This is a genomic window from Allobosea sp., assembly GCF_035944895.1.
GTDB lineage: Bacteria > Pseudomonadota > Alphaproteobacteria > Rhizobiales > Beijerinckiaceae > Allobosea.
Window position 1 is genome coordinate 1 of the sequence record NZ_DASZAT010000003.1, and the last position, 55,323, is coordinate 55,323.

Consider the following 55,323-nt stretch of genomic DNA (forward strand, 5'->3'; position numbering starts at 1 on the left):
CCGACCTGGTCGGCGGCGAAGCCCAACGTTCCCTTGAAGCGCAGTAGAGCGGCCCCGCCAGCGGCGGCGCCGTCTCGATGGCCGCTTTATAGGGGGAGGCTCCTCCGGGTGTCAACACGCTTCTTGAAAGTTTTTCGACAAGGCCGCGTTTTTTTATCCGGCTCGCGATTTTCGCGGGTTTTGCCCCTGTTTGCCATAGGACGGACCGCCCGGGCTGGGTCGACGGGGAGCCCTCGCCCGCAAACAGCCGCAATTTTTCCTCACAGCCACGAGGCCAACGCCGGGACGGCCTCCGGGGCGAACCCCGAGATTGATTCCGAGGCGGGACGCGGGCATGGTCTCTGCTCTATATAAGACAGGGATCGAGCCCGTCCGTGGCATCGACTCGGCGCCCCCGGGCGCTTCAATGGATTCGCCAGACGCCCGATGAACGCCCCTCCGGATCTCAGAGCGCCGCATGAGCCGCTGACGCCGGAAGCGACGGCGCTGCTCGTCGATCTCGGGATCGAACCGCCGATCACCCCGGCCGGGACGACGCCGGCCGGCATGGACCGCCGCGGCGTCTCGCTGCGCTGGCTCGCCGCCTGCCTGCTCGTCGGCTCCTGTGGCGCCGCCCTGCTCGGCGGCGCCATCCTGGTCGCAGTACGTGGCGACACCAGCTTCGCCGAGCGCCCCGAGCCGGTCACCCCGCATCAGACCACATCGGTCGGCGGCGGCGCCCGCAAGGGCGACAAGCTCGTCGCAGAACAACCGATCGCCTCTGCACGGCATAGCGTGCGCGCTCCGATGTCCCAGCGCATCGGCGATCGCGAAGTCATCCGGGTGCGCCCCTTCGTGCGTCTGTCGACTAACCTGTCGCTGACCAGCGGCGTCTATGCCGCCAACATCCCGCCCTTCAACCCGCTGCGGCTCTTCGCCGAGGGCGCTCCCAGCGGCGAACGCTATGCCGAGCCGGTGACCGAGATGCCGGATGCGGACGTCTCGATCACAAAGCGCGATCTCGCCGACATGCCGATCACGCCCGGCAAGGCCAATCTGACCGACGCCGACGTCGTCAACCAGATGGAGGAGGAGCGCGCCAACCTGGCCGCCGCCGACCGCCGCGCCGCTCTGCCGATCCCGCCTCAGCTGATGCTGAGCCGTACCCTGGCCCAGGGCAACCAGGCCGCCGCCGGCGCCGGCAACCTGTTATCCTATGCCCCCGCCACCGACACCTCCTTCTCGGGCATCGAGGTTCGCGTCGTCCCGGAGAACGTGACCAACGCGCCGAAGACGCCGATGGCGGCCACGCGCGAGCCGCAGGTCGAGGAAAAGCTTCTGATCACCCGCCGTGGCGAGAATTTCGAAACGGTGGTGCGCAATGCCGGCGCCAGTCGCGACCAGATCGTCTCGATGATGAAGGCCTTCGACGGCCGCGTGAAGGTCGCGGCCCTGCCGGAGGGCCAGGTGCTGCAGGCTCTGTTCGCGCCCGGCCCGCGCCCCGGCGACCCCCGCCAGATCGTTCGCGTCGCACTGCTCGACAATGGGCGCCCCTCTGCCGCCGTCGCGATCAACGACAAGGGCCTGTTCGTCCCGGTCTCGCTGCCGCGGGTCGAGATTGCCGGGCCGCAGCAGAAATCGCAGGTCAGCGCGCGGGACGACGACGAGGAAGAGGAAGAAGAGGGCGGCACCGGTGCGCGCCTCTATGAGAGCCTCTACGAGACCGGGCTGCGCCATGACCTGCCGCGGCCGCTGATCGACGAGCTCGTCCGCATCTTCTCCTATGATCTCGATTTCCAGCAGCGGGTGCGCGGCGGCGACAATCTCGAAGTCATCTTCACCGACGACGACGACGGCGAGCGCGCCGAGATCCTCTCGGCGAGCCTCACCGTCAATGGCGAGACACGGCAGGTCTTCCGCTATCAGGCTCCTGAAGACGGGCTGATCGACTATTTCGACAGCGATGGCCGCTCGCTGAAGAAGTTCCTGCTGCGCAAGCCGATCAGCGACGGCGAGATGCGCTCGGGCTTCGGCATGCGTTACCACCCGATCATGCGCTATTCGAAGATGCATACCGGCATCGACTGGGCCAACAAGATCGGCACGCCGATCCTGGCCGCCGGCAACGGCACGATCATCAAGGCGGAATGGGATTCCGGCTATGGCCGGCGCATCGAGATCCAGCACGCCAACGGCTACGTCACCGCCTACTCGCACCAATCGGCCTTCGCCAAGGGCATCGCGCCGGGCGTCAAGGTCCGCCAGGGCCAGGTGATCGGCTTCCTCGGCAGCACCGGCCTCTCGACCGGGCCGCATCTGCACTATGAGGTGCTGGTCAACGGCAACTTCGTCAACCCGATGAAGATCAAGGTGCCGCGTGGCCGCGAGCTCGACGGCAAGGCGCTGGTCGAGTTCAAGCGCCAGCGCGACGAAGTCCTGGGCCTGATCGAAAAGGCCGGAGGCCAGACCGCGCAATTGCGCTGAACCTCATTCCCCTGCCCGGCGGGCCAGATGCTATCCTCTCTCCTCATCGTCCTGCCTGTCTTCGGCCTGATCGCGATCGGCTATGCCGCACGCTGGACGAAGCTGCTGCGGGAAACGACCGGCGAGGGCCTCTCCGACTTCGTCTTCGTCCTCGCCGTCCCCTGCCTGCTGTTCAAGACGCTGGCCACGGCGGCGATCCCGCCGGACCAGCCCTGGGGCTACTGGATCTCCTATTTCACCGGCCTCGCCATCGTCTGGGTGATCGCCCAGCTCGTGGCGCAGCGCCTGTTCGCCCGCAAAGGTCCCGAGCTCGTCGTCTCCGGCTTCGCGGCGGCGCAGTCGAACACCGTCTTCGTCGGCGTGCCGATGATTCTGAAAGCCTATGGCGAGGCCGGCGCGGTTCCGCTCGGCCTGCTGCTCGCCGTGCATCTGCCGGTGACGATGACGGCCGCGACCCTTCTCGCCGAAGGCAGGGGCACATCGCCGCTCCTTTTGCTCAAACGGCTGTTCACCCATCCGATCGTCGTCGGCATCCTGCTCGGCAGCGCCGCCCGTCCCTTTGCCGGCCAGCTTCCGACACCGCTCTGGTCGATCGTCGACTTGATCGCCGGCGCCGCCGTGCCCTGTGCGCTGATCAGTCTCGGCATCGCGCTGCGGCGCTACGGCCTGGCCTCGGGCATCGGCTTGCCGGCGATCCTGAGCTTCCTCAAGCTCATCCTGCACCCGCTGATCGTCTTCCTGCTGGCGACCAAGGTCTTTTCCATGCCGGTGGCCTGGGCCGGCGTCGCCGTGTTGTTCGCCGCCTGTCCCTGCGGCATCAACGCCTATCTCTTCGCCGAACGCTACAAGCAGGGCGTCGCCGACGCCTCCAGCGCAATCGCGCTCTCGACCGGCCTCTCGCTCTTCACCACGATCGGCTGGCTGACCTTTCTGGGTGTCGGCTGAGCGCCGCGCTCGAAAGCCGATCCGGCCGGGCAGCGATTCACGTGAAACCGAGCTGCCGCCTGATCGCTTCCGGCGTTGCCCCGTCCGCCCTGAGATCGGCGAGACTCCGGGACAGCCGGCTCTTCGCCAGCTTCTGCCCGGTCTCGTCGCCGAGCAGCCGGTGGAAGTGATAGCGCGGCGTCGGCAGGTCGAGCAGGCATTGCAGCAGGACATGGATCTCGGTGGCGGCTTCGATATCCTCCCCACGCACGACATGGCTGACGCCCTGCAGCGCGTCGTCGATGACAACAGAGAGATGATAGCTCGTCGGCACGTCCTTGCGCGCCAGCACGACATCGCCCCAGCGCGCCGGATCGACCGCGATCTCGCATTCCTCTCCAGCCTCGTCGAAGAGCCGGTAGGCGAGCGATTCGCCGGCCACTCGCGCCAGGGCTCGGTCCATAGCGAGGCGCAGCACATGCGCTTCGCCGGCCTCACGACGCCGACGTGCCTCGGCTTCATCGAGGCCTCGGCAGGTGCCGGGATAAAGCGGCACGCCATCGGGATCACGCTGCCAAGGTATTCCGCCCTCGGCCTCGCATCGGCCCACGGCCTCCTTCACCTGCTGGCGCGAGCAGAAGCAGGGATAGACCAGTCCCATCGCCTCGAGCCTGTCCAGCGCCCGGCGATAATCGTCGAAATGCTGGGATTGCCGCCGCACCGCGGGAGCGAAGGAAACGCCGAGCCAGGCGAGATCATCACGGATGCCCTGCTCGAATTCGGGCCGGCAGCGCGTGAGATCGATATCCTCGATCCGCAGCAGCAGCTCGCCGGCAAAACGCGCCGCAAGCCGCTGGTTGAGCAGCGCCGAATAGGCATGGCCGAGATGCAGCCGCCCGTTCGGGCTCGGTGCGAACCGGAAGATCGGAGAAGACGGAGCCATCGCCTCCTGTCTATGGTCCTGCGCATCCCTCGCCAAGCCCGGCCTCCTGACACGGCCCGGACGTGCGATCGGCGATAGACCGGGCCAGCATGACCACGATCTCCAGCACCGCCGATCTCGAAGAGGGCATGGCCGCCCTCGCCACGCTCGATCCCGTCTGGGAACAGATCATCGCCCGGACCGGCATCCCACCGCTGCGTCGACGCGAGAGCGGGTTTTCGAGCCTGGCCTCGATCATCGTCTCGCAGCAGCTCTCGGTGGCGAGCGCTCGCGCCGTCTGGGCGAGGGTCGAGAGCGTGCTTAACCCCCTGACGCCGGAACGCGTCCTTGCTGCCAGCGACGAGGAGATGCGGCTGTCGGGCCTGTCGCGACCGAAGCAGAAGACGCTGCGCGCTGTCGCCGCTGCGATCGCCGAGAACCGGCTCGACCTCGCCGCGCTGGAGAGGGCGACCCCGGACTTCGTCCACACGCACATGACCGCCGTCTCCGGCATCGGCCCGTGGACGGCGGATGTCTATCTGCTGTTCTGCCTCGGCCATCGCGACGGCTTCGCCGCCGGCGACCTCGCCGTGCAGGAGGCCGCGAAGGTCGCTTTCGGGCTGGCGGCGCGGCCCAAGCCCGCCGAGTTGGCCGAACTGGCGGAAGCCTGGCGGCCCTGGCGCGGCGTCGCCGCGCGCCTGCTCTGGGCCTATTATGCCGTGCTGAAGTCGCGCGAGGGCATCAACGCCTGAGCCTCCTCAGCCGAAGGCGTCGGCCGGCAGCAGCCGCGTTGCGGTGAGCTTGACGCCGCGGGCAGTCCGCCCCTCCATCACATAGCGCCGCTTCTTCTGCTCCTGCACCACGACGGTCAGGGTTTCGTCGACATCGGCGCTGGTCCAGGAAAGCTGGACGCCGAACATGCCCTTCATCGCGAAGTTGCCGACCAGCGGGCCCGAATTCGCCGGCGGCGCCGTGATCGAGGCCGGCGCCGAGGTCAGGCAGGTCACCTTCCCGCCCGAGGCGAAGTAGTAGTGGTAGCTCTCATAAGGTCCTTCCTCGACCTGCCACCAGCCGCCGAGCCAGTAAGGGAGAGGCTGGCCGGCATTGAGCAGGGCCTTCATGCTCACCCAGCCGCGCAGCGCATCGGGCTTCCAGCTCCGTTTCCTGCGCTTGATCGCGTCGAAGCCGCGGCTCGGCCCGCCCTGCCCGGATTCGACCGTGTACCAGTCGTCGCCGACCACATGCAGCGACACCGCCATATGGTTCAGCGGGACGCCGTTATTGTCGGGATTGGGGCCGAAGAGCCGGAAGATGTCACCATACTCCGGCATCGAATTGCTGTTCGCCGGGATCCAGACATGGCCGAGACCCATGCGGTTCAGCCAATCGGCGATATCGAAGCGTCCGACGCCGTCCTTCGCGGTGTAACCCATGGCGATCGCGCATTTCTGGCAGAACTCGTTGCAGGTGGTGGTCTTGTCGACCAGCCACTTCTGCAGCAGCGACTTGTGTTCCCAGCCGGTGTATTTGCGGAACAGAGGGTCGGTCTTGATGCCCTTCAGCGCATCGATATCCGCCTGCTTGAAGGGACTTCGCAGCGCTGGCGTGCCCGATACGATCTCATCGACGGGCGGGATGTCGGCGATGAACGCCTTCAGCTTCTTCTGATAGTCTTCCTTGGGCTCAGGCAGCGTCGTCTCGGCCATGGAACGCCTCCCCTCGCGGATGCGCTCGTCGCGGGCGCGATCCGCAGTCGATGCCGTAGCGGCATCCTGAGGGAAGAGATCAGGTCGTTCAAGCCGGCGGCCGGCCGAATCGCATCTGGAGCCCGTTCCGATCAGATTGATCCAACCTGATCGGATCCCGCTCTAACCGCGCGCGATCTTCAGCGCCGTCTGCGCCGCATTGCGCAGGAAGCCGGTGTCGCTCATCACCGTGACCAGGCGCGCCCCGAGTGCGACACCTTCCGCGGCCCGTTCAGCGCTCGCGGCATAGAAGGCGACCGGCTTTTTCACGGCATTCGCCCGCGCCACGATGTGGCGCAGCGCGTCATCGACCTCCTTGGCCCCCGCATTGACCGAGGCGCCACCCGACAGCGCGATCGAGAGATCGGACGGGCCGACGAAGAGCGCGTCGATCCCCCCGAGCGCGAGGATGTCATCGACGATCGCCAGCGCCTCACGGGTCTCGATCATCGCGAAGGTCAGGGAGAAGCTGTTGGCCTGCTTGAGATAGCTGTTCTGGTCGAGGCCGGAGGCGCCAAGGCCGCCATAGCTGCCCCAGCTGCGCTCGCCGAGCGGCGGGTACTTGGCATAGGCCGCGAGCCGGCGCGCATCCTCGATCGTGTTGATCATCGGGGCGATCACGCCGGAGGCGCCGGAATCGAACAGCTTCGAGACGTTCTGGAACTCACCAACCGGAATGCGCGCCAGCGCCGGCTTGCCGGCGGCGTTGATCAGCGGGATCGCCCGGATCACCTCGGCGAGCGTGATCGGGCCGTGCTGCATGTCGAGGGTGACCGCGTCGAAGCCTTCCTGCGCCAGGATCGCGGCGATGCTCGGATCGGGCAGCCCGCACCAGGCGGACAGCAGCGTCTCGCCCTTGGCGAGACGATCGGCGAGCGAGGACAGCACGGTCGGCTTGGCGGCGGTCATGAGCGCATTCATCCGGTTGCCCGCTCTTCACCTCTGGCGGGTCCGGCGACCCTGGACCGAACCGACGGTGAAAGGCAAACGATGCGGCATGCACCATGCTCAAGGGCGCAATGCGGCAAGAGCCGCCTTGCGCCCGAGGCTCGTTCAGCGGCCGGCCTGGATCTCGTCGGCGGCCTTGATCAGGAGCTCGGTCATCGTCCGGCGGATCTCGTCGTCCGCGACGGTGACGCCGCCCGCAGCGAAATCGGCCTTGACCTTGCGCAGCACATCGTCGTCGCCGGCTTCCTCGAAATCGGCGAGCACCACCGACTTGGCATAGGCCTCGGCATCGGCGCCGCCCTTGCCGAGCTTGTCGGCAGCCCACAGGCCGAGCAGCTTGTTGCGCCGGGCCGTCGCCTTGAAGCGCAGCTCCTCGTCATGCGCGAACTTGTTCTCGTAGGCGTCCTTGCGCTGGTCGAAGGTGGTCATGTGGTTCTTATCCTCTTCGGAGCGGCAATCTTGCTGCGGCGCGATATCAGCTTCGCCATATAGCAATGTGATGGCGGTGCGGGCTAGAGCCGGATCAGGTCAGATTGAAGCAATCTGACCGGTGAATCCGTCTCTCGCTTTGAGCTTGGAGGCCGTTCTGCCGCTCAGCGTGCGATGCAAGCCGATCGGAACGGGCTCCGGGGTCCAGCCGTCGAACTTGATCCGGCACGGTCAAATCCGACGTCGTGACCTCGCCTCAGGGGCTTTGTTGCGTTTGCGCCACGAAAGGCCCATATAGCGCGACGTGTGGCCGGTTCCCAGGGAGCAAGGCCCGCATGAACCAGCCGGACCGGCGCGCCAGGATCGAACTCGACAGAGCAACGAGATTGCGCGAGAGCGTGCTGAAAAGGGCCATGATCCCGCCGCGGGCAACCGCGACCAGAGAGAGGCCGACCCTTTGGATTTCCTCAAGCCACGGTATATCCCGATGAATCGCCGCCGTCGCATTTACGAAGGCAAGGCGAAGGTCCTCTATGAGGGACCGGAGCCCGGAACGCTGATCCAGCATTTCAAGGACGACGCAACCGCCTTCAATGCCAAGAAGCACGAAGTGATCGACGGCAAGGGCGTGCTCAACAACCGCATCTCCGAGCACATCTTCAGCAATCTCAACGATATCGGCGTTCCCACGCATTTCATCCGCCGGCTGAACATGCGTGAGCAGCTGATTCGCGAGGTCGAGATCATTCCGCTCGAGGTCGTGGTCCGCAATGTCGCGGCCGGCTCGCTTTCGACCAAGCTCGGCATCGAGGAAGGCACCCAGCTGCCGCGCTCGATCATCGAGTTCTACTACAAGAACGACGCGCTGGGCGATCCGATGGTCTCGGAAGAGCACATCACGGCCTTCGGCTGGGCAACGCCGCAGGAGATCGACGACATCATGGCGCTCGCCATCCGCGTCAATGATTTCCTATCCGGCCTCTTCCTCGGCGCCGGCATCCGTCTCGTCGACTTCAAGATCGAGTGCGGCCGGCTGTGGGAAGGCGACATGATGCGCATCGTCGTCGCCGACGAGATCAGCCCCGATTCCTGCCGGCTCTGGGACATCCGGTCGAAGGACAAGATGGACAAGGACCGCTTCCGCCGCGATCTGGGCGGGCTGATCGAGGCTTATACCGAAGTGGCACGCCGCCTCGGCATCCTCGGCGAGAACGAGAAGCCGGGCCCGGCAGGCCCCCGGCTGGTGCAGTAATTGCCGCGCCGCGTGCAGTGAGCATGTCGGCTACCGAGTCCCTGGCGACCGGGCGGGGGCGCTTGCGCTCCCGTTTGCGTTTCGGCGCGCTCGCGCTCGGCATTATCCTGATCGCCGGCTGCGCCGATCATTTCGGACCGGGCCTGGTCCAGCTCGCGGCCGGGCGCGGCTGGGAACCGCTGCCGATCCAGAACTGGGTCGTCAACGACGGCATCAATCCGAAAGCGATGGTCTTCTGCACGCCGCAGGACTGCCAGCGGCCGGGCGTTGCCGCACTGCTGAGCTTCGAAGGCCGCGAGGCCGCCGACATGGCGCGCACGCTGGCCCTCAACCCGGCGCGGCTGGCACGCGAGTTCTCCAAGCGCCCCAAGGCGAAGCAGGCCGAGAAGCCAAAGAGCACGACCACTGTCTCGCGTTTCAAGCAGGACGGCACCGACGGCATCCTCGTCGAGATCCGCGCCAAGGATGGCAGCCGCCTGGCCGCGACCGCGATCCTCTATGCGCGCAAGGACGCCACGCTATCCATGGCGATCGCCGTGACCGATGATTCGCAGGCCGCCCAGGATTTCGCCCGCGCCACCTGGGCGAGCCGCTGACATCATCGATCGATCCGGAGCATCTTCGAGCGACGTGGATACCGGCTCGCGGAAAGAAAATACGACAAAACAATAGCTTGAAGCTGTTCAGCGATTCAGGGAACCGCTGAACAGCTCTGAAAACAGGAGGCCTCGATGGGGGACAAGCCGCAGCTCGACCCGCAACTGGTCCAGGATTTCGTGCGGGCCGCACATGGCAATCTCGACAAGGTCACGGCGCTCGTCACCGAACATCCGACCCTGGTGAACGCGGTCTGGGACTGGGGTGGCGGCGATTGGGAGAGCGGGCTCGGCGCAGCCGCCCATACCGGGCGACGCGAGATCGCCGAGTTCCTGCTGGCGCGCGGCGCTCGAATGGACGTTTTCGCCGCGTCGATGCTCGGCCATCTCGACCTCGTCCGCGCCCATCTCGCCGCTGCACCCGACGCTCTGACCGCCGCCGGCCCGCATGGCATCCCGCTGCTCACCCATGCGAAGATGGGCGGCGAGCGGGCGAAGCCCGTGCTCGACTATCTGCAGGGCCTGCAAGGCAGCACCGTCACTGCCGACTCGGCGAAGAATGGTTGAGCCTGCGCCGATTCACCGCTAAGGCACCCCAACAATCCCGCCCGGAGATCACGATGAAAGCCCGCGTCACCGTCACCCTCAAGACCGGCGTGCTCGACCCGCAGGGCAAGGCGATCGAGGGCGCGCTGAAATCGCTCGGCATCGACGGCGTCGGCTCGGTCCGCCAGGGCAAGGTCTTCGACATCGAGCTCGACGGCGCCGACAAGGCCGCAGCCGAGGCCGCCCTCAAGGCCGCCTGCGAGAAGCTCCTCGCCAACACGGTGATCGAGAACTACCGGGTCGAGATCGGAGCCTGACCGATGCGCGCCGCCGTCATCACCTTCCCCGGCTCGAACCGCGACGGCGACGTCGCCAAGGCCCTGCGCCAGGCGGGCGCCACGGTCGACCATGTCTGGCATGCCGACCATGAACTGCCTGATGGGACCGACCTCGTCGTCCTGCCCGGCGGTTTCTCCTATGGCGATTATCTGCGCTGCGGCGCCATTGCCGGGCGCGCCCACATCATGGACGCGACCCGAGCCCATGCAGCGCGCGGCGGCTTCGTGCTCGGCATCTGCAACGGCTTCCAGATCGCCTGCGAGGCCGGCCTGCTGCCGGGCGTGCTCGCCCGCAACGCCGGTCTGAAATTCGTCTGCAAGCGCCAGCATCTCAAGGTCGAGCGCAACGACACCGCCTTCACCTCGGCCTATGCCAAGGGCCAGGTGATCGATGTCTGCATCGCCCATGGCGAAGGCAACTATATCTGCGACCCCGAGACGCTCGCCCGGCTCGAAGGCGAGGGGCTCGTCGCCTTCCGTTACTCCGATGCTGAAGGCAACGTCACGACGGCCGCCAATCCGAACGGCTCGCTCAACGGTATCGCCGGCATCTACTCGGCCAATCGCAACGTGCTCGGCTTGATGCCGCATCCGGAGAACCTGATCGACGGCCTCGTCGGCGGCACCGATGGACGCGGCATGTTCGCGAGCCTGGTCGGCGGCAGGAAGGCGGCCTGAGAAGGCTCGTCATTCTCGAGCGGAGCGCAGCGCAGACCCGAGAATCTCATGCCGGAAAAGGCGCCCTCTCGTCCTGAGATGGTCGGGTCAAGCCCGACCATGGCGCGTTAACCCGTCACTTCACCAGCGCCGCCGCCTTCGCCAGCATCCGTGACGCCGCCTGCCCGTCGAGCGGGCCGACATGCTTGTCGAGAATGCGCCCGTCCGGCCCGATCAGGAAAGTCTCGGGCACGCCATAGACGCCCCATTCGATCGCAGCACGCCCGCCACGATCGGCCCCGACAGCCGAATAGGGATTGCCGAGCGCGCCGAGGAAGCGGCGGGCATTCTCGGCCTCGTCCTTGTAGTTGAAGCCGACGAGCTGGACCTTGCCCTGCTTCACCGCCGGCGAATCCGCCATTGCGACGAGGAAGGGATGCTCGACCCGGCAGGGCGCGCACCAGCTCGCGAAAACATTGACGATCGTCGCCTGGCCTTTCGCCAGATCCGCCATGCCGAAGGCCGGCACGGACTGGCCGTCGCGCTGCAGTCCTTCGAGCGGGGTCAGCGCGATCGCCGGGGCCGGCTTGCCGATCAGGGCCGAGGGCACCTTGCTGGCATCGCCCGAGAACAGCCCCTTGGCGAACACCGCCGCCAAGGCCGCGAAGACCAGCAGCGGGATGGCATAGAGCCAGGGCGAGCGCCGCGGCGGCGTGGCGGCGACCTCGCTCATGACGATGCCCCGCCACGACGACCCGCGCCGCGCTCTTCCAGCGCCGCCAACGCCCGCTTCTGAGCGCGCCGGTCGAGCAGGATCGCGGCCGCAAGACCGCCAAGGATCACCGCCGCTGCCAGATAGGCGGCAAGGATGAAGCCGGCATGGGGTCCGAGCAGGTCCGTCATTGCGCCGCCTGCAGTGAGAGCCGGTCGAGCCGCTCGGCCTCGAAGATCGTCAGCGTCCGCACCCGCCGCCGCAGGATCTCGGCCTGCATGGCGGCGCAGTGCAGCGCCAGCGCCAGCAGCGTGAAGCCGATCGCGGTGATCAGCAGCGGCCAGAGCATCGAGGAATGGATAGTCGGGCCGCTGAGGCGCAGCACCGAGGCCGGCTGGTGCAGCGTGCTCCACCAGTCGACCGAGAACTTGATGATCGGGATGTTGACGCAGCCGACCAGCGTCAGGATCGCGACGGCGCGCCCCGCCCGCGAAGGCTCGTCGATGGCGCGGCGCAGGGCGATCAGGCCGAGATAGAGCAGGAACAGCACCAGCATCGAAGTCAGGCGCGCATCCCAGACCCAGTAGGTACCCCACATCGGCTTGCCCCAGAACGAACCGGTGAGCAGGCAGATCAATGCGAAGCAGGCGCCGATCGGCGCCGCCGCCTGTTGGGCAACGTCGGCGAGCGGATGGCGCCAGACCAGCACGCCCAGCGCCGACAGCGTCATCATCGAATAGAACATCAGCGCCAGCCAGGCGGCCGGCACGTGGATGTACATGATCTTGATGGTCTCGCCCTGCTGATAGTCCGACGGGGCGACGAACCAGACGAGATAGAAGCCAAGAGCGAGCAACAGCGCCGCCGCGCCCGCAAGCCAGGGCAGCAACACGCTCGACAGGCGCATGAAGCGCGCCGGGTTGGCCAGTTCGGTAAGGCTCGCCATGAAGGAGGTGGCCGGCTCTGCTCTTCTTTCGACCAGAAAGCATGTAGCAATCGCCGGCCCGGCTCACAATCGAGGAGCGATACCTGCGACGATGAGGCCCTACTTGTCCTTGTCGCTCTCGGAGGCGGTCGCGCCACCCTTGTCGACGACGCCGAAGCGACCGGAGGTCACGCCCTCGCCGGCGGTTATGAAACCTTCGGCCGCGAGTCCGCGCCTGAGCAGTTCGCGAACGGCAGCGGCTCGGCTCGGCATGCGCTTCTCGAAGCGCCAATTCTCGACGGCGCGCAACTCGTCCATGCTCAGCATGATCTGCAGCCGTTCGCCGCGTTCCAGGTCCGTCATTGGCGCGCCCCCATCGCGCTGAAAATGAGTAAGTGACTATATGTGCACAAATCACTCGTTCGCAAGCGACGGCGACACCGGTGATGCCTTAGCGTCATGCCATTCAGCCACCAGCGGCGATGATTACTAACTAATTGAAATTATTAGATTTTTCTTGCTAACACTGCAGCTTTCACCTATCCTGCAGAGCAGGAGGGATTGTCATGCTCATCAAGCTATCCGATCCCATGTGGCGCGACATCGAAACCACCGTGCGTTCCAGGGCCGGTGAATCCCGTGTCGTCGACGTCTTCGGCGTGGCCGAAGAAGTCCAGCTCCGTTTCGTCGACGACAACGTCGCGCTCGAAGATATAGCCGCCGTCGTCGCCCGGCTGGCAACTCAATCCGGCTGCGCGCTGGAACTCGACAGCGGCGAGATGCTGTCCGAAGTCTGAAAGCATCAGTCCGGCTGGCGCAAAGCCGCCGCCGCCGCGACACAGCCGACGGCGGCAGCCATCAGCGACAATGCAGCCAGGATCAGCAGCGGGCTCTGCAATGGCATCGGGCCCCGCGCAGCGTCCGAGGCCGAGACGCCGAAAATCAGCACGGGCACGCAGAGCGGCGCGACCAGGATCGGCAGTATCAGGCCGCCACGGCGCAGGCTCGCGGTCAGCGCCGCAGCGGTAGCGCCGATGAGACTCAGCGCCGGCGTGCCCAAGGCAAGACTCGCGGTCAGCGGCAGGACGCCTTCCGTCGGCAGCGCGACGAGCAGCCCGAGCAGCGGCGCCGCCAGAGTGAGCGGCAGGCCGGTCGTCAGCCAATGCGCCAGCGCCTTGGCGAAGACGGCAAGCTCCAGTGGCAGCGGCGCGCCGCGGATCAGGTCGAGCGAGCCATCCTCCTCATCGGCCTGGAACAGCCGGTCGAGCCCGATCAGCGTCGCCAGCAGCGCCCCCAGCCAGAGGATGGCCGGGCCGATTCGCGACAGGAGGTTGAGGTCGGGCCCGAGCGCGAACGGAATCAGCACGACGACCGTCAGGAAGAAGACGAGCGCGAGTTCGCCGCCGCCGCCGGCCCGCACCGCCAGCGCAAGGTCGCGCCTGAGGATGGCGAGGAAGGCGCTGGTCACGGCCCGATCCTGAGTTCGCGCGCGCCGTCGAGTCCGAGCGGCCCATGCGTCGCTGCCAGAATCGCGCCACCCGCTGCAAGATGCCCTTGCATCAACTGCGACAGCATCGCCTGCGAGCCGGTGTCGAGCGCCGCCATCGGCTCGTCCAGCAGCCAGATCGGCCGCGCCGCCACCAGCAGGCGCGCCAGCGCGACGCGTCGCCGCTGCCCGGCGGAGAGGTAGCCGACCGGCAGTGGCCCGGCATGCGGCAGGCCGACCGTCGCGAGCGCCTCGGCCGGGGCGAGGCCGGCAGAACCGAGCAGCTCCTGCGCGAAACGCAGGTTTTCGGCGGCCGTCAGGGCGGTCTTGAGCCCGTCGCGGTGGCCGACGAGGTGAGCCGTCTCTGCCAGCGAGATATCATCCAACCCGGTGAGTCGGATCGCCCCCGCCTCGGGCCGCAGCCGGCCGCACAGCATGGCGATCAGGCTCGACTTGCCGGCGCCGTTGCGGCCGGTGAGCGCGATCGCCTCGCCATTTTCCAGCCGAAAGCCGACGCCCTCGAAGATCGCACGGCCGCCACGGCGGCAGGCGAGGCCTTCAGCGCTCAAGGCAAAGGACTGGAATCGAGATTGCGTCACGCCGAGCCTGTCTTCTGAAGCGTCATTAGCTCTTCATCCGACGCATATCGAGCCTGTAGCGGGCTTCTTGGAATTGATCTATAGAACCCGTGGCTACGCCGCACGCCGATCCGGCGCGGGGCTCGGGCACTCCCGGGGCGGCGTGCGCGTCATGCGCAACAGGCCTTCGACCGGATTCATCCGCAAGGAGGGATTCGGCTCGTGACCGCAACCCCTTGATCAGGATGTAAGCCAAAATGGCCTCGCTCGATTCATTCAAGTGCCGCAAGACGCTGACCGTCGGCACGAAGAAATACGTCTATTACTCCCTCAAGGCTGCCGAGAAGAACGGCCTCGCCGGCATTTCCAAGCTGCCCTTCTCGATGAAGGTGCTGCTCGAGAACCTGCTGCGCTTCGAGGACGGCCGCTCGGTCACCAAGGCCGATATCGAATCCTTCGTCGGTTGGCTCAGCGACAAGGGCAAGGCCGGCAAGGAAATCGGCTTCCGCCCGGCGCGCGTGCTGATGCAGGACTTCACCGGCGTTCCGGCGGTGGTCGACCTCGCCGCGATGCGTGACGGCGTCGTCGCCCTCGGCGGCGATCCTAAGAAGATCAACCCGCTGGTGCCGGTCGATCTCGTCATCGACCACTCGGTCATCGTCGACGAGTTCGGCTCGCCCAAGGCCTTCAAGCAGAACGTCGACCTCGAATACCAGCGCAATGGCGAGCGCTATCGCTTCCTCAAATGGGGCCAGGGCGCCTTCGACAACTTCCGCGTCGTGCCGCCCGGCACCGGCATCTGCCACCAGGTCAACCTCGAATACCTCGCCCAGACCGTCTGGACGGCGAAGGAGAAGGTGAAGAAGGGCAAGAAGACCGAAACCGTCGAGGTCGCCTATCCCGACACCGTGGTCGGCACCGATTCGCACACCACCATGGTCAACGGCCTCGCCGTGCTCGGCTGGGGCGTCGGCGGCATCGAGGCCGAGGCCGCCATGCTCGGCCAGCCGCAGTCGATGCTGCTGCCCGAGGTGATCGGCTTCAAGCTCACCGGCAAGCTCAAGGAAGGCATCACCGCGACCGACCTCGTGCTGACGGTCACCCAGATGCTGCGCAAGAAGGGCGTCGTCGGCAAGTTCGTCGAGTTCTTCGGCCCCGGCCTCTACAATCTGACGCTGGCCGACCGCGCCACGATCGCCAATATGGGTCCGGAATACGGCGCGACCTGCGGCTTCTTCCCGGTCGATGCCGAGACGCTGAACTATCTGGAGACCACCAGCCGCAAGGCCGCCCGCGTCGCCCTCGTCGAGAAGTATGCGAAGGCTCAGGGGCTGTTTGCCACCCGCTCGACGCCGGATCCGGTCTTCACCGACACGCTCGAGCTCGACCTGACCACCGTCCAGGCCTCGATGGCTGGCCCGAAGCGTCCGGAAGGCCGCGCCGATCTCGGCGCGATCAAGAGCGGCTTCGCCGCCGCGATGGACGCCGACTACAAGAAGGGCGGCGAGCTGTCGCGCCGCGTCAAGGTCGAGGGTGAGAAGTTCGATCTCGGCCATGGCGACGTCGTCATCGCCGCCATCACCTCCTGCACCAACACCTCCAATCCCTCGGTGCTGATGGCCGCCGGCCTGCTCGCCCGCAACGCCGTGGCGAAGGGCCTCAAGGTCAAGCCCTGGGTCAAGACCTCGCTCGCCCCCGGCTCGCAGGTCGTGGCCGAATACCTCGCCAAGGCCGGCCTGCAAAAGGACCTCGACAAGCTCGGCTTCAACCTGGTCGGCTTCGGCTGCACCACCTGCATCGGCAATTCCGGCCCGCTGCCGGCGCCGATCTCGAAGGCGATCAACGATCAGGGCCTGATCGCAGGCGCCGTGATCTCGGGTAACCGTAACTTCGAGGGTCGCGTCTCGCCGGACGTACAGGCGAACTACCTGGCCTCGCCGCCGCTGGTCGTCGCTTATGCGCTGGCCGGTTCCGTGCAGATCGACCTGACCACCGAGCCGCTCGGCATGGGCAAGGACGGCAAGCCGGTCTACCTCAAGGACATCTGGCCCTCCAACAAGGAGATTCAGGCCTTCATCGCCAAGAACGTCACCAAGGCGATCTTCAAGGCGAAGTATGCGGATGTCTTCAAGGGCGACGCCAACTGGCAGAAGGTCAAGGCGCCCACCGGCCAGACCTATGCCTGGGACGACAACTCGACCTATGTGCAGAACCCGCCCTATTTCCGCGGCATGGGCAAGCAGCCGGCTGCGGTCACCGACATCGTCGGCGCCCGCGTCCTCGGCCTGTTCGGCGACAAGATCACCACCGACCACATCTCCCCGGCCGGCTCGATCAAGGCCGCTTCGCCGGCCGGCGCCTACCTCACCGAGCATGGCGTCGCCGTCGCCGACTTCAACCAGTACGGCACGCGTCGCGGCAATCACGAGGTGATGATGCGCGGCACCTTCGCCAATATCCGCATCCGCAACCACATGATGGGTCCGAACGGCCGCGAAGGCGGCTACACCATCCACTATCCGACCAAGGAAGAGCTGCCGATCTACGATGCGGCGATGCGCTACCAGGCCGAGAAGGTGCCGCTGGTGATCTTCGCCGGTGTCGAATACGGCAACGGCTCCTCGCGTGACTGGGCCGCCAAGGGCACCAACCTGCTCGGCGTCAAGGCCGTGATCGCCCAGAGCTTCGAGCGCATCCACCGCTCGAACCTGGTCGGCATGGGCGTGGTGCCGTTCACCCTGCAGGAAGGCACCAGCTGGGCCTCGCTCGGCCTCAAGGGCGACGAGAGCGTGACGATCAAGGGTCTCGCCACCGTCAAGCCGCGCCAGACGCTCGAAGCCGAGATCACCTATGCCGACGGCAAGGTGAAGAAGGTTCCGATCCTCTGCCGCATCGATACGCTGGACGAGCTCGACTACTTCAAGAACGCCGGCATCCTGCACTACGTGCTGCGCGGCATCGCCGCCTAAGGCTCGGCGAGGACAATACTGGACGCCCGGCCAAAAGCCGGGCGTCTCTCTTTTGGTCGTGACGGTTGTCCTATTCTGCACGCAGGTGTAAGGGGGCGGTCACAGTCATCCTCGGCGGGGGGCTTGGGGCAGGCGCGGGGCGAACGCGCCCGGACGCCATCCGCCATCATCATCCAAGACGGGAGTACCCGCATGTCCGCCACGTTCGAGACGGTCGCCGGCATCATTTCGGAAACTTGCGACATTCCTCGCGAGAAGATCACGCCCCAGAGCCACGCGATCGAAGATCTCGGCATCGACTCCCTCGCCTTCCTCGACATCGCCTTCGCGATCGACAAGGCCTTCGGCATCAAGCTGCCGCTGGAGCAGTGGACCCAGGAGGTCAACGAGGGCAAGGCGCCGGCCGAGCAGTATTTCGTGCTCGAGAACCTGTGCAAGCGCATCGACGACCTCGTCGCCGCCAAGGCCGCCTGAGCGCATCGCGGCCCGCCAGGGCCATCGCTGGACGTTGAAACGCCGCAAGCGGGGCCCGACCCCGATCGCGGCGAGACGGGTTGGAACGCATGCGCCTCGAATATTTCGACATGATCGACAAGGTCGAGAGCTTCGATCCGGCGAGCAAGCGGATTGTCACCCGCTCGACCGTTCCGGCGCAGAGCCCAGTCTTCGAGGGCCATTTTCCCGGCCACCCGCTCGTCCCTGGCGTCCTGCTCACCGAGACCATGGCGCAGGCCTCAGGCTATCTGCTGCTCGGGCTTAACGGCCTGACGCAGATGCCCTTCCTGATGATGGTCGACAAGGCGCGCTTCCGCACTTTCGTCGAGCCGAATGCGGTGCTCGACGTCAGCGCCGAACTCGTCCACGAAGGCTCCGGCTACGCCGCGACGAAGGCGAAGATCGCCATCGCGGGCAAGCCGATCTGCGATGCCGAGCTGCGCTTCCGCCTGATGCCCTTCCCCGCCGATATGCGCACTTTGATGCAGAGCCGCATCGCCGCCATCGGCCTCTCCCCGGAGGCAGCCTGACATGGCCCGCGACGTCGTCATCACCGGCATCGGCCTCGCCTCCAGCCTGGGCGAGGGCATCGAGACGCATGCGCAGGCACTGGCCTCTAATGCAGCGCCCGTCATCGACAGCCAGAGCTTCGCACCCTACCCCCTGCATCCGCTGAAGCCGCTCGAGCTCGACAGGCAGATCCCGAAGAAGTCCGACCAGCGCCAGATGGAGCCCTGGCAGCGCCTCGGCGTCTATGCCGCCGGCCTCGCGCTCGACGATGCCGGGCTGAAGGACGACACCGAGGCCAAGAGCCAGCTCCAGGTCATCGTCGCCGCCGGCGGCGGCGAACGCGACCATGCCGTCGATGCCACCGTGCTGGCCGGCCTGCGCAACGCCAACCAGCCCGGCGCCTTCCTCAACGAGCGCCTGATGGGCGATCTCAGGCCGACCCTGTTCCTGGCCCAGCTCTCCAACCTGCTCGCCGGCAATATCGGCATCGTCCACGGCATCACCGGCGCCTCGCGCACGCTGATGGGTGAGGAGCAGGCCGGCGTCGACGCCATCCGTACCGCCCAGGCCCGGATCGCGGCCGGCCAGGCCGACATCATCCTCGTCGGTGGCGCCTACAACGCCGAGCGCCGCGACATGCTGCTGCTGTTCGAGCTCGGCGGCTTCCTGCGCTCTGCCGATTTCGCGCCGGTCTTCGCCCGCAGCGATGCGCCCGGCATGATCACCGGCAGCGCCGGCGCCTTCCTCGTGCTCGAATCGGCCGAGCGCGCTGCGGCCCGCGGCGCCAAAGCGCATGCACGCCTCAGCCACGCCGGCGCCCATCGCAGCCGCCGCCAGCCCGGTTCGGTCGCCAAGGCGCTCGATGAACTCCTCGCCAGCTTCGGCCCGACCGGCGCCGACGCGCTGGCGATCTCGGCTGCGACCGGCTGCGCCGAAATCACCGACGAAGAAGCCGCCGCGATCGCCAAGGCCGCGCCAGGCGCCCGCCGTGTCGCCACCGGCGATCTCGTCGGCCATTCCGTCGAAGCCGCCTTCCCGGTCTCGGTCGCGCTCGCCGCAGCTGCACTCTCGACCGGCGCGGCAAATGAGGCGATCGTCACCGGCGCAGCGCATTGGCGCGGCGAGGGCGCCGCCCGTCTGGTCAAGGCTTGAGGAGAGGCGTCATGGGTGCAAGCCATCGCGACAGCCAGGGCCGGCCGATCGTCGCCGTCACCGGCCTCGGCATCGTCACCTCGCTCGGCCAGGGCAAGGACGCCAACTGGGAAGCCCTGACCGCGGGCCGCTCCGGCATCCACCGGATCGAGCGCTTCCCGACCGACGGCCTGCGCACCACCATCGCCGCGACCGTCGACTTCCTGTTCGACGGCTCCTTTGCCGCCCCGGAACTCTCCGAGAAGCTCGCCACGCTCGCCGCCGATGAAGCGGTCGCGCAGAGCGGCCTCGGCGCTACCGGTGATTTCCCCGGCGAGCTCTTCATGGCGGTACCGCCGGTCGAGATGGAATGGCCGCAGAAGCAGGAGCTGGCCCAGGCCGTCGAGGGCGATACCGATTACGACGCGCTGCTGCGCGTCGCCGCCGGCCACAAGCACCAGGCAATGCACGAGCTCTTCCTGTTCGGGGGCGTCGCCGAGCACATCGCCCAGAAATTCGGCACCAAGGGTTCGCCGATTTCGCTGTCGACCGCCTGCTCCTCGGGCGCGACCGCGATCCAGATGGGCGTCGAGGCGATCAGGAGGGGCGAGACTGAAGCTGCCTTGTGCATCGGCACCGACGGTTCGGTCCATGCCGAGGCGCTGATCCGCTTCTCGCTGCTCTCGGCCCTCTCGACCCAGAACGATCCGCCGGAAGGCGCCGCCAAGCCGTTCTCGAAGAACCGCGACGGCTTCGTCATGGGCGAGGGCGCCGGCGCTCTGGTGCTGGAGGACTACGACCACGCACTTGCGCGCGGCGCGACGATCCTCGGCATCGTCGCTGGCTGCGGCGAGCGCGGCGACGGTTTCCACCGCACCCGTTCGAGCCCGGACGGCAAGCCGGCGATCCTCGCCATGCAGGACGCCCTCGCCGATGCCGGCCTGACGCCTGACGATGTCGACTACATCAACGCGCACGGCACCTCGACGCCGGAGAACGACAAGATGGAGGCGATGAGCTGCTCCGCCGTCTTCGGCGAGCGCATGGCCAGCCTGCCGATCTCCTCGAACAAGTCGATGCTCGGCCATACGCTGACGGCGGCTGGCGCGGTCGAGGCGGTGATCTCGCTGATGACCATCGCCAATGGCCGGATACCGCCGACGATCAACTACAACACGCCGGATCCGGCGATCGCGCTCGACGTCATTCCGAATGAAGCGCGCGACGCCAAGGTCCGTACCGTTCTGTCGAACTCCTTCGGCTTCGGCGGCCAGAACACCTGCCTCGTCCTGACGGCGGGACCAAACGCAGCATGACCAAGGTTCTCGTCACCGGTGGCGCCAAGGGCGTCGGCGCCGCGATTGTGCGGGCGCTCGTGGCTGATGGCCACGATGTCGACTTCACCTATCGCTCCTCCGGCGAGCAGGCGCAGGCGCTCGCCGCCGAGATCGCCGAGGCCGCGCCCGGCCGCAGCGTGCGCGCCCTGCCGCTCGACCTCTCCGACAAGGCTGCGCTCGATGCCTTCTGCGAGCAATGCGAGGGCGAAGCCTGGTTCGGCCTCGTCCACAATGCCGGCCAGCCCTATGACACGCTCGCCGCCATGCTGGTGCAGGACAAGGCCGAGGCGGCGATGCAGGTCAATTTCTGGGCCTTCACCCGTCTCGCCAAGAGCCTGATGCGCGGCATGATCCGCGCCAAGGCCGGGCGCATCGTCGCGATCGGCTCGGTCGCGGCGCTCCGCGGCAATCCCGGTAACGCCGCCTATGCGGCGTCCAAGGGCGCGTTGATCTCCTATGCCAAGACGCTGGCGGTCGAGACCGGCAAGCGCGGCGTCACCGTCAACGTGATCGCGCCCGGCTTCGTCGATACCGACATGATGGCGCCCTACGCCGCCTATCGCGACAAGATGGAAGGTCAGATCCCGGCCGGCCGCTTCGCCCGGCCGGAAGAGGTTGCAGGCCTCGCCGCCTTCCTGATGAGTCCGCCGGCCGCCTACATCACCGGCACTGTCCTGCCGATCGATGGCGGCCTGACCGCCCATCTCGGCGTGCATCGCTAAGGGCGCTCTCCAGCGCTTCACGTGAAACATGGTAAACGCGCAGCGCTTGGCGCTGTGAGTTCTGAAAGACCAAGACCCATGCTCTCGCTCCAGCTCCATGGCGACCGCGACCTCCGCCTCGAACAGATCGAGCCGCCGCCCCCGCCCGCTCCCGGCGAGGTCCAGATTCGCGTGCGCGCCGTCGGCCTGAACTATCTCGACCTCTGGGGCTTCCGCGGCATGGCCTTCGCCAAGCGCAAGATGCCGCAAGCGGCCGGCGTCGAGGCGGCCGGCGAGGTCGTCGCGATCGGCGAGGGCGTCTCGCGCTTCCGCGAGGGCGATACGGTGACCATGTACGGCGCCGAGACCTGCGGTCATTGCAAGGCCTGCCGCGAGGGCCGCGACAATCTCTGCGAGAACGTCGCGGGTATCATGGGCTTCCATATCGACGGCTTCGCCCGCGAGCTGATCAACCGGCCCGAACGCCTGGTGATCAAGGCGCCGAAGGGCGTCTCCTTCGAGGAGGCCGCCTGCGCGCCGATCGGCTTCGGCACGGTCCAGCACATGCTGTTCGACAATGCCAAGCTCGAGCCCGGCGAGTCGGTGCTGGTCCATGCCGGCGGCTCCGGTATCGGCACCGCGGCGATCCTGATGGCCAAGGCGATCGGCTGCACCGTCTACACCACCGTCGGCGACGACGAGAAGGGCGAGAAGGCCAAGGCGCTCGGCGCCGATTTCGTCGTCAACTACAAGACCGAGCGCTTCGAGGGCGAGGTCCGGCGCCTGACCAAGCGCAAGGGCGTCGATGTCGTCTTCGAGCATGTCGGCGCCGATACCTGGAACGGCTCGCTGCTTTGCCTGAAGCGCGGCGGCCGGCTCGTCACCTGCGGCGCCACCTCCGGCGCCTCGACGACGATGAACCTGATGCAGCTCTTCCAGCAGCAATACCGGATCACCGGCTCCTTCGGCTGCCGGATCGAGAACATCGCGCAATCGCTGGAGAAGATGGCGGCCGGCATGAAGCCGGTGATTGATTCGGTCTTCCCGCTCGCCGAATTCGAGCAAGGTCTCGCCCGGATCGAAGGCCGCAAGGTCTTCGGCAAGGTCATCGTCACGCTCTGAGACAGTCCCTTGAGCCGGCGCGACTTGACGCGCCGGCCGCAATCCCGCAAGTCGCGCCGCAATGGCGAGGTCCTTCCCGGACACGGCGCCGACGGACCGGGCTGGGATCTTGAGGCAGCTGAAGCAATTTGCGACGCGCATCGGCGCTGCGCTGATGATCGGGCTCATCCGCACGATCTACGCCTTCCTGCGCGCGCTCGGGCCGGAGCGCGCCTCCGATTTCGGCGGCTGGCTCATGCGCAGCGTCAGCCCGCTGATCCCCGTCAACCGCGTCGCCTATGCCAATGTCCGCGCTGCCTTCCCAGGTATCGCCGACGCAGAGGCACGGCGTATCGTCCGCGGCGGCTGGGAGAATCTCGGCCGCACCGTCGCCGAATACGCCCATCTCAAGACGCTGTTCGATTATGACTACCACAATCCCGATCCGAACGGCCGGATCGAGGTCGTCGGCATCGAGCATTTCATCGCGCTGAAGGACGACGACAGGCCCGGCCTGATCTTCTCGACGCATCTCGCCAACTGGGAACTGCCGGCGATCTGCGCGGCGACCTACGATCTCGACACCACCGCCGTCTTCCGCGCGCCGAACGATCCGGCCATTGCCGCCGTCGTCCACGAAATCCGCTCCGGCGCCATGGGTGGGCTTGCCGCCGCCAAGCAGGGCGCTGCCTTCGCCATGCAGGGCGTGCTCGAAAAGGGCGGCCATCTCGGCATGCTGATCGACCAGCATTTCACCCGCGGCGTGGTCGTGCCCTTCCTCGGCCGGCCGGCGCTGACCAACCCGATCCTCGGCAAGTTCGCCCGCCGCTTCGAATGCCCTGTCCATGGCGTGCGCGTCATCCGCCTGCCGAACCGGCGCTTCCGCATCGAGTTGACCCCGCCGCTCGACCTGCCGCGCGACGCCAATGGCGAGATCGACGTCACCGGCGCCATGGCGATGATGACCGCGGTGGTCGACGGCTGGGTTCGGGAATATCCCGAACAGTGGCTCTGGATGCATCGGCGCTGGCGCCCGAACCTGATCAGTGCCGAGGCCCTGGCACGTTTTCGCGATCAGGCGCCGCAGAAGCCTGTTTTCAAGGCAACGTGATTTCCAATTGAGTGGAGAGTAGCGCTTTTGGTAACCGCCTGCTTCTATACAGGCGTCGAGTTCGAATGATGGTCCGCCACATCAGCAACATCGCTGCTGCCGCTGCTCTCCTGCTCCTTGCAGGTGCCTCGGCGCATGCCCAGCAGCCGGCGGTGCGGCCGCAGGCGGTGGTCGAGCTTTTCACCAGCCAAGGCTGCTCGTCCTGCCCAGCGGCGGACGCACTCTTCACCGAGCTCGCCAAGAACCCCAAGCTGATCACCCTGACCCTGCCGGTGACCTATTGGGACTATCTCGGCTGGAAGGACACGCTCGGCCAGGAGGTCTTCAGCAAGCGCCAGAAGCTGTACGCCAAGGCGCGCGGCGACGGGCAGATCTACACGCCGCAGGCCGTGGTCAACGGCGCCGCCCATATCGTCGGCTCAGACAAGGGCGGCATCGACAAGCTCGTGCAGGAGCAGGGCAAGGACGGCTTCCCGGTCAAGGTCGATCTTTCCGAGGCGGATGGCGCGCTGCGTGTCGGCTTGGGCGAAGCGCCTTTCGCCAGCGAGAAGCCGGCCGTGGTCTGGCTCCTGCAGGTCAGCCGAACCGCCAGCGTTCCGATCGAACGCGGCGAGAACAGCGGCAAGACCGTGACCTATGCCAATGTCGTGCGCGGCATCAGCCGGATCGGCGAGTGGAGGGGCCAGGCCGCGACCCTGAGCGTGCCGCTCGAGACCGTCCGTTCAGTCGCGAACGCCGACAGCTATGTCGTGCTGGTCCAAGCCGATCTCTACGCCCGCCAGAGCGCAATCCTCGGCGCCGCGCGCGGCCCGGCGAAGTAGGGTCTCCTACAGAATCACCACCTTGTTGGGCAGCTCGTCGACATCGTCGGCGGCCGGCGGCGCATGGGCTGCGAGCACGGTGCCGACATCACGCACCGCCGCGATCAGGCCCTCGCGCAAGTTGTCCTGCGCGGCGGCGGCGAGCAGCGGATCGATGATCCTCTGCCAGGCTTGATGATCCACCTTCGCGGAGATGCCGGCATCGGCGACCACTTCGGCATAGCGTTCCTGCACGGCGATATAGAGCAGCACGCCGGTGCGCCCTCGGGTCAGGGTCAGCCCACGCGCCGTAAACTCGCGCAGCGCCGTCTCATGTGCCTGCCGCCGCTTGACGAAGCCGGGCACGAAGCGCCCACCGCGGCCATACCAGAGCAGGGTCGCGAGCAGCAGCGCCGCCGCGATCAGCTGGGCCAGGAAGATGCTCGCCGCGCTCAGATTCGTGACGAGCAGGAGCGGCCAGGGCACGAACAGGGAGAGCGCCAGCGCCAGCACCAGCGGCACCGCGACATAGCTGCCGGCAGCGCGGTCGACGACGACGACGATCTCGCCGGAGGTCTGCCGCTCGGCCTCGCGCACCGCTTCGGCGATGGCGTCGCGATCGTCGGAATTCAGCATCTCACCAATCCCCCGAAGCCCCGCCCCCGCCGGACGAGCCGCCGCCGCCCGAAAACCCGCCCGAACTCGATCCGCCTCCCCAGCCCGAACTCCAGCCGCCCGAGGAGGAGCCACCGCTCCAGCCCGAGCCCCCGGAAGGCGGCAGCACGATCCAGCGCCCGTCGCGCGTCCGGTGCCGGCGCGCGCCGCCGGAGGAGCGGCCGAGCTCCCGCATGAAGCTCACGATCAGGATGAACACCATGATCATGACGAAAATCACCGCGACGGTCTCGACCCAGGAGGATTCGTCGCTGCGAATCTGGGCGCGGCGCTGCCATTCCTCGGCATCCCCTGTCAGGATCGACAGGATCGCATCGACGCCGCCCTCGATACCCCCCGCGAAATCGCCGTTCTTGAACTTGGGCGCGACCGCGGTGGTGATGATCACCTTGGAGAGCGCGTCGGTCAGCGCCCCTTCCAGCCCGTAGCCGACCTCGATGCGCACCTTGCGCTCGTTCGGCGCGACGATGAGCAGCACGCCGTTGTTCTTCGCCTTCTCGCCGAGCTTCCAGGCCCGGAACAGGCCGTTGGCGAACTCCTCGATCGGATAGCCCTGCAGCGAGGGCAGGGTCGCGACCACGACCTGGTCGCTGGTCTTCTCCTCATGTGCCTTGAGCTTCTGCTCGATCCGGCTGAAGGCCTCGGCATTCAGGAGGCTCGAGTTGTCGACGATGCGCCCGGTCAACGCCGGATAGTTCGGCTCGGCCGCGGTGGCGAGGAACGGGAAGAGGAGGAAGAGGAGCAGCGAAAGCCACGCCACAGCGACCGGGCGAGCGGGTCTCTTTCCTTCTCCCGAATGGGAGAAGGTGGCGCGGAGCGCCGGATGAGGGCCTGCCGTTTCTGTAGAAGGCACAACCACGCCGCTGCTCCTCTTCCGGAAAGGGCGGGCCCTCACCCCTGCCCCTCTCCCACCCGGGAGAGGGGTTCCCCGCGCTTGTCCGCGATCGGCAGAATCCATTGAATGACTTCGGTTAGAACTTCACCGCCGGCGGCCGTTCGGCTCCTGCCGTCGCCGAAAAGCTTTCCATCGGCTTGGCGCCCCAGAACAGGCGGGCCCAGATCACGCCCGGGAAGGTCCGGATCTCCGTATTGAAGGCCTGCACCGCCTGGATGTAGTCGCGCCGGGCGACCGCGACCCGATTCTCGGTGCCTTCCAGCTGCGACTGCAACGCCAGGAAGTTCTGGTTCGACTTGAGCTCGGGATAGCGCTCGACCGTCACCATCAGGCGCCCGAGCGCGCCGGAAAGCTGGTTCTGCGCGTCCTGGTATTCCTTGAACTTGGCCGGGTCGGTGATCGTGGAGGCATCGACCTTGACCTGCGTCGCCTTGGCGCGCGCCTCGATCACCTGGGTCAGCACCTCGCGCTCCTGCTGGGCATAGCCCTTCACCGTCTCGACCAGGTTGGGGATCAGGTCAGCGCGGCGCTGATACTGATTCTGCACCTCGCCCCAGGCCGCCTTGGCCTTCTCCTCCAGCGTCGGCACGTTGTTGTAGCCGCATCCGGCGAGCACGAGGCCGAACAAGCCGACCAGCAGCATGACGAGGGGACGGCGAACTGCCGGAGACTGCGTAAGCACCATGACGAACCCCTTCGGCTTGGGCAGGATAAACTTGGCAGGACAAATCAGGCTTCGACCATAGCCGCGCCGTCCGGCAGATCAAACCGACGCTGCAAGCATGGCGCGCAAGCCGGCAAGCGCGCTAGTCTGCACTGCAACGAAAAGGAGTGGACCATGCCACTTACGTCGTCCGCATTCGGTACCCGCTCAGTCATTGCCTTCGGTCTTTGGCTCGCCACAGCAACCGCCGCTCCCGCTCAGACCGTGGCCCCCGCACCGGAAGCAGCCACCGGCCGCACTGCCAAGACACTCGGCACGGCGCAGCGCTACATGGCCGCCGCCGCCAATCCGCTCGCCGCCGCGGCCGGGCGCGAAATCCTGCGCGCCGGCGGCAGCGCCACCGATGCCGCGATCGCGATCCAGCTCGTGCTCAACCTGGTCGAGCCGCAGAGCTCCGGCATCGGCGGCGGCGCCTTCTTCGTCTACTGGGACGAGACGGGCCGCCAGCTCACCACCCTCGACGGGCGCGAGACCGCGCCGAAGGCGGCAAAGCCCGAGCGGTTCCTCGGCGCCGACGGCAAACCGATGAAATTCGCAGACGCCGTGGTCGGCGGCCGCTCGGTCGGCGTGCCCGGCACGGCCCGGCTGCTCGAGGAAGCCCATAAGCGCTGGGGCAAGCTTCCCTGGGCCGAGGTCTTCGCCCCGGCGATCAAGCTGGCCGAGGACGGCTTTGCCATCTCGCCGCGCCTCAACGGCCTGCTGGCGCAGGAGACGAATCTCGGCAAGGACGCCCGTGCCGCCGCCTATTTCTACGAGGCCGACGGCAAGCCCAAGCCTGTCGGCGCCATCCTGAAGAATCCGGCCTTCGCTGCGACCTTGCGCGCCATCGCCGGACGCGGCGCCGACGCCTTCTATGAGGGGACGATCGCCGAGGACATCGTCGCGACGGTGACCGGCCATGCGACGAACCCAGGCGACATCACGCTCGACGACCTCTCCGGCTACAGGGTCGAGGAACGCGCTCCGCTCTGCGGCCGCTACCGCGCCTATACGCTCTGCGGCATGGGCCCGCCGAGCTCGGGCGCCGTCGCCGTACAACAGATTCTGGGCATGCTGGAAGGCAAGGACATGGCCCGCCTCGGGGCCGGAGCAGAAGCCGCGCATATGTTCGCCGAGGCCGGCAAGCTCGCCTTCGCCGACCGGGCGCTCTATCTCGGTGATCCCGCCTTCGTCAGCGTGCCGACCTCCGGCCTGATCGACGAAGCCTATGTCCGCGAGCGTGCCAGGCTGATCAGCCCGGACAAGGCGATGGGGAAAGCCAGCGCCGGCAGCCCGCCGAGCAAGCGCGCCTTCCTGTTCGCGCCGTCAGACGGCGTCGAGAACGGCACCAGCCATATCTCGGTGATCGACGCAGCCGGCAATGCGGTCTCGATGACGACGACGATCGAGGACGGCTTCGGCTCCCGCCTGATGACCAAGGGCGGCTTCCTGCTCAACAACGAACTGACAGATTTCTCCTTCGCGCCGTCGGAGGATGGCAAGCCGGTCGCCAACCGGGTCGAGCCCGGCAAGCGGCCGCGCTCGTCGATGGCGCCGACCATCGTCTTCGACGCCTTCGGCCGGCTCTACGCCGTCACCGGCTCGCCCGGCGGCAGCCAGATCATCGGCTATGTCGCCAAGACGCTCGTCGCGCTGCTCGACTGGAAGATGGACCCGCAGCGCGCCGTCGACCTCGCCAATTTCGGCAACCGCAACGGCCCGACCGAGCTGGAAAAGGGCAGCGAGGCGGAAGCCTGGAAGGCCGCTCTGGAAGCCAGAGGCCACGAGGTCAGGCTGATCGACATGACTTCGGGCATCCAGGCCATCGTCAAGACGCCGGAAGGCTATCTCGGCGGCGCCGACGGGCGGCGCGAGGGCGTGGCGATCGGCGATTGAGCTTCATCAAGCTGTCACAGGACAGGCGCTGGGTGCCGGTCCCGCTCCCAGAGATCGCCATCATGCGCATCGCCGCCTCCGCCCTGCTGACCGCAGCGCTGCTTCTCGTCGCCCCGGCCTGGGCCGGCGAGGGCAAGCCCTTCGCCACCGCCGAGACCATCGACCTCCTGACCGTGCTGAAGCCACCGCCGGCCAATGATTCCGCGCAGACCAAGGCCGAGCTCGCCGAAGTCCTCACCATCCAGGTCACCCGCACCCCGCAGATGGAAGCGCAGGCGCAGGCCGATGTCGTCGAGGATGTCTGGCGCTTCTCGGAGGTTATGGGTCCGGCCTTCAAGCCGGAAGCGCTGCCGGCCTTCTCGACCTTCTTCGATCGCATCGTCGCCACCGAAGGCGCCGTCGTCGACCCGGCCAAGGACAGCTGGAAGCGCCCGCGCCCGCACCAGTACAGCCAGCTGGTGAAGCCGGTGGTGAAGATCTCGAACTCCGGCGCCTACCCGTCCGGCCACACCACCGTCGGCACGCTGATGGGCATCGTGCTCTCGAATATGGTGCCGGAGAAGCGGGCGGAGATCATGGCCCGCGCCTGGGCCTATGGTGAGAACCGCATCGTCGGTGGCATCCATTTCCGCGCCGACATCGAGGCCGGCCGCATTGCCGGCAGCGTCATTGCTGCCCGGATCATGGAACAGCCTGAGTTCCGCACCGAATACGCCGCCGCTCGTACGGAGCTGCGCAAGGTGCTCGGGCTCTGATTTAGCCTTGCAGCGGCCTGTTGGGGCGGTCGGCCTTTTCGCCACCCGCCCCACGCCCGGCGATCAGCCAGTAGACGAAGCCGGTCGCGGCACCGACCAGGAAGAGCGCCGACACGACCTGCATCTCGCCGGCGCTCGGCGCCCTGGCCATGCCGAGCATGGCGAGCGGCAGGATCGCGGCCAGAAGGCCGGTGACGCCGCTCTGGATCAGACCGCTGCGGAAGCGGAAGAGCTCGGACGCGATCGCGACCAGCACCACCGGCAGCACCAGGATGGCGAAGCCGAGCCGGCCGAGCAGGGAAAACGCCGCTTCCGCCGTCGGGCCGGGATCGAAGCCGCGTTCGGCCTGGTCGAACAGCGCCGAGAGCAGGCGATCGAAGCCACCGCCGATCAGCAGGCCGAGATCGGGCGAGGCGACGCCAGCGATCATCAGCGCGACCAGGCCGGAGCCAACAGCAAACAGCAGCGCGAACGGGATCAGGAGCAGCCAGCGCAGCATGTCAGTGCGTAGCTGCCGCGGCGTCGACTTCGCCCTGCTCCAGCATCAGCCGGGCCCGGGCCGAGAGCTTCTCGGTCTCGCTCTTGAGCTGGCCGCAGGCGGCGAGGATGTCGCGCCCGCGCGGCGTGCGCACCGGCGAGGCATAGCCGGCCTTGAAGACGATCTCGGAGAAGCGCTCGATCCGCTCCCAGTCCGAGCACTCGTATTTCGTGCCGGGCCAGGGATTGAACGGGATCAGGTTGATCTTGGCCGGGATGCCCTTGAGCAGGCGCACCAGCTCGCGCGCCTCGGCATCGCTGTCGTTGACGCCCTTGAGCATGACGTATTCAAACGTGATGCGTTTCGCGTTCGATAACCCCGGATAGTTCCGGCAGGCGTCGAGCAGGTCCTTGATCGGGTACTTCTTGTTGAGCGGCACCAGCTCGTTGCGCAGATCGTCGCGCACCGCATGCAGCGAGATCGCCAGCATCGTACCCATCTCGTCGCCGAGCGGGCCGATCTGCGGCACGACGCCCGAGGTCGAGACGGTGATGCGCCGGCGGCCGAGCGACAGGCCCTGATCGTCGGTGATCACGCCGATCGCATCGCGCACGCCGTCGAAATTATAGAGCGGCTCGCCCATGCCCATGAAAACGATGTTCGAGACGAAGCGCCCGCCATCATTGGGAACGAAGGCGCCGTCCGGCGCGCTACGGTTGGGGAAATCGCCGAGCCGGTCGCGCGCCACCATCAGCTGCGTGACGATCTCCTCGGTCGTCAGGTTGCGGACGAGCCGCTGCGTTCCGGTATGGCAGAAGGTGCAGGTCAGCGTGCAGCCGACTTGGCTGGAGACGCAAAGCGTGCCGCGATCGACCTCGGGGATATAGACGCACTCGATCTCGGCGCCGCGATCGCGCGGACCGGTCGGCGCCATGCGCAGCAGCCACTTGCGGGTGCCGTCGCTGGAGACCTGCTCGGCAGTGACCTCCGGCAGGTCGAGCGTGAAATGCTCGGCGAGCTGCGCGCGCAGGCCCTTGCCGATCGTCGTCATCTCCTGGAAGTCGCGGACGCCGTAATGGTAGATCCAGTTCCAGAGCTGGCCGACGCGCATGCGCCGCTCCTTCTCGGGAACGCCGATCTCGGCCAGGGCCGCATCGAGGCCGGCGCGCGTGCGCCCGGCCAGCGAGGGCCGTCGCACAACGGATTCAGCCGCCGGAGAGGCGGCTTCGGTAACAGAGAGATTCATCGGAACTCGGCTCGCAACGGGCTGTCAGCCCGGAATTGGCCGCCTCATAGCACGAGAGCGGCCTATCGCGAAATCGGCCTATTTACAGGCCTCCTCGGCCCGCTTGACGATCTGCGAGATGCCGGCGAGCGAATACTTGTCGCTGGTCGCGTTGCCGCGCTTCGAGGTGCCCTTGATCTCGAGGCCCGCCCCTTTGCGCAGCGCATCGAGCATGCGGCCTTCCTCGGCCGGGTTCTTCAGCCAGACATTCTGGCCCTTGGCGACCAGCGCGAAGCGTTCAGCGCCGATGATCGCGTGATGCTCGACATCTTCCTTGAGGTCGAAATTCATCACGAGGCTGATCTCGTTGCGCACGCCTTCGCCCGGGCGGCTGGAGATGAACAGCAGGCCCTCGACATCCTTGAGATTGGCAGGCGTGCGGCTCTCGGCCTTGGACAAGGCGTAGCAGATCTTGGAGCGGCCCTGCTGCGAGGAGAAGGCCTGCCATTTGCCCGCGCTTTCGAGCAGCAGCGCCTGACCCTGCCCGCCGGCCGCGGCGGTCTTGGCCGGCGCCGGCTTGCTGCCGGCGCGCTGGGCCTGCGCCGGGGCGGCCGCAAAAGTCAGGGCCGCCAGGCCGAGCAGGGCGGCGGCCAGGAGCGGGAAGCGGGCGGAAGAGGAAGCCGAAATGCGAATCATGGATCGCCAGTAACCAACAAAAACGTTAACGCCGAATGGAGAATGCGCGGGATCGGCGATCCGGATTAACGCAGCGCGACGGATAGAATGTCACGATCCTGGCGAAAATGCGAACGCCCGCTGCCGGGGCGTCGACCGGATGACGCCTTCTCCTTCAATAGTTTAGGGCAAGCCCGCGCCCGGTTCCGTTCGGCCTCGAGCTGTGCCAGCCTTGTGCAGATGCGAGGGAACCGGCCGGGCGGGATGGAGGATCGATGAAGGCGCTGCTCTGCGAAGCCCTCGGGCCGGCCGAGAATCTCATGATCCGCGACCTGCCCGAGCCGAAGCCCGGGCCCGGCGAGATCGCGATCCGGGTCAGGGCCGCGGCGCTCAACTTCTTCGACACTCTGGTGATCCAGGGCCGCTACCAGGTGAAGCCGCCGCTGCCCTTCTCGCCCTCGGCCGAATGCGCCGGCGTGGTCAGCGCCGTCGGCGACGGTGTCACGGATTGGCAGGTCGGCGAACGCGTCGCCGCCTGGCTCGGTCATGGCGCCGCCCGCGAGACCGTCGTGGTTCCCACCGAGGCGGCAATCCCGATTCCCGACAAGCTGAGCGATCACCAGGCCGCCGGCCTGTTCGTCACCTATGGCACGGCGATGCACGGACTGATCCAGCGCGGCGAGATCAGGCCGGGCGAGACGCTCGCCATCCTCGGCGCCGCCGGCGGTGCGGGACTTGCCGCAGTCGAGATCGGCGCCCTGCTCGGCGCAAGAGTGATCGCCTGCGCCTCCTCGCCGGACAAGCTCACGCTCGCCCGCGAGCATGGCGCACAGGACGGGATTGATTACGCCGCCGACGATCTCCGGGCCGGCCTGCGGCGCCTGGCTCCCGATGGCCTCGGCGCGCTCTACGACACGGTCGGGGGCGAACTCGCCGAGCCAGCGCTTCGGTCAATGGGCTGGGGCGGGCGCTATCTCGTCGTCGGCTTTGCCGGTGGCGAGATCCCGAAGATCCCGCTCAACCTCCTGCTGCTGAAAGGTTGCGACCTGCGCGGCGTGTTCTGGGGCGATTTCGTCCGGCGCGATCCGGCCGGCCACCGCGCCAATATGGAGCGACTGCTCGCCTGGGCCGCCGCCGGGAAAATCCGCGCCCATGTGCATGGCGCCTTCCCGCTGGAACGTGCAGCGGAAGCGCTCGCGCTGATCGCCGAGCGCAAGGTCCAGGGCAAGGTCGTGCTGGTTCCATAGATCACCGCGCGTCCTCTCGGGCGCGAAAACGGTGATCTATCTATTTTCATAGCACCGGATTCTCCGAAAAGTGGATTCCACTTTTCGGTCCGATGCTGGCCGATCAGAGATCGGCCAGCATCTCCTTGGCCTTCTGGCGGTGCTGCGGCGTGATCGAGCCGGCGACGGCGGCGAGCGCCGCGGCGATCACCGCGGCATCGTCGGTGAAGCCGAGCAGCGGCATCACATCGGGGATCGCATCGAGCGGCAGCACGAAATAGCCGAGCGCCGCCAGCAGCGTCAGCTTGACGCGCCGCGGCGTCGAGGGATCGCGCGTGCAAACCCAGGCGGCGAGCAGGTCCTCGGCGAAGGGGATGCGCTTCGCCACGCGCTTCAGGCGGCCGATGAACTCGGAGCCGAAACGTGCCTCATCGCGCAGGCTCTTGCGGATCGCCGCCATCTCCTCGGCGGTGAAGCGCTGTCCGAAGCCGAAGCTGTCGCTCATCCCTGTCTCCCTGGGCGGCCAATCCGTCAGCCCCCGTCGACGCAAAAATGTGGCCCCGCATGAAGGGCTGCACAAGGGATCGACTCAGAATCGCACGTCGAACCCTCTTGGATGCGGAGCATCACGGCTCTAAAGCCCATGCAGCAATGTCAAAAGACGCGAGGGACGCCATGAAACTCGACTCCTCCATCGCCGCCATCGTCACCGGCGGCGCTTCCGGCCTCGGCGAGGGCACGGCGCGCATGCTCGCCGGCCATGGCGTCAAGGTCGCGCTGTTCGACCTCAACGCCGAGCGCGGCGAAGCCATCGCCAAGGAGATCGGCGGTCTGTTCTGCGCCTGCGACGTCACCAGTGAAGAGTCCGTCGACGCCGCCCTGCAGAAGGCCCGCGCCGCCCATGGCGTCGCCCGCATCGTCGTCAACTGCGCCGGCATCGCGCCGGGCCGCCGTGTCGTCTCGAAGAAGCGCGACACCGGCGAGCTCGTCGCCCATGACCTCGCCACCTTCGAGAAGGCTGTCGCGATCAACCTGACCGGCACCTTCCGCCTGATCGCCAAATCGGCGGTGGCGCTCGCGGCGCTCGATCCGATCACCGAGGATGGCGGCCGCGGCGTCTTCGTCTGCACGGCTTCCGTCGCCGCCGAGGACGGCCAGATCGGCCAGGCCGCCTATGCCGCCTCCAAGGCCGGCGTCGTCGGCCTGACCCTGCCGGTCGCCCGCGACCTCGCCGGGGTCGGCATCCGCATCGTCACGATCATGCCGGGCCTGTTCGAGACGCCGATGTTCGCCGGCCTGCCGGACGAGGCCCGCGCCTCGCTCGCCATCTCGGTGCCGCACCCCTCGCGCCTCGGCCGAGCCTCGGAATATGCCGCGCTGGTCAAGAGCATCGTCGAGAACGACATGCTGAACGGCACCGCCATCCGCTTGGACGGGGCCATCCGCCTCGCGCCGAAATAGGGCCGCTCCTCGTCTGTCATTCCGGGGCGCCGCATAGCGGCGAACCCGGAACCCACGACCGGGCGAACCCTTCATCGCGAGATCGACAGCGCAGAAGCCAGTCGTGGATTCCGGGTTCCTCGCTCCGCGAGGCCCCGGAATGACAGCGCGGAAGCTCTACTCCGCCCCCTCGCGCTTGATCTCGTGCTTGAGGATCAATGGCGTTTGGGCGAGCGCGAAGATCATGGTCAGCGGCATCACGCCCCAGACCTTGAAGGCGACCCAGAAATCCTGCGTCTGGGTGCGCCAGACGACCTCGTTCAGCGCCGCCAGCACGAAGAAGAACAGGCCCCAGCGCAGGGTCAGCCTGCGCCAGCCCTCCTCGTCGAGCTGCAGCACGCTGTCGAGCACCAGCGCCAGCAGCGAGCGGCCGAAATAGAGCCCGCCGAGCAGGATGCAGCCGAACAGCGTGTTCACGATCGTCGGCTTGACCTTGATGAAGAAGGCGTCGTCGAGTGCCAGCGTCAGCCCGCCGAACACCGTCACCACCACGGCATTGACGATCGCCATGCGCGGCAGGTGGTTCATCACGATCTTCGACAACGCCAGCGCGATCAGCGAAGCCGCTATGAAGACGCCGGTGGCGACGAAAATGCGCCGGTCCTCGGCGACGCCGAACCAGCGATCGCCATAGGAATTGACGAAGAAGAAGATCGCCAGCGGCCCGAATTCGAGCGCGAGCTTCAGCAGCGGATTGATCGGTTTCGCCCCGTTCGGGCTCGCCGCCGTCTCGCTCATGCCGCTTCTCCCAGCCCTGCCACGGCGCGGGCGAAATCACGCGCCGAGAATGGTTCGAGGTCGTCGACGCTCTCGCCGACGCCAATGAAATGCACGGGCAGGCCGAACTGTGCCGCGAGCGCGACGAGGATACCGCCGCGCGCCGTGCCGTCGAGCTTGGTCATCACCAGGCCTGTGACGCCGGCGGTCTCGCGGAAGGCCTCGACCTGGCTGACCGCATTCTGGCCAACGGTGGCGTCGAGCACGAGCAGCGCCGCATGCGGCGTCTGCGGGTCGAGCTTGCGGATCACCCGCACCACCTTGGCCAGTTCGTCCATCAGCCCCGTCTTGTTCTGCAGCCGCCCGGCCGTGTCGATCAGCAGCACGTCAGTGCCATTGGCCTTCGCCTTCTGCAGCGCCTCGAAGGCCAGCCCGGCCGCATCGGCGCCCTGCTGACCGGACACGACTTCAGCGCCCGTCCGCTCGCCCCAGACCTTGAGCTGCTCGATCGCCGCAGCGCGGAAAGTATCGCCGGCCGCCAGCATCACAGACTTGCCCTCGGCCCGGAACTTCGCCGCAAGCTTGCCGATCGTGGTCGTCTTGCCCGAGCCGTTGACGCCGACCATCAGGATCACGAACGGCTTTTTGGTGGCATCGATCGCAAGCGGGGTGGCGACCGGAGTCAGGATCGCCTCGACCTCGCGCGCCAGGATCGCCTTCACCTCCTCCGGCTCGATCTGCTTGTCATAGCGGCCCTCGCCGACCGCCTTGGCGATGCGGGCCGAGGTCGCGAGGCCAAGATCGGCCTGGATCAGGATGTCCTCCAGATCCTCCAGTGTTCCGGCATCGAGCTTGCGCTTGGTGAAGAGGTCGCTGATCCCGGTCGTCAGCGCCGAGGAGGTGCGTGACAGGCCATCGCGCAGCCGGCGCCACCAGCTGCGCTTAGGCTGGACCGGCTCGGGCTGCGTTTGCGGTTGCGGCTCTGGCGGTGCGACCGGCAGCGGCGCCGCCTCGTCGACCAGAAACTCGGGCGCGGCTGGTGCTTCCGGCTCGGGCCGAGGCACGATCTCGGCGACGGGTTCGACTGGCGGCTCGGGCAGGGGAGCGGGCGCCGGTTCCGGCGGCCGTGGCGGCTCCGGCTGGTCCAGGCCGAACAGCTTCGAGAAGAAGCCGCGTTTTTTCGGTTCGGTCTCGCTCATCGCGCGTCCTGCCGCTGCGAGCGGCGAGCTTCGGGTTGCATGGCCTCGCGGCCTTGTTTAGCGCAATGCCATGATGAGCCCCGAGCGACCAGCCCTTTCGCAGGACGATCTGCCCTTCGCGCTTTTGCATCGCGACGCGATGATGCTGGTCATCGACAAGCCGGCGGGACTTCCCGTCCATCGCGGCCCGGCGGCGAAAGGCCGCATCATCCCGGTGCTGACCGATCATCTCGATGCACTGCGCTTCGGCCTGCCGCGCCGGCCGGAGGCTGCGCACCGCCTCGACAAGGACACCTCCGGCTGCCTCGTGCTCGGCCGCCATCCCCGCGCCATGGCGCAGCTCAACCAGCTCTTTCGCGATGGCCGCATCGAGAAAACCTACTGGGCGGTTGTCGAAGGCGCCCCCGCCGAGGACGCGGGATTGATCGATTTGGCCCTGTCGAAACGCTCGCCCGAGCGTGGCTGGTGGATGAAACCGGACCCGGATGGCCTGCCCTCGCAGACACGCTACCGCGTACTCGGCCGCGGCGTGCGCGACGGGACCCGGCTTGCCTGGCTGGCGCTCGAACCGCTGACCGGCCGCACGCACCAGTTGCGCGTGCATTGCGCTGCGAGTTTCGGGCCGATCCTGGGCGACGAAATCTACGGCTCGGCGCCACGCGACGCAGGCCCGGGCCTGCACCTTCACGCGCAGAGCATCGCGATTCCGCTCAATCCAAAGCGCGAGCCGGTGACAGTTTCCGCCCCACCACCGGTGCATATGCAAGCGGCGCTCGCGGCCTGCGGCTGGACCGGGGACGACAAGCTTTCCTAAACCCTAACGCCGCCCCTATCTGCGACAAGACCTCGTCAACCATTCCCTAAGGCGCGGCTGCTATCCCCGGTTGCGCTGGCCCACGGGGTTTCTCATGCTGGACAAGGTGGCGAGAACGGCGGAAGCGCGCGATGCGCTGCTGACCTTCGCGCAGGCGCGCGCCGACATCGCCGCCGACCCGGGAACGAATGCTTCGCTCGCCACGCTGCTGGGCTGGGTCGAGAGCTATCTGATGCGCGAGCATCCCGATCTCGGCCGCACCGGCGCAGTCTGCCCCTTCACCCGCCAGGCTGCACGCATCGACACGGCGCGGCTCGCCATCTGCACCGCCGGCCCCGATCAGGAGGAGCGCGCGTTCTCGCTGATCCGCGGCAGCTTCGGTGCGCTCGACGCCATTCCCTGCAAGCCCGGCATGGTGCATTTCCGCACCGTCATCATCGGCTTCCCGAACTGCGCCGACGCGCACGGCGTCGCCATGCTGCAACGCGTCCAGAAGCGGCATAAATTCTATTCGCTCGCACGCGGCCGGATGATCGGGCTGATGTACGCGGCCTCCGACGCGCCCGGCCTGTGGAACAAGGATTTCCGGCCCTTGCGGGCGCCGCTGCCGGTCCTCGCCATCCGCCACATGGTCGAGCATGACGCGCCCTTCGCCGCCCGGCATCCGCTGCTGCTCGCGCCCTATCTCGCGAAGTTCCGCCTCGCCGGGGCCAGGCGCCTGATCGACCATCTGCGCGGCCAGGGTTGAGCATGCCGGCCAAGTCCATGCGCAAGGATACGGCAGGATCGCCCTCGCCCGGCAGCGAGGTAGCACCGGGCTTCTCCGTCGAGATCCTGACCAGCCGCGATGCCTTCCTCACGCTGAAGCCCGAATGGGACGCGCTTTTCGCCCGCGCCGGCCTGCCGCAGCAGCTCTTCCAGCGCCATGCCTTCCTGCGGCACTGGTGCGATCACTACCTGCCTGCCGGCGATCGCCTCTGCCTGGTCGTGGGCCGCGAGTCCGGCCGCCTGGTCATGCTCTGGCCGCTTGAGCGCCGGCGCCGCCTCGGTCTCGAGCTGGTGCGCCTGATGGGCGCGCCGGTGGCCCAGTTCGGCGATATCCTGGTCGAGCCCGGCCCGCGACGCGAGCACTGGCTGGAACGCGGCTGGGAAGCACTGCGCCGGCACGGCATCGACCTGGTCGAATTGCGCCTGGTTCGTGCCGACGGGGCGCTCGGCCACTGCAGCAGGCTCAGCCTGGCCGCTCCGGTGGTGAGCCAGGAAGCGCCCTTCGCCGATCTCGCCTTGCGGGTAGCCCCGGACGGACCGAGCCACGCCTATCCTCCGCGCGACCGGTCCGGCTATCGGCGCCGGCTGCGCCGGCTCGCCGAGCGCGGCGAGGTCGCCTTCACCAGCATTTCGCCAAGCGAGGAAGCGCGCGCGCTGGCCGAGCGAGCCGTCGCCATGAAACGCGAGGCGCTCGTCCAGCACGGCGTTCTCGCGCCGGCCGTGGCGGACCCGCGCTTCGCTCGCTTCTTCGCCGCGCTTGCGGCCGACCCGGATGACGAGACGGGCCTGCGTCTCTCGGTCGTCACCTGCGACGCCCGCCCGGTCGGGATCGATCTGTCCTTCGATTGCAAGGGCCGCAGCTTCGGCCATGTCATCGCCAGCGATCCCACTTTCGAGCGCGAGGGTCTGGGACGGGTGCTGATTCACCACGCCTTCGCCAGCGCCAGGGCGCGCGGCAACGCGATCTTCGATTTGCTGGCGCCCGCCGATCCCTACAAGCGCGAACACGCCGACGGAGCCGTCCCGGTCCGCGACTTCACGGTGCCGTTGAGCTGGCGCGGGCAGCTCGCCTGCGACCTCGCGCTGCCACAGCTGCGGCCGACGCTGAAGGCGATCGTCAAGCGCCTGCCGGCAGGCTGGGTGCAACGCTTCGCAGGGTCCCGCGGCTAGTTCCTAGCTCGCCATCGCATCCATGGCGCGCGCCAGCCTGACGTCGAGCTCGGTCAGGCCGCCGGCATCATGGGTCGACAGCGTCACCACGACGGTCTTGTAGACATTCGACCATTCCGGGTGATGGTCGAGCTTCTCGGCGAGCAGCGCCACCCGGCTCATCCAGCCGAAGGCCTCGTTGAAGTCGCGGAAGACGAAGCGTTTGCTCATCGCCTCGCGGCCCTCGACCAGCGTCCAGCCACTCAGGACCGACAACGCCTCCTGGCGGGCCTCGGGGCTCAGGCGCTTCGGGCGGTCATGTCCCATGCTCACCTCCGCTGCGAAAGCGCGCCGAGTGGGCGGTTCGGATAGTGCAGGCCGAGCGGATAGGCCGCCTCCAGCACATAGGGGCCGCCACCGATCGAATCGCGCGACGACATCAGCGCCAGGCGTCGCGCCGTGAAGCTGATCGGCCGCACGATCGGATGCAAGGCAAGGTAATGCGCGACATCGGCCGGCGAGACGTCCCGCAAGCGCGCCAGCGTCACATGCGGCGTGAACTTGCGCGACTCCGGCGGCAGGCCGAGTCGCCGCATCAATCGCTCCAGCTCTGCCTGTAGCTCATTCAGCTTCGGCGAGGGCTGAACTCGGGCGAAAACCGCGCGCGGCCTGTCGCCGCCGAAGCTGCCGAGCTGGTCGAGCGTGATCGTCAGCGGCTCGCCGCCGAGATCGTTGAGGAAGCTGTCGACGTCATGGGCCAGGCGCCGGTCGACATCCCCCAGGAAGCGCAGGGTGATGTGGTAGTCGGCGGGCTCGATCCAGCGGGCGCCGACCAATCCGCCGCGATGCAGCGTCAGGGCCGAGGCGACCTCGGCGGGAATCTCTAGCGCGGTGAACAGCCTAGGCATGACGAATCAGTGCCAAGCATTTGTGACTCTGGCGAGACGGCAGCCTCGCATCGTCAGCCGCGGTTCACAAGCCGGCTCTGCTTTCCCGTCATGGACAGGGGTTGCCGACCCGCTGATGGATCGCGTCGATCTTCGCCTCCAGTTCCGGTGAGATCGTCACCGAAGCGGAGCCGATCGCCGTCCTGAGCTGCTCCATGCTGGTCGCCCCGATGATGTTCGAGGTGACGAAGCAGCGCGAGGTCACGAAGGCGAGCGCCATCTGCACGGGATCGAGCCCGGCCTCTTCGGCGAGCGCGATATAGGCCTTGATCGCCAGCTCCGAGCCCGCCGTCTGGTAGCGCTGAGCCCGGTCGAACAGAGTCGTGCGCGCGCCCGCTGGCCGGGCCCCGTCGAGGTATTTGCCGGAGAGATAGCCCTGGCCCAGCGGCGAATAGGCGAGCAGCCCGACCTGCTCACGCATGGCGATTTCGGCCAGCGCCGTCTCGAAGGTGCGGTTCAGCAGGTTGTAGGCGTTCTGGATCGACTGGACACGGGGCCGATCGCCATCCTTCGCCGCGGCGAGGAAGCTCATCGTGCCCCAGGCGCTCTCATTGGAGAGGCCGAGATGGCGGATCTTGCCGGCCTTGACCATGGCCGCGAAGGCGTCGAGCTGCTCGGCGAACGGCGTCTCGTCCTCGGCTTTCGTGAACGCGGCCTGGTTGAAGCGCGTCGGGTTCGAGCCCCATTGCATCGGCCGGTCGGGGAAATGGATCTGGTAGAGGTCGATATAGTCGGTCTGCAGCCGCTTCAGGCTCTTGTCGACGGCTTCCTCGACCTGCCGGCGGTTGACCCGGGTCGGGCCCTTGTCGTCGCGAAACCAGTCATTGGTCGAGCGGCCGACGATCTTGGAGGCCAGGATCACCTTGTCGCGATTGCCGCGCGCCTTGAACCAGCTGCCGATGATCGTCTCGGTCGCGCCTTGCGTCTCGGGCTTCGGCGGAATCGAGTAGAGCTCGGCCGTGTCGAAAAAATTCACGCCCTGGTCGAGCGCATAGTCCATCTGCGCATGGCCCTCGGCCTCGGTGTTCTGCTGGCCGAAGGTCATCGTGCCCAGGCAGATCGCCGGGACGTTGAGGTCGGTGCGGCCGAGACGACGGTATTCCATGGCGAAACGCTCCGATGGCGGACGCACCGGAAGTGCGCCGCGCATGACGAGGGTGATGGCAGGATGCGCCCTTGCTCAGGAGCGCGGGCGCAGGGAGGCGAGGAACCGCTCCACCGTGGGCAGGATGCGCTGCGCGATGACGCGCACGCCTTCAGCCGTCGGATGCAGCATGTCGGGCTGGTTCAATACCCGGTCCCCGGCGATCCCGTCCAGAAAGAAGGGATAGAGGATGATCCCATGTTTCTCGGCGAGCTTGGGATAGATCGCGTCGAAGCGGGCGACAAAGTCCGGGCCGTTGCTGCGCGGCGCATACATGCCGGCGAGCAGGACGGGGATGCCGCGCGTCTTCAGCCCGGTCACGATCGCGTCAAGCGACTTTTCCGTCAGCGCCGGATCGACGCCGCGCAGGGCATCGTTGGCACCGAGTTCGAGGATGACGCCGTCGGTCCCGTCGGGCACCGACCAGTCGAGCCGCTCCAGCCCGCCCTGCGAGGTGTCGCCGGAGACGCCGGCATTGGCGATCTCGACCGGAATTCCCTTGTCGCGCAGCATCTTCTCCAACACCGTCGGGAAGGCGGCGCTGCCGGGCAGGTTATAGCCGGCGCTCAAACTGTCGCCGAGCGCCACCAGCTTGAGAGGCTTGGTCTGGGCGTGAGTTGTGCTGTTCATCAAAAAAGAACCCAGGCTGGCGAAGACGAGCAGCAGCGCCGCCCAAATGCGCGGCGACTGCTGGATTCGTGACGGCAAGCGCCCATATCGGTTGGCGGCGCGACGCATGGCGGTTCTGGTCCCTTCGGCTCGGAATGACGGTCGAAGCGGCGGCATCGGATGGGATGAAAGCGGAAACATGGCGGTGAGCGAAGGAACTCCGGCGGTGATCGAGCTGAGCGATGTCGAGCTCAGTCTGGGGCGCGGCGCCGCCCGCGTCCATATCCTCAAGGGCGTCTCGCTGGCTATCCCGCAGGGACAGGCCACCGGCCTCGTCGGCCCCTCCGGCTCCGGCAAGTCGACGCTGCTGATGACCATGGCCGGGCTGGAGCGGCCCGATTCCGGCGTGGTCAAGGTCGCCGGCCAGAATCTCGGCGCGCTCGGTGAGGACGCGCTCGCCCTCTTCCGCGGCCGGCATATCGGCATCGTCTTCCAGTCCTTTCACCTCGTGCCGACGATGACGGCCCGCGAGAACGTCGCGCTGCCGCTGGAACTCGCTGGCGCGGACAATGCCTTCGAGCGCGCCGCCGCTGAACTGCGCAATGTCGGCCTCGGCGAGCGCATGGACCATTACCCGGCCCAGCTCTCCGGCGGCGAGCAGCAGCGCGTCGCCATCGCCCGCGCGGTGGCGCCCGATCCGGCGATCCTCGTCGCCGACGAGCCGACCGGCAATCTCGACGAGAGCACCGGCCGCTCGATCGTCGACCTGATCTTCGCGCTCCGGCGCGAGCGTGGCGCCACCCTCGTGCTGGTCACCCATGATCTCTCGCTCGCCGCGAGCTGCGACCGCACCGTGCGGCTGCGCGCCGGGCGGATCGAGACCGAGGCCGGCACCGAGGCGCTGGCGATCTGAGATGCACGCGCCCGTCAAATCCTCGATGTCTCCCTCTGATCCTGCACGTCGGCCCGTCGGCCTGAAGCTCGCTTTGCGCCTCGCCTGGCGCGACCTGCGCGGCGGCCTGCGCGGCTTCGGCGTCTTCATCGCCTGCCTGGCGCTCGGCGTCATGGCGATCGCCGCGGTGTCCTCGGCCTCGCGCGGCCTGAGTGAAGGCCTCGGGCGCGAAGGCCGGCGCATCCTCGGCGGCGACGCCGCTTTCAGCCTGATCCATCGCGAGCCGACCGCGGAAGAACACGCCTTCCTCGCCCGCCATGGCAAGGTCTCGACCATCGCGACCCTGCGCAGCATGGCCAATGCCGGCGAGAAGGGCGCGGCTTTGGTCGAACTGAAAGCCGTCGACGGCTCCTATCCCAGCATCGGCGAATTGCGCACCGACCCCGCCCAGCCGGCGGCGGACCTGCTTGCCTTGCGCGACGGCGCCTATGGCGGCATCGCTGATCCCGTCCTGTTCGGCCGGCTCGACCTGAAACCCGGCGACACCGTGCTGATCGGCTCGGCGCGGGTGCAACTGCGCGCCAGCCTGACCTCCGAGCCCGACAAGATCGCCGCCGGCGTCGGCTTCGGCCCGCGCCTGATCCTCTCGCAGGACGCGCTGCGGGCGTCCGAGCTGCTACAGCCCGGCAGTCTGGTGCGCTGGACTGCGCGCGTCATCCTCCCCGAAGGCGCCAATACCGACGCCGCGCTCGACACGCTCCTGGCCAATGCCGGCAAGGAGCAACCGAATGCCGGCTGGGAGATTCGTTCGCGCGGCAATGCGGCGCCGAACTTCCAGCGCAATATCGAGCGCTTCACCCAGTTCCTGACCCTGGTCGGCCTGACCGCGCTCCTGGTCGGCGGCGTTGGCGTCGCCAATGCGGTGCGCCGCTTCGTCGAGGCCAAGCGGCTCGACTTCGCCACGCTGAAGGCGATCGGCGCCACCGGCGGCCGGGTCGTCGCCATCCATCTGACCGAGGTCATGCTCGTCGCCGGCTTCGGTATCGCAATCGGCCTTGCTCTCGGCGCCGCCGCACCATTCGCGCTCGGTTATGCGCTGTCCGACATCCTGCCGTTGCCCTTCGAGCCGACGCTCGCCCCGGTCGAGCTCGCCATCGCCGCGCTCTATGGGCTGCTGACGGCGCTGGTCTTCGCCGTCATCCCACTCGGCCGCGCCCATGACGTTCCTGTCTCGGCGCTGTTCCGCGACCAGATCGAACCCGATCGGCGCCAGCCGCGCTGGTTCTATCGGGCGATCTTCCTCGCCGCGCTTGCCGGCCTCGTCGGCGTCGCGCTCGTCTTCGCCTATGACCGGCGCATCGCGCTGATCTATATCGGCGCCGCCACCGGCATCTTCCTGCTATTGCGCCTGATCGCCTGGGGGCTGATGGCGCTGGCCCGCCGCGCCGGGCGCCCCCGCCAGCCGGCGCTGCGTCTGGCGCTCGCCAACATCTATCGCCCCGGCGCGCTGACACCGTCCCTGGTGCTGTCGCTCGGGCTTGGCGTCGCTCTGCTCTCGACGCTCGCCTTCATCGACGTCAGCCTGACCAGGCAATTGACCCAGTCCCTGCCGCAGAAGGCGCCGAGCTTCTTTTTCCTCGACATCCCCAACGCCCAGACGGCCGCCTTCGATCGCTTCCTCGCCGAACAGCGTCCCGGCGCCCATGTCGAGCGCGTGCCGATGATGCGCGGGCGCATCGTCAGCGTGAACGATGTCCCGGCCGAGCAGATCAAGGCGAGCGAGCAGATGGCCTGGGTGCTCGAGGGCGATCGGGGCATCACCTATTCCGCCGCGATGCCCGAGGCCTCCAGGCTCGCCTCGGGCGAATGGTGGCCGGAGAACTATCGCGGCGAGCCATTGGTCTCCTTCGACGCCCGCGCCGTCGAAGGGCTCGGCCTCAAGCTCGGCGACAAGCTGACCGTCAACGTGCTCGGCCGCAACATCAGCGCCCGCATCGCCAATTTCCGCGACATCGAATGGCGCTCGCTCGGCATCAACTTCGTCATGGTGTTCTCGCCCAACACCTTCGCCGGTGCCCCGCACACCAACCTCGCCACCGTCACCGACAAGGGCGCGACGCCCGTGAGCGGCGACGCCGCCCTGATGCGCCAGCTCGCCATCGCCTTCCCGGCGGTGACGGCGGTTCGGGTCAAGGATGCGCTGGAGGCCGTCAACACCATCGTCGGCCAGCTCGCCGGTGCGATTCGCGGCGCCTCCGGCCTCGCCATCACCGCGAGCCTGCTGGTCCTCGCCGGCGCTCTGGCGGCCGGGCAGAGGGCGCGGCTCTATGACGCGATGATCCTGAAGACGCTCGGCGCCACTCGCCGCTTCATACTTTCGTCGTACATCCTCGAATACGCAGGCATTGGTGTCGTGTCCGCCCTGTTCGGGCTCCTGGCAGGTGCCGCGGCCGGCTGGGGCGTCGTCACGCAAGTGATGAAGATAGATTTCGTCCCCGATCCGACCGGCGCGATCATCGCTGCGACTGCAGCTGTCGTGGTCACTGTCGTGTTCGGATTGATCGGAACGCTACAAATACTGTCGAAAGCGCCCGCTTCTCATCTGAGGAATTTATGAGGTCTGACTCATCGCGGCGCATCATAAACATGGACGAACGGTAATGTTGCATCGTCTAGCGGCCGAATTTCTATGCCGCCGCCAGCGCTAACCATGCTTGCCTCTTGTAAGGTCGCGTGATCCCCCTCATATTCTGCGATGTCGCGACGTTGGTGCGCGGCGGTGGGTGTCGCAAGGGCGATGTCCGCCAGGCAAAGTTTCAAGGGGAACTCTCTCCATGAGCGATTTCGACCGCAACGCTCAGGTCTGGGGCGCCGGCCGCGCCCAGCAGACCAGCGCCGTCGAGGTGGACCAGGGCCTGCGCTCGTTCATGCTCGGCGTCTACAACAACATGAGCATCGGCCTGGCCATCACCGGCCTGATGGCGATCGGCATCTCCATGCTAGCGATCGCCGGCTACTCGCCTTCGGGCAAGGTCACCGCGCTGACGCCGCTCGGCCAGGCGCTTTACCTGTCGCCGCTGAAGTGGGTGGTGATGCTGGCTCCGCTGGCCTTCATCTTCTTCTTCTCGTTCAAGGCCGAGAGCATGAGCTCGTCGACGGCCCGTGCCATGTTCTTCGCCTTCGCGGCGGTGATGGGCATCTCGCTGTCGTCGATCTTCGTGGTCTTCACCGGTGAATCGATCGCCAAGGTGTTCTTCATCACCGCGGCCTCCTTCGCTGGCCTCAGCCTGTTCGGCTACACCACGAAGAAGTCGCTGTCGGGCATCGGCTCGTTCCTGATCATGGGCCTGATCGGTCTGGTGATCGCCTCGGTGGTCAACATCTTCCTGGCCTCGAGCGCGCTCTCCTTCGCCATCTCGGTGATCGGCGTGCTGGTCTTCGCCGGCCTGACCGCCTGGGATACGCAGCGCCTGAAGGAAATGTACCTGTACTCGGACATGGACTCCGAGTCGGCCGCGAAGCTCTCGGTGAACGGCGCCCTGTCGCTCTACCTGAACTTCGTCAACATGTTCCAGATGCTGCTCTCGCTCTTCGGCTCGCGCCAGGAGTGACAAGACCAGTGATCAGGGCCACAGCCTGAACAAAGAAGCCCCGGCCTCACGGCCGGGGCTTTTCTTTTGATCGCGTTTCACAAACTCGGGCGGAATCAGCTCACCACGCTCAACCGCTTGTCGAGCACCTTGAGCACTCGGCTCAGTTCGGCGCCACGTTTCAGGATCAGCCCGGTCGCGGTCACCACCGAGTAGGCGCCTTGGCGCCGCGCCAGCGACGGATCCTTGACGATCCGATAGAGCGGCACCTCGGCCGTGCGCCGAAAGACCGAGAACTGCGCCTTGTCGCGCAGGAAATCGATGGCGTAGTCGCGCCACTCGCCGGCAGCGACCATGCGGCCATAAAGATTGAGCAGCTCGTTCAGCTCACGTCGATCGAAGGTGACGGAGGAGGGCGCGGCAGCAGCCGGAAAGGCGACGACCGCGCCCGCTCGCTGACCTGGCGGAGTTTCGCTTTCGCTCATCACGCCTCCTTTTCGTGGCCGGTGGTGATCCGGCAAGGGATGATGCGCCCGCCCTCCCGCGCTGGCAAGGGCGGGTCAAGACAGATTGATGACAGGCCCGCCAACCTTTTTCGGGGCCAGGGCGATTGCCATGATTTTGCCGCGCTTGCGCCCAGCGAACGCCCCGTTACGAGGCTCAACTCCGATTCGTTGCTTCGGCGGCCCGGCCTGTCCGGTTCCGGACACGTCAGCCCCCCAGCCCCTCCGGCGCTGCGGCGGGCCGGGCCAACGAGTCGAAGCCAACTCACGGCTGGCGGTCTCCGCCGGCCGTTTTCTTTTGGCCGTGATCCTTACCGGGACGCGCCGTGATATTCGGGATTGGGCCGCATATCGACCGCCGAGGCGATCCGGTTCGACATGTTGTAGAAGGCGGCGACCGCGCCGATGTCCCAGATGTCGCGCTCGCCGAAGCCGGCGTCGCGCAGGGCCTGTCGATCCTCCTCCTCGATCTTGTGCGGCTCTTCCGTCAGCTTCACCGAGAAGTCGAGCATGGCGCGGTGGCGCGGCGAGAGCTGCGCGGCGCGGTAGTTCATCACCATCATCTCACCGAGCACGGGGTCGCCGGAGAGCTGGCGCACCGCCTGGCCATGCGCCGTCAGGCAGTAATAGCAGCGGTTCACGCTGGAGACCGCGACCGCGATCATCTCGCGCTCCAGCTTCGACAGGCCGGAGGGCGCCAGCATCAGGTCGTTGTAGAAGGTGGCGAAGGCCTGGAGCTTGGCGTCGTCATGGGAGTAAGCGGCCAGGACGTTCGGGACATAGCCGAGCTTCTCCTCGCATTTGGCGAAATAAGCCTGCATCGCCTCGGAAAGCTCGGCTCGCGGCAGAGACAGCGCCATCGCGGCAGGCGGAGCGTCCTGCTTCGCAGGCTGCTCACCCACCATCGCTTTGTCATGCTTCTTCGTCATCTCTGCACTCCTCGCGCTGATATCCGTGCGGATCGGGCACAACTTGCCGTGTCCGCGCCATATTGGTGCAATCTGGCTGCTGCGATGCGACGAAAGTTGCAGCCGCCGGTGAGCTATGTCATCGCTTCGGCAAAATAGCAGGGGGAAGAAGACTATGGCCAAGCGCGAAGCGAATGCTACGGCAGCAGCCGTGACCGCGATCGAAACGGCCGCACGCGAGTTCGGCACTGCGATGCCCGCGGATTTCCCCAAGCTGCTCTATGGCCGGACCGTCGCCGAAGATCTCGTCGCGCTGCCGCCGGAGTTCCTGGCCCGCGCCGCCGATGCCGCCTATGCCCACCTGACCGGCAAGCGCAAGCCTGGCGAGCCCAATCTGCGCTTCCGCGACGAGGCGGTGAAGGAGGACGGGCGCGAGCGCCAGATCACCGTCCTCGAGGTCGTCAACGACAACAAGCCGTTCCTGCTCGATTCGACCCTCGCCGAGCTCGCCGAGCAGGGCTACGAGCCGCGCCTCGTCGCCCATCCCATCCTCGCCGTGGTGCGCAAGAATGACGGCACCTTCCAGTCGCTCGCTGGCGAGGCCTCGGGCCGCGCGGTCGAGGGCACGCGCCGCGAGAGCCTGATCCATATCCATCTCGACCGGATCGACACCGCCGAGGCGCGCGAGCGGCTCGCTGCCGGCCTTGCCCGTGTCTATGTCGATGTCGGCCTCGCCGTCGACGACTGGGCGGCGATGCGCGGGCGAATCACCGAAGTCATCCAGTCCTACCGCGCCAATCCGCCGCCGCTGCCGGAGGATGAGGTCACCGAGGCGCTGAACTTCCTCGAATGGATCGCCAGCGACAATTTCACGCTGCTCGGCGTGCGCGCCTATCGCTTCGCCGGCGGCGACACTGCTGCCGACCCGGTCGATTCCTCCGGCCTCGGCATCCTGCGCGACCCCGATGTCCGGGTTCTCCGCAAGAATCGCGAGCTGGTGGTGATGACGCCGGAGATTCGCGCCTTCCTGGCCAAGCCCCAGGCGCTGATCATCACCAAGGCCAACGTCAAGAGCCGCGTGCACCGCCGCGTCCATCTCGACTATGTCGGCGTGAAATTGTTCACGCCTGACGGGCGGCTCGACGGCGAATTGCGCATCGTCGGCCTGCTCACCTCGAACGCCTATACCGGCAGCGCCCGTGCCATCCCCTATCTGCGCCTCAAGGTCGCACGCGTGCTGAAGAGCACCGGCTTCGACCCGTCGAGCTATTCCGGCCGCGCCCTCTACAACGTGCTCGACGCCTTCCCGCGCGACGAGCTCTTCCAGATCGACGTCGAGACGCTGGAGCGCTTCGCCCTCGACATCATGCAGTTGACCGAGCGGCCGCGCATCCGGGCGCTCGCCCGCGCCGACGAGTTCGACCGCTTCGTCTCGGCGCTCGTCTTCATCCCGAAGGACCGCTACGACACCACGGTGCGCCGCCGCGTCGGCGAATTCCTCGCCCGCGTCTACCAAGGCCGCGTCTCGGCCGGCTATCCGGCCTATCCGGAGGGGCCGCTCGCCCGCACCCACTACATCATCGGCCGCGACGAGGGCCGCACGCCCAAGATCGACCGCAACACGCTGGAAGCCGGCATCGCCGCGATCGTCCGCACCTGGAGCGACGGCCTCAAGGACGCGCTCGACGCGCAGAAGGCCGGCCCGGCCGCCCGTTCCCTCGCCGAGCGCTATGCCGAGGCCTTCGGCGCCGCCTATCGCGAGCGCTACTCGGCCGAGGACGCGCTGGTCGACATCGACATGCTGCAGAAGCTGTCGGCGGAGCGGCCGCGCGCGGTCAACCTCTACCGCCGCGACGGCGACGGTCCGACCAGAGCCAATCTCAAGCTGTTCTCGCGCGGCGCCGCGATCTCGCTCTCCGAGCGCGTGCCGATGCTGGAGAACATGGGCTTCCGCGTCGTCAACGAGCGCACCTTCAACATCACCCCGCAGCAGAACGGCTCAGGCAGCGCCGATTCGCGCGTCTGGCTGCACGATATGACGCTGGAGCGTGCCAGCGGCGGTGAGATCGACATCGAGCATCTCGATCCGACGATCGAGGCGGCGTTGATGGCGCAGTTCCGCGGCTTCACCGAATCGGACCGCTTCGACCAGCTCGTCCTCGCCGCCGGCCTCGCCTGGCGCGAGGCGGCCTTGCTGCGGGCGCTCGGCCGCTATCTGCGCCAGGTCGGCGCACCCTATGCCCAGGACTACATTGCTGACGCGCTGACCCGCCATTCCGGCATCGCCACCGGGCTGGTGAAGCTCTTCGTCGCCAAGTTTGATCCGCATCTCTCCGAGAAGAAGCGCGCCGAGCAGATGAAGGCCGAGCGCGAGCGCATCGAAGCCGCGCTCGCCGACGTCACCAGCCTCGACGAGGACCGCATCCTGCGCCGCTTCGTCAACCTGATCGACGCGACGCTACGCACCAACTTCTTCCAGATCGGTCCCGACGGGCATCCGCGCAGCACGATCTCGTTCAAGCTCGCCTCCGGCCAGGTCGACGGCATGCCGCTGCCGCGCCCGCTCTACGAGATCTTCGTCTACTCGCCGCGCGTCGAAGGCATTCATATGCGCTTCGGCAAGGTCGCACGCGGTGGCCTGCGCTGGTCGGACCGGCCGCAGGATTTCCGCACCGAGGTGCTCGGGCTGGTCAAGGCCCAGCAGGTCAAGAACGCCGTCATCGTCCCGGTCGGCGCCAAGGGCGGCTTCGTGCCCAAGCACTTGCCGCCGGCCTCCGATCGCGCCGCCTGGCTGGCCGAAGGCACCGAGAGCTACCGCATCTTCATCCGCACCTTGCTCGAGCTCACCGACAATCTCGACGGCGAGACGATCGTGCCGCCGCCGGACACCGTCCGCCATGACGGCGACGATCCCTATCTTGTCGTCGCCGCCGACAAGGGCACCGCGACCTTCTCCGACACCGCCAACGCCCTGTCGGCCGAGAAGCATCACTGGCTCGGCGACGCCTTCGCTTCGGGCGGCTCGCAGGGCTACGACCACAAGGGCATGGGCATCACCGCCCGCGGCGCCTGGGAAGCGGTGAAGCGGCATTTCCGCGAGATCGACGTCGACATCCAGACCACGCCCTTCACCGTGGCCGGTGTCGGCGACATGTCCGGCGACGTCTTCGGCAACGGCATGCTGCTCTCGCCGGCCATCAAGCTGATCGCCGCCTTCGACCATCGCGACATCTTCCTCGATCCCGATCCCGACTCGGCCAGGAGCCTGGCCGAGCGCCAGCGCATCTTCGCCTTGCCGCGCTCGTCCTGGGCCGATTACGACAAGTCGCTGATTTCCAAGGGCGGGGGCATCTTCTCGCGCCAGGCCAAGAGCATCGCGCTCTCGCCCGAGATCCGGCAGGCCATCGGCTTCGACAAGGCTGAGGTCACCCCGGCCGAGCTGATGACCGCGATCCTGAAGGCGCCGGTCGACCTGCTCTGGTTCGGCGGCATCGGCACCTATATCCGCGCCAGCGACGAGAGCGACGCCCAGGTCGGCGACCGCGCCAATGACGCGATCCGCGTCACCGGCTCCGAGCTGCGCACCAAGGTGGTCGGCGAGGGCGCCAATCTGGGTGCGACCCAGCGCGGCCGCATCGAGGCGGCCCGCAATGGCGTGCGCCTCAACACCGACGCGATCGACAACTCGGCCGGCGTCAACACCTCCGACGTCGAGGTCAACATCAAGATCGCGCTGGCCGACCCTGTTCGCGACGGCCGCCTGCCCGAGAAGAAGCGCAACGCTTTGCTCGCCGAGATGACCGACGAGGTCGGCCTGCTCGTCCTGCGCAACAACTACCTGCAGACGCTGGCGCTCTCGCTGACCGAGGCGCAGGGCATCCAGGCCAGCCCGCATCTGCGCCGGCTGATGGTCCAGCTCGAGGAAGACGGCAGGCTCGACCGCGGCGTCGAATACCTGCCCTCGGACGCCGTGCTGATCGAGCGCGAGAAGCGCGGCGAAGGCTTGACCCGGCCAGAGCTCGCCGTGCTCATCGCCTATGCCAAGCTCGCTTTGCACGACGCGCTGCTCGAGTCGGCGATCCCCGACGATCCCTACCTCAAGAGCGAGCTCGTCCGCTATTTCCCGCAGCCGCTGCGCGAGGGCTATGGCAAGGAGATCGCCGGCCACAGGCTGCGCCGCGAGATCGTCGCGACCCAGCTCGCCAACGCCATCATCAACCGCGGCGGCCCGGCCATCGTCTCGATGCTGGCCGACCAGACCCGTGCCGAGGCGCCGGCGATCGCCGCGGCCTATGCCGTCGCCCGCGATGCTTTCGACCTGATCACGCTGAACGGCGCCATCGACGCGCTCGACGCCAAGCTGCCGGGCAAGACCCAGACCGGGCTCTATGCCGCCGCGCAGGAGCTGGTCGTCGACCGCATGCGCTGGTTCCTGCGCCGCGGCGTCGCCAAGCCCGGCGCGATCGAGCAGACCGTGGCGCATTATGCCAAGGGCGTCGCGGCGCTGGAGGGCGCACTCGGCGAATTGCTGCCTGAGGCCGCCGCCCAGGCCCGCAATGCCCGCATCGCCGCGCTCACGGCAGAGGGCGTGCCCGAGGCGCTGGCGACCCGCGTCGCCAGCCTGCCCTGGCTCGCGCAGGCGACGGATATCGTCGACATCGCCAGCCGGACCAAGCGCGACATCGTCGAGGTCGCCCGGATTCATTTCGGGACCGATTCGGTCTTCGGTTTCTCGACGCTGATGTCGGCCGCCGCAGCCGTACCGGCGACCGACGATTACGAGCGCCTGGCGCGCCAGCGCGCGGTCGAGACCCTGACCGATGGCCATGCCGGGCTGACGCAGGAGATCGCCACCGGCAAGTCCGGCCCTGACGCGCTGAAGGACTGGCTGGCGGAGCGCGGCGCCGATGCGGAACGCACCCGCGCCACCGTCTCGGCCATTGCCATGTCCGGCCTCTCCCTGCCAAAGCTGATGGTGGCGGCCGGCATGCTGGCCGATCTGCCGCGCAAATAAGGTCTGGAAAGAGTTTGGCGATGAATGCGGACGAGGACAACACGGTGCCGGCAGCGACGCGGATCGACCCGAAGCTGCTGGAGATCCTCGTCTGCCCGGTCAGCAAGGCGACGCTGGAATACGACGCCGCGCGCCAGGAGCTGATCAGCCGCGCCGCCAAGCTGGCCTACCCGATCCGCGACGGCATCCCGATCATGCTGCCGGAAGAGGCGCGCCAACTGGAAGGGTAGTGCTTCTTCCTTCTCCCCTCGGGGGAGAAGGTGGCAGCGCGTAGCGCTGACGGATGAGGGTAAGACAGGCACTACCTGCCCCTGTCTTACCCAGGCGTACCGCCCTCATCCGCCTGCCGGCACCTTCTCCCCCGAGGGGAGAAGGATTCCCTGATCCTACAGCATCTCGCCCTTGAGCAGCCGCGGCGTCGGCCCGGCCAGCCCGGCCGCCTCGCGGATGAAGAAGCGCTTCAGCCCCGGCATGCGCTCGACCAGCCCGAGGCCGAGATCGCGCGCCAATCGTAACGGCGTCGAATCGTTCGAGAACAGCCGGTTGAGCCCGTCGGTGACGACGCCCATGGCGACCGTGTCGAAGCGCCGCCCCTTTTCATAGGCTTCGAGTACGTCCGCGCCGCCGACATCGAGGCCGAGCCGAGCTGCGTCGACGATGACCTCGGCCAGCGCCGCGACGTCCTTCAACCCGAGATTGAGCCCCTGCCCGGCGATCGGATGGATGACATGCGCGGCGTCGCCGAGCAGCGCCAGCCGCTCGCCGACGAAACGGCGCGCCACCCCGAAGGAGAGGGGATAGGCGCCCGGGCGGCTCTCCAGCGCGATCTCGCCGAGTTCCAGGCCGAAACGGCGCTCTACCTCCAGAAGAAGATCGCTCTCGTCCAGCGCCAGCAAGGCCGGGACATTCTCGGTCGCTTCCGTCCAGACGATCGAGGAGCGATGACCAAGTTTCCCACCATCGGGCAATGGTAGGATCGCGAAAGGGCCCGACGGCAGGAAGTGCTCGACCGCCCGCCCGTCATGCGGTCGCTCATGGCCGATCGTCGCGACGATACCCGATTGCGGATAGGACCAGCCGACCCAGCCGATGCCGGCCTGCTCGCGCAGTTTCGAGCGGGCACCGTCGGCCGCGACCAGCAGCGTGGCATCGAGGTTTTCGCCACCGGTGAAGACGATGCCTATCGCGCCACCGTCGTCCACCGTACCGGACCGGATGCCCTCGGGCCGCAATTCGACGCCATTGGCACGCGCGACCTGAAGCAGTGTCGCCATCAGCGCGCCGTTCTCGACCATATGGGCGAAGGGCTGGCCGGGTTCGACCTCGCCGTCGAAAGTCAGGAAGACCGGCCGCACCAGATCAGGCGTGCGGCTGTCGGTGATGACCATTTCGGTCATCGCCGTCGCCGCCATCTCGACCGGGCGCCAGATACCGAGCGCCTCCAGCATGCTGCGCGCCGCCGCAGCCACCGCATAGGCGCGGTCATCGGCGCGCGGCGGCCCGGCCAGCGCCGGATCGGCAACGATCACGTCGAAGTTTTCGCCCAGCGCCTGCTTCAGCGCGACCGCCAGCGTCAGCCCGGCGACGCCGCCGCCGGCGATGACGATGCGTTGGCTCGCATTCTCGGGTCTCTGCACTGTCGCCTTCCTCGCATCGCGCCGCTTGACGCAGCCGAGTCGCTCGTTGCTGATGCTTCCTCGTCTTGCCCATAGCCGGCCGGGGCTGCAAGCCCGGGCCGCACCGGTTCCAGCCGATGACATCAGCCGCCAACACTCTGCTCTCGATCTTCGATCTCGAACCGCTCGGACACAACCGGTTCCAGGGTCGCAGCCCCGACAATGGCTGGACCCGGGTTTTTGGCGGCCAGGTGATCGGCCAGGCGCTCTATGCCGCCTGCAAGACCGTCGAGGAGCGCCAGCCGCATTCGCTGCACGCCTATTTCATGCTGCCGGGCGATCCGGCGATCCCGATCGTCTACGAGGTCGAACGGCTGCGCGACGGCGGCTCCTTCTCGACGCGGCGGGTATTGGCACTGCAGAAGGATGCGGCGATCTTCGCCATGTCGGTCTCGTTCCAGATCGCCGAACCCGGCTACGACCATCAGATGCCGATGCCCGCCGTGCCGATGCCGGAGGAGCTTCCCGGCCGTGACGGCATGGAACGCGACGTGCTGCCTCATATGCCCGAGGCGGTGCGCGCCTATTACCGGCGCGAGCGGCCGATCGAGATTCGCCCCGTCGAGATGAGCCGCTACGCGGCGGATGGACCGCGGGAGCCGAAATTCAATGCCTGGGTCAGGGCGTCGCAGAAACTACCCGATGAACCAGCGCTGCACCAAAGCGTGCTCGCCTATGCTTCCGACCTG

General features: G+C 67.3%; 57 protein-coding genes (1 of these 57 only partly in view). 31 read left to right on the forward strand and 26 right to left on the reverse strand.

The genetic code is table 11. From position 1 onward, the window contains the following. Positions 1-426 precede the first annotated feature (426 nt). Positions 427-2,463 (forward strand): M23 family metallopeptidase, encoded by a 2,037-nt coding sequence (locus tag VGV58_RS01185; protein WP_326872136.1) that lies wholly within the window; start codon positions 427-429, stop codon positions 2,461-2,463. A 27-nt stretch (positions 2,464-2,490) separates the two neighbouring features. Beyond that, positions 2,491-3,408, forward strand: coding sequence for an AEC family transporter (locus VGV58_RS01190; RefSeq protein ID WP_326872137.1), 918 nt, complete (start codon positions 2,491-2,493; stop codon positions 3,406-3,408). A 37-nt stretch (positions 3,409-3,445) separates the two neighbouring features. Here VGV58_RS01190 and gluQRS read toward each other — a convergent pair whose 3' ends face one another. Next, the gene (gluQRS, locus tag VGV58_RS01195; protein WP_326872138.1) at positions 3,446-4,330 is read right to left on the reverse strand and encodes a tRNA glutamyl-Q(34) synthetase GluQRS; all 885 of its coding nucleotides are present in this window, start codon (positions 4,328-4,330) and stop codon (positions 3,446-3,448) included. A gap of 89 nt (positions 4,331-4,419) precedes the next feature. On the opposite strand from gluQRS, the gene VGV58_RS01200 reads away from it, so the two are divergent. Then, positions 4,420-5,061, forward strand: coding sequence for a DNA-3-methyladenine glycosylase family protein (locus tag VGV58_RS01200; protein ID WP_326872139.1), 642 nt, complete (start codon positions 4,420-4,422; stop codon positions 5,059-5,061). Between the two features lie 6 nt (positions 5,062-5,067). On the opposite strand, the gene VGV58_RS01205 is transcribed toward VGV58_RS01200, so the two are convergent. The 3 genes from VGV58_RS01205 to VGV58_RS01215 form a co-directional block, all read right to left on the reverse strand. Then, positions 5,068-6,015: a hypothetical protein gene (locus tag VGV58_RS01205; protein ID WP_326872140.1), complete on the reverse strand. Its 948-nt coding sequence runs from the start codon at positions 6,013-6,015 to the stop codon at positions 5,068-5,070. A gap of 162 nt (positions 6,016-6,177) precedes the next feature. Beyond that, positions 6,178-6,963, reverse strand: a complete 786-nt coding sequence (locus VGV58_RS01210; RefSeq protein WP_326872141.1) for an HpcH/HpaI aldolase family protein — start codon at positions 6,961-6,963, stop codon at positions 6,178-6,180. Between the two features lie 144 nt (positions 6,964-7,107). Continuing rightward, positions 7,108-7,431, reverse strand: coding sequence for a DUF1476 domain-containing protein (locus VGV58_RS01215; protein ID WP_326872142.1), 324 nt, complete (start codon positions 7,429-7,431; stop codon positions 7,108-7,110). A 457-nt stretch (positions 7,432-7,888) separates the two neighbouring features. Here VGV58_RS01215 and purC point away from each other — a divergent pair, with 457 nt between their 5' ends. The 5 genes from purC (at position 7,889) to purQ (ending at position 10,841) form a co-directional block, all read left to right on the forward strand. After that, entirely contained in the window at positions 7,889-8,683 is a 795-nt protein-coding gene (gene purC, locus VGV58_RS01220; protein ID WP_091843148.1) for a phosphoribosylaminoimidazolesuccinocarboxamide synthase, read from the forward strand. Between the two features lie 62 nt (positions 8,684-8,745). Beyond that, complete coding sequence (locus tag VGV58_RS01225) at positions 8,746-9,279, forward strand: hypothetical protein (RefSeq protein WP_326872143.1); 534 nt, start codon at positions 8,746-8,748, stop codon at positions 9,277-9,279. A 135-nt stretch (positions 9,280-9,414) separates the two neighbouring features. Next, positions 9,415-9,846: an ankyrin repeat domain-containing protein gene (locus VGV58_RS01230; protein ID WP_326872144.1), complete on the forward strand. Its 432-nt coding sequence runs from the start codon at positions 9,415-9,417 to the stop codon at positions 9,844-9,846. Positions 9,847-9,899: 53 nt separating this feature from the next. Further along, positions 9,900-10,142, forward strand: coding sequence for a phosphoribosylformylglycinamidine synthase subunit PurS (purS, locus tag VGV58_RS01235; protein ID WP_091843141.1), 243 nt, complete (start codon positions 9,900-9,902; stop codon positions 10,140-10,142). Between the two features lie 3 nt (positions 10,143-10,145). After that, positions 10,146-10,841, forward strand: coding sequence for a phosphoribosylformylglycinamidine synthase subunit PurQ (gene purQ / locus VGV58_RS01240; RefSeq protein ID WP_326872145.1), 696 nt, complete (start codon positions 10,146-10,148; stop codon positions 10,839-10,841). Between the two features lie 115 nt (positions 10,842-10,956). On the opposite strand, the gene VGV58_RS01245 is transcribed toward purQ, so the two are convergent. The 4 genes from VGV58_RS01245 to VGV58_RS01260 form a co-directional block, all read right to left on the reverse strand. Beyond that, positions 10,957-11,553, reverse strand: a complete 597-nt coding sequence (locus VGV58_RS01245) for a DsbE family thiol:disulfide interchange protein (protein ID WP_326872146.1) — start codon at positions 11,551-11,553, stop codon at positions 10,957-10,959. After that, positions 11,550-11,723 (reverse strand): heme exporter protein CcmD, encoded by a 174-nt coding sequence (gene ccmD / locus VGV58_RS01250; RefSeq protein WP_326872147.1) that lies wholly within the window; start codon positions 11,721-11,723, stop codon positions 11,550-11,552. Before ccmD ends, VGV58_RS01245 begins: the two co-directional genes overlap by 4 nt. Then, entirely contained in the window at positions 11,720-12,478 is a 759-nt protein-coding gene (locus tag VGV58_RS01255; RefSeq protein ID WP_326872148.1) for a heme ABC transporter permease, read from the reverse strand. Before VGV58_RS01255 ends, ccmD begins: the two co-directional genes overlap by 4 nt. Positions 12,479-12,577: 99 nt before the next feature. After that, positions 12,578-12,820: a hypothetical protein gene (locus VGV58_RS01260; protein WP_326872149.1), complete on the reverse strand. Its 243-nt coding sequence runs from the start codon at positions 12,818-12,820 to the stop codon at positions 12,578-12,580. A gap of 203 nt (positions 12,821-13,023) precedes the next feature. Between VGV58_RS01260 and VGV58_RS01265 the strand changes: the two genes are divergently transcribed. Next, positions 13,024-13,254, forward strand: a complete 231-nt coding sequence (locus tag VGV58_RS01265) for a hypothetical protein (protein ID WP_326872150.1) — start codon at positions 13,024-13,026, stop codon at positions 13,252-13,254. A 5-nt stretch (positions 13,255-13,259) separates the two neighbouring features. On the opposite strand, the gene ccmB is transcribed toward VGV58_RS01265, so the two are convergent. Beyond that, a complete protein-coding gene (gene ccmB / locus VGV58_RS01270) occupies positions 13,260-13,925 on the reverse strand; it encodes a heme exporter protein CcmB (RefSeq protein ID WP_326872151.1) in 666 nt (221 codons plus the stop codon). Further along, a complete protein-coding gene (gene ccmA / locus VGV58_RS01275) occupies positions 13,922-14,542 on the reverse strand; it encodes a heme ABC exporter ATP-binding protein CcmA (RefSeq protein WP_326872152.1) in 621 nt (206 codons plus the stop codon). The genes ccmB and ccmA overlap by 4 nt, the downstream gene beginning before the upstream one ends. A 236-nt stretch (positions 14,543-14,778) precedes the next feature. Here ccmA and acnA point away from each other — a divergent pair, with 236 nt between their 5' ends. The 9 genes from acnA to VGV58_RS01320 all read left to right on the forward strand — a co-directional run bounded on the left by acnA (position 14,779) and on the right by VGV58_RS01320 (position 24,697). Next, positions 14,779-17,490 (forward strand): aconitate hydratase AcnA, encoded by a 2,712-nt coding sequence (gene acnA / locus VGV58_RS01280; protein ID WP_326872153.1) that lies wholly within the window; start codon positions 14,779-14,781, stop codon positions 17,488-17,490. A 192-nt stretch (positions 17,491-17,682) separates the two neighbouring features. Next, on the forward strand, positions 17,683-17,964 hold the full coding sequence (locus VGV58_RS01285) for an acyl carrier protein (RefSeq protein WP_057191987.1): 282 nt from the start codon (positions 17,683-17,685) through the stop codon (positions 17,962-17,964). 89 nt (positions 17,965-18,053) lie between these two features. Beyond that, positions 18,054-18,515: a 3-hydroxyacyl-ACP dehydratase FabZ family protein gene (locus tag VGV58_RS01290; RefSeq protein ID WP_326872154.1), complete on the forward strand. Its 462-nt coding sequence runs from the start codon at positions 18,054-18,056 to the stop codon at positions 18,513-18,515. Between the two features lies 1 nt (position 18,516). Beyond that, positions 18,517-19,647, forward strand: coding sequence for a beta-ketoacyl-ACP synthase (locus VGV58_RS01295; RefSeq protein ID WP_326872155.1), 1,131 nt, complete (start codon positions 18,517-18,519; stop codon positions 19,645-19,647). Positions 19,648-19,658: 11 nt separating this feature from the next. Then, positions 19,659-20,942 carry a beta-ketoacyl-ACP synthase gene (locus VGV58_RS01300; protein WP_326872156.1) on the forward strand — a complete coding sequence of 428 codons (1,284 nt, stop codon included), beginning with the start codon at positions 19,659-19,661 and terminating at the stop codon, positions 20,940-20,942. Beyond that, positions 20,939-21,685, forward strand: coding sequence for an SDR family oxidoreductase (locus tag VGV58_RS01305; RefSeq protein ID WP_326872157.1), 747 nt, complete (start codon positions 20,939-20,941; stop codon positions 21,683-21,685). The genes VGV58_RS01300 and VGV58_RS01305 overlap by 4 nt, the downstream gene beginning before the upstream one ends. 78 nt (positions 21,686-21,763) lie before the next feature. Continuing rightward, positions 21,764-22,786, forward strand: a complete 1,023-nt coding sequence (locus tag VGV58_RS01310) for a zinc-binding dehydrogenase (protein WP_326872158.1) — start codon at positions 21,764-21,766, stop codon at positions 22,784-22,786. A gap of 61 nt (positions 22,787-22,847) precedes the next feature. Next, the gene (locus tag VGV58_RS01315; protein ID WP_414643831.1) at positions 22,848-23,876 is read left to right on the forward strand and encodes a lipid A biosynthesis lauroyl acyltransferase; all 1,029 of its coding nucleotides are present in this window, start codon (positions 22,848-22,850) and stop codon (positions 23,874-23,876) included. Positions 23,877-23,941: 65 nt separating this feature from the next. Then, positions 23,942-24,697 (forward strand): DUF1223 domain-containing protein, encoded by a 756-nt coding sequence (locus tag VGV58_RS01320; protein ID WP_326872159.1) that lies wholly within the window; start codon positions 23,942-23,944, stop codon positions 24,695-24,697. Between the two features lie 6 nt (positions 24,698-24,703). Here the strand turns inward: VGV58_RS01320 and VGV58_RS01325 are convergent, their stop codons facing one another. The 3 genes from VGV58_RS01325 to VGV58_RS01335 form a co-directional block, all read right to left on the reverse strand. Beyond that, on the reverse strand, positions 24,704-25,312 hold the full coding sequence (locus VGV58_RS01325) for a TPM domain-containing protein (protein WP_326872160.1): 609 nt from the start codon (positions 25,310-25,312) through the stop codon (positions 24,704-24,706). A gap of 1 nt (position 25,313) precedes the next feature. Further along, positions 25,314-26,111, reverse strand: coding sequence for a TPM domain-containing protein (locus tag VGV58_RS01330; protein ID WP_326872161.1), 798 nt, complete (start codon positions 26,109-26,111; stop codon positions 25,314-25,316). Positions 26,112-26,322: 211 nt separating this feature from the next. After that, a complete protein-coding gene (locus VGV58_RS01335) occupies positions 26,323-26,931 on the reverse strand; it encodes a LemA family protein (protein ID WP_137882956.1) in 609 nt (202 codons plus the stop codon). Positions 26,932-27,084: 153 nt separating this feature from the next. Here VGV58_RS01335 and ggt point away from each other — a divergent pair, with 153 nt between their 5' ends. Continuing rightward, on the forward strand, positions 27,085-28,845 hold the full coding sequence (ggt, locus tag VGV58_RS01340; RefSeq protein WP_326872162.1) for a gamma-glutamyltransferase: 1,761 nt from the start codon (positions 27,085-27,087) through the stop codon (positions 28,843-28,845). A 62-nt stretch (positions 28,846-28,907) separates the two neighbouring features. Next, positions 28,908-29,600 carry an acid phosphatase gene (locus VGV58_RS01345; RefSeq protein WP_326872191.1) on the forward strand — a complete coding sequence of 231 codons (693 nt, stop codon included), beginning with the start codon at positions 28,908-28,910 and terminating at the stop codon, positions 29,598-29,600. A 1-nt stretch (position 29,601) separates the two neighbouring features. Here VGV58_RS01345 and VGV58_RS01350 read toward each other — a convergent pair whose 3' ends face one another. The 3 genes from VGV58_RS01350 to VGV58_RS01360 all read right to left on the reverse strand — a co-directional run bounded on the left by VGV58_RS01350 (position 29,602) and on the right by VGV58_RS01360 (position 31,999). Beyond that, on the reverse strand, positions 29,602-30,099 hold the full coding sequence (locus VGV58_RS01350) for a hypothetical protein (RefSeq protein ID WP_326872163.1): 498 nt from the start codon (positions 30,097-30,099) through the stop codon (positions 29,602-29,604). Between the two features lies 1 nt (position 30,100). Next, the gene (rlmN, locus tag VGV58_RS01355; protein WP_326872164.1) at positions 30,101-31,324 is read right to left on the reverse strand and encodes a dual-specificity RNA methyltransferase RlmN; all 1,224 of its coding nucleotides are present in this window, start codon (positions 31,322-31,324) and stop codon (positions 30,101-30,103) included. Positions 31,325-31,402: 78 nt separating this feature from the next. Continuing rightward, complete coding sequence (locus VGV58_RS01360; RefSeq protein ID WP_326872165.1) at positions 31,403-31,999, reverse strand: hypothetical protein; 597 nt, start codon at positions 31,997-31,999, stop codon at positions 31,403-31,405. Positions 32,000-32,253: 254 nt separating this feature from the next. On the opposite strand from VGV58_RS01360, the gene VGV58_RS01365 reads away from it, so the two are divergent. Continuing rightward, a complete protein-coding gene (locus tag VGV58_RS01365; protein WP_326872166.1) occupies positions 32,254-33,225 on the forward strand; it encodes an NADPH:quinone oxidoreductase family protein in 972 nt (323 codons plus the stop codon). 103 nt (positions 33,226-33,328) lie between these two features. On the opposite strand, the gene VGV58_RS01370 is transcribed toward VGV58_RS01365, so the two are convergent. Further along, positions 33,329-33,709: a YkvA family protein gene (locus tag VGV58_RS01370; protein WP_326872167.1), complete on the reverse strand. Its 381-nt coding sequence runs from the start codon at positions 33,707-33,709 to the stop codon at positions 33,329-33,331. Positions 33,710-33,879: 170 nt separating this feature from the next. Between VGV58_RS01370 and VGV58_RS01375 the strand changes: the two genes are divergently transcribed. Further along, positions 33,880-34,665, forward strand: a complete 786-nt coding sequence (locus VGV58_RS01375; RefSeq protein WP_326872168.1) for an SDR family NAD(P)-dependent oxidoreductase — start codon at positions 33,880-33,882, stop codon at positions 34,663-34,665. Positions 34,666-34,821: 156 nt separating this feature from the next. Here VGV58_RS01375 and VGV58_RS01380 read toward each other — a convergent pair whose 3' ends face one another. Together VGV58_RS01380 and ftsY are read right to left on the reverse strand one after the other, a co-directional pair. Next, positions 34,822-35,442 carry a septation protein A gene (locus tag VGV58_RS01380; RefSeq protein ID WP_326872169.1) on the reverse strand — a complete coding sequence of 207 codons (621 nt, stop codon included), beginning with the start codon at positions 35,440-35,442 and terminating at the stop codon, positions 34,822-34,824. Then, a complete protein-coding gene (ftsY, locus tag VGV58_RS01385) occupies positions 35,439-36,620 on the reverse strand; it encodes a signal recognition particle-docking protein FtsY (protein WP_326872170.1) in 1,182 nt (393 codons plus the stop codon). The genes VGV58_RS01380 and ftsY overlap by 4 nt, the downstream gene beginning before the upstream one ends. Positions 36,621-36,690: 70 nt before the next feature. Between ftsY and VGV58_RS01390 the strand changes: the two genes are divergently transcribed. The 3 genes from VGV58_RS01390 to VGV58_RS01400 all read left to right on the forward strand — a co-directional run bounded on the left by VGV58_RS01390 (position 36,691) and on the right by VGV58_RS01400 (position 39,372). Next, on the forward strand, positions 36,691-37,434 hold the full coding sequence (locus tag VGV58_RS01390; protein ID WP_326872171.1) for an RluA family pseudouridine synthase: 744 nt from the start codon (positions 36,691-36,693) through the stop codon (positions 37,432-37,434). Positions 37,435-37,528: 94 nt separating this feature from the next. Further along, positions 37,529-38,182 carry a DUF6875 domain-containing protein gene (locus VGV58_RS01395; protein ID WP_326872172.1) on the forward strand — a complete coding sequence of 218 codons (654 nt, stop codon included), beginning with the start codon at positions 37,529-37,531 and terminating at the stop codon, positions 38,180-38,182. Between the two features lie 2 nt (positions 38,183-38,184). Continuing rightward, the gene (locus tag VGV58_RS01400) at positions 38,185-39,372 is read left to right on the forward strand and encodes a GNAT family N-acetyltransferase (RefSeq protein WP_326872173.1); all 1,188 of its coding nucleotides are present in this window, start codon (positions 38,185-38,187) and stop codon (positions 39,370-39,372) included. A 3-nt stretch (positions 39,373-39,375) separates the two neighbouring features. Here VGV58_RS01400 and VGV58_RS01405 read toward each other — a convergent pair whose 3' ends face one another. The 4 genes from VGV58_RS01405 to VGV58_RS01420 all read right to left on the reverse strand — a co-directional run bounded on the left by VGV58_RS01405 (position 39,376) and on the right by VGV58_RS01420 (position 42,180). Then, positions 39,376-39,678, reverse strand: coding sequence for a 4a-hydroxytetrahydrobiopterin dehydratase (locus VGV58_RS01405; RefSeq protein WP_326872174.1), 303 nt, complete (start codon positions 39,676-39,678; stop codon positions 39,376-39,378). Positions 39,679-39,680: 2 nt separating this feature from the next. After that, positions 39,681-40,259 (reverse strand): RNA 2',3'-cyclic phosphodiesterase, encoded by a 579-nt coding sequence (gene thpR, locus VGV58_RS01410; RefSeq protein ID WP_326872175.1) that lies wholly within the window; start codon positions 40,257-40,259, stop codon positions 39,681-39,683. A gap of 88 nt (positions 40,260-40,347) precedes the next feature. Then, a complete protein-coding gene (locus tag VGV58_RS01415) occupies positions 40,348-41,403 on the reverse strand; it encodes an aldo/keto reductase (RefSeq protein ID WP_326872176.1) in 1,056 nt (351 codons plus the stop codon). A 75-nt stretch (positions 41,404-41,478) separates the two neighbouring features. Continuing rightward, on the reverse strand, positions 41,479-42,180 hold the full coding sequence (locus VGV58_RS01420; RefSeq protein WP_414643833.1) for an arylesterase: 702 nt from the start codon (positions 42,178-42,180) through the stop codon (positions 41,479-41,481). 76 nt (positions 42,181-42,256) lie between these two features. On the opposite strand from VGV58_RS01420, the gene VGV58_RS01425 reads away from it, so the two are divergent. From VGV58_RS01425 to VGV58_RS01435, 3 genes are all read left to right on the forward strand, one after another. Further along, a complete protein-coding gene (locus VGV58_RS01425; RefSeq protein ID WP_326872177.1) occupies positions 42,257-42,964 on the forward strand; it encodes an ABC transporter ATP-binding protein in 708 nt (235 codons plus the stop codon). 1 nt (position 42,965) lies between these two features. Beyond that, on the forward strand, positions 42,966-45,560 hold the full coding sequence (locus tag VGV58_RS01430; RefSeq protein ID WP_326872178.1) for an ABC transporter permease: 2,595 nt from the start codon (positions 42,966-42,968) through the stop codon (positions 45,558-45,560). A gap of 217 nt (positions 45,561-45,777) precedes the next feature. Continuing rightward, positions 45,778-46,554: a Bax inhibitor-1/YccA family protein gene (locus tag VGV58_RS01435; RefSeq protein WP_326872179.1), complete on the forward strand. Its 777-nt coding sequence runs from the start codon at positions 45,778-45,780 to the stop codon at positions 46,552-46,554. Positions 46,555-46,649: 95 nt separating this feature from the next. Here VGV58_RS01435 and VGV58_RS01440 read toward each other — a convergent pair whose 3' ends face one another. Next, entirely contained in the window at positions 46,650-47,018 is a 369-nt protein-coding gene (locus VGV58_RS01440) for a DUF2794 domain-containing protein (protein ID WP_326872180.1), read from the reverse strand. A 329-nt stretch (positions 47,019-47,347) separates the two neighbouring features. Then, positions 47,348-47,896: a peroxidase-related enzyme gene (locus VGV58_RS01445; RefSeq protein WP_326872193.1), complete on the reverse strand. Its 549-nt coding sequence runs from the start codon at positions 47,894-47,896 to the stop codon at positions 47,348-47,350. 223 nt (positions 47,897-48,119) lie between these two features. Here VGV58_RS01445 and VGV58_RS01450 point away from each other — a divergent pair, with 223 nt between their 5' ends. Beyond that, positions 48,120-52,958, forward strand: coding sequence for an NAD-glutamate dehydrogenase (locus tag VGV58_RS01450; RefSeq protein ID WP_414643834.1), 4,839 nt, complete (start codon positions 48,120-48,122; stop codon positions 52,956-52,958). 20 nt (positions 52,959-52,978) lie between these two features. Then, on the forward strand, positions 52,979-53,188 hold the full coding sequence (locus VGV58_RS01455) for a Trm112 family protein (protein ID WP_326872182.1): 210 nt from the start codon (positions 52,979-52,981) through the stop codon (positions 53,186-53,188). A 156-nt stretch (positions 53,189-53,344) separates the two neighbouring features. On the opposite strand, the gene VGV58_RS01460 is transcribed toward VGV58_RS01455, so the two are convergent. Further along, positions 53,345-54,595, reverse strand: coding sequence for a ubiquinone biosynthesis hydroxylase (locus VGV58_RS01460; protein ID WP_326872183.1), 1,251 nt, complete (start codon positions 54,593-54,595; stop codon positions 53,345-53,347). Positions 54,596-54,711: 116 nt separating this feature from the next. Here VGV58_RS01460 and VGV58_RS01465 point away from each other — a divergent pair, with 116 nt between their 5' ends. Beyond that, a protein-coding gene (locus VGV58_RS01465; RefSeq protein WP_326872184.1) for an acyl-CoA thioesterase crosses the window boundary here: on the forward strand, positions 54,712-55,323 show its 5' portion. Its footprint extends 255 nt past the window's final position; 612 of the gene's 867 nt are visible here — the first part of the coding sequence; the start codon lies at positions 54,712-54,714; the stop codon falls past the right edge of the window.

Coding starts and splice junctions, on each gene's coding strand:
- VGV58_RS01290 (WP_326872154.1), top strand. CDS start 18,054: ATGCGCCTCGAATATTTCGACATGATCGACAAGGTCGAGAGCTTCGAT.
- VGV58_RS01300 (WP_326872156.1), top strand. CDS start 19,659: ATGGGTGCAAGCCATCGCGACAGCCAGGGCCGGCCGATCGTCGCCGTC.
- VGV58_RS01210 (WP_326872141.1), bottom strand. CDS start 6,963: ATGACCGCCGCCAAGCCGACCGTGCTGTCCTCGCTCGCCGATCGTCTC.
- VGV58_RS01325 (WP_326872160.1), bottom strand. CDS start 25,312: ATGCTGAATTCCGACGATCGCGACGCCATCGCCGAAGCGGTGCGCGAG.
- VGV58_RS01245 (WP_326872146.1), bottom strand. CDS start 11,553: ATGAGCGAGGTCGCCGCCACGCCGCCGCGGCGCTCGCCCTGGCTCTAT.
- thpR (WP_326872175.1), bottom strand. CDS start 40,259: ATGCCTAGGCTGTTCACCGCGCTAGAGATTCCCGCCGAGGTCGCCTCG.
- VGV58_RS01295 (WP_326872155.1), top strand. CDS start 18,517: ATGGCCCGCGACGTCGTCATCACCGGCATCGGCCTCGCCTCCAGCCTG.
- VGV58_RS01455 (WP_326872182.1), top strand. CDS start 52,979: ATGAATGCGGACGAGGACAACACGGTGCCGGCAGCGACGCGGATCGAC.
- VGV58_RS01345 (WP_326872191.1), top strand. CDS start 28,908: ATGCGCATCGCCGCCTCCGCCCTGCTGACCGCAGCGCTGCTTCTCGTC.
- VGV58_RS01260 (WP_326872149.1), bottom strand. CDS start 12,820: ATGACGGACCTGGAACGCGGCGAACGGCTGCAGATCATGCTGAGCATG.
- VGV58_RS01310 (WP_326872158.1), top strand. CDS start 21,764: ATGCTCTCGCTCCAGCTCCATGGCGACCGCGACCTCCGCCTCGAACAG.
- VGV58_RS01405 (WP_326872174.1), bottom strand. CDS start 39,678: ATGGGACATGACCGCCCGAAGCGCCTGAGCCCCGAGGCCCGCCAGGAG.
- VGV58_RS01430 (WP_326872178.1), top strand. CDS start 42,966: ATGCACGCGCCCGTCAAATCCTCGATGTCTCCCTCTGATCCTGCACGT.
- VGV58_RS01320 (WP_326872159.1), top strand. CDS start 23,942: ATGATGGTCCGCCACATCAGCAACATCGCTGCTGCCGCTGCTCTCCTG.
- VGV58_RS01450 (WP_414643834.1), top strand. CDS start 48,120: ATGGCCAAGCGCGAAGCGAATGCTACGGCAGCAGCCGTGACCGCGATC.
- VGV58_RS01415 (WP_326872176.1), bottom strand. CDS start 41,403: ATGGAATACCGTCGTCTCGGCCGCACCGACCTCAACGTCCCGGCGATC.
- purQ (WP_326872145.1), top strand. CDS start 10,146: ATGCGCGCCGCCGTCATCACCTTCCCCGGCTCGAACCGCGACGGCGAC.
- acnA (WP_326872153.1), top strand. CDS start 14,779: ATGGCCTCGCTCGATTCATTCAAGTGCCGCAAGACGCTGACCGTCGGC.
- VGV58_RS01190 (WP_326872137.1), top strand. CDS start 2,491: ATGCTATCCTCTCTCCTCATCGTCCTGCCTGTCTTCGGCCTGATCGCG.
- VGV58_RS01380 (WP_326872169.1), bottom strand. CDS start 35,442: ATGAGCGAGACGGCGGCGAGCCCGAACGGGGCGAAACCGATCAATCCG.
- VGV58_RS01265 (WP_326872150.1), top strand. CDS start 13,024: ATGCTCATCAAGCTATCCGATCCCATGTGGCGCGACATCGAAACCACC.
- VGV58_RS01255 (WP_326872148.1), bottom strand. CDS start 12,478: ATGGCGAGCCTTACCGAACTGGCCAACCCGGCGCGCTTCATGCGCCTG.
- VGV58_RS01335 (WP_137882956.1), bottom strand. CDS start 26,931: ATGGTGCTTACGCAGTCTCCGGCAGTTCGCCGTCCCCTCGTCATGCTG.
- VGV58_RS01215 (WP_326872142.1), bottom strand. CDS start 7,431: ATGACCACCTTCGACCAGCGCAAGGACGCCTACGAGAACAAGTTCGCG.
- VGV58_RS01350 (WP_326872163.1), bottom strand. CDS start 30,099: ATGCTGCGCTGGCTGCTCCTGATCCCGTTCGCGCTGCTGTTTGCTGTT.
- VGV58_RS01395 (WP_326872172.1), top strand. CDS start 37,529: ATGCTGGACAAGGTGGCGAGAACGGCGGAAGCGCGCGATGCGCTGCTG.
- VGV58_RS01370 (WP_326872167.1), bottom strand. CDS start 33,709: ATGAGCGACAGCTTCGGCTTCGGACAGCGCTTCACCGCCGAGGAGATG.
- VGV58_RS01400 (WP_326872173.1), top strand. CDS start 38,185: ATGCCGGCCAAGTCCATGCGCAAGGATACGGCAGGATCGCCCTCGCCC.
- ccmD (WP_326872147.1), bottom strand. CDS start 11,723: ATGACGGACCTGCTCGGACCCCATGCCGGCTTCATCCTTGCCGCCTAT.
- VGV58_RS01205 (WP_326872140.1), bottom strand. CDS start 6,015: ATGGCCGAGACGACGCTGCCTGAGCCCAAGGAAGACTATCAGAAGAAG.
- ggt (WP_326872162.1), top strand. CDS start 27,085: ATGCCACTTACGTCGTCCGCATTCGGTACCCGCTCAGTCATTGCCTTC.
- VGV58_RS01365 (WP_326872166.1), top strand. CDS start 32,254: ATGAAGGCGCTGCTCTGCGAAGCCCTCGGGCCGGCCGAGAATCTCATG.
- VGV58_RS01390 (WP_326872171.1), top strand. CDS start 36,691: ATGATGAGCCCCGAGCGACCAGCCCTTTCGCAGGACGATCTGCCCTTC.
- rlmN (WP_326872164.1), bottom strand. CDS start 31,324: ATGAATCTCTCTGTTACCGAAGCCGCCTCTCCGGCGGCTGAATCCGTT.
- VGV58_RS01360 (WP_326872165.1), bottom strand. CDS start 31,999: ATGATTCGCATTTCGGCTTCCTCTTCCGCCCGCTTCCCGCTCCTGGCC.
- VGV58_RS01230 (WP_326872144.1), top strand. CDS start 9,415: ATGGGGGACAAGCCGCAGCTCGACCCGCAACTGGTCCAGGATTTCGTG.
- VGV58_RS01375 (WP_326872168.1), top strand. CDS start 33,880: ATGAAACTCGACTCCTCCATCGCCGCCATCGTCACCGGCGGCGCTTCC.
- purS (WP_091843141.1), top strand. CDS start 9,900: ATGAAAGCCCGCGTCACCGTCACCCTCAAGACCGGCGTGCTCGACCCG.
- VGV58_RS01315 (WP_414643831.1), top strand. CDS start 22,848: ATGGCGAGGTCCTTCCCGGACACGGCGCCGACGGACCGGGCTGGGATC.
- VGV58_RS01200 (WP_326872139.1), top strand. CDS start 4,420: ATGACCACGATCTCCAGCACCGCCGATCTCGAAGAGGGCATGGCCGCC.
- ftsY (WP_326872170.1), bottom strand. CDS start 36,620: ATGAGCGAGACCGAACCGAAAAAACGCGGCTTCTTCTCGAAGCTGTTC.
- gluQRS (WP_326872138.1), bottom strand. CDS start 4,330: ATGGCTCCGTCTTCTCCGATCTTCCGGTTCGCACCGAGCCCGAACGGG.
- VGV58_RS01435 (WP_326872179.1), top strand. CDS start 45,778: ATGAGCGATTTCGACCGCAACGCTCAGGTCTGGGGCGCCGGCCGCGCC.
- VGV58_RS01440 (WP_326872180.1), bottom strand. CDS start 47,018: ATGAGCGAAAGCGAAACTCCGCCAGGTCAGCGAGCGGGCGCGGTCGTC.
- VGV58_RS01285 (WP_057191987.1), top strand. CDS start 17,683: ATGTCCGCCACGTTCGAGACGGTCGCCGGCATCATTTCGGAAACTTGC.
- VGV58_RS01185 (WP_326872136.1), top strand. CDS start 427: ATGAACGCCCCTCCGGATCTCAGAGCGCCGCATGAGCCGCTGACGCCG.
- VGV58_RS01445 (WP_326872193.1), bottom strand. CDS start 47,896: ATGGCGCTGTCTCTGCCGCGAGCCGAGCTTTCCGAGGCGATGCAGGCT.
- VGV58_RS01305 (WP_326872157.1), top strand. CDS start 20,939: ATGACCAAGGTTCTCGTCACCGGTGGCGCCAAGGGCGTCGGCGCCGCG.
- VGV58_RS01420 (WP_414643833.1), bottom strand. CDS start 42,180: ATGCGTCGCGCCGCCAACCGATATGGGCGCTTGCCGTCACGAATCCAG.